Origin of the sequence: Aliihoeflea sp. 40Bstr573 (assembly GCF_024105655.1) — a bacterium.
In the GTDB taxonomy this organism is placed as follows: domain Bacteria; phylum Pseudomonadota; class Alphaproteobacteria; order Rhizobiales; family Rhizobiaceae; genus Aliihoeflea.
Window position 1 is genome coordinate 1 of the sequence record NZ_JAAAMH010000008.1, and the last position, 55,354, is coordinate 55,354.

The following is a 55,354-nucleotide window of genomic DNA, read 5'->3' on the forward strand; positions in this document are numbered from 1 at the left end:
CGATCAGGCTGTGCAAACCCCGACCAGCTTCGCCTGATCGGGCGCTAACCGGCGCGCCCTTCACCAGCTCTAAACCGGGGTCCCTTTTGCGCGAAAATACAGGGTCCCGATTCCGTGGTCATTGACACAAGGTCGCCGATCAGGCGCTGGCCGACTTTGACACGGGGCGCACCCGGCCTCTTTGAAGCATAGTATCTTGCCGCTTCGTCATCCTAGGGCGAAGCCGGAGCGAAGCGGAGGCGCAGACCCTAGGATCCATGCCTCGCCAGATCGACATGATGAGACCGTGGAAGAAGAGCGATAATTCTGCGTCCAATCGCAATTCACCACCACTGAGGCATGGATCCTCGGGTCAAGCCCGAGGATGACGAAGCGGCGAGCGCCCGCTCCTCTCGTCAGTCCCGCCTCACCACACAAGAAACTTATCCCCCTCCCTCAAACCCTCCCGCATAATTCCCCCGCTGTCCTCATGGGAACCGGATGCGCACCGGGTGTCTGGGAGGATGGCGGAGACGTCCCCCTGCCGCTTCGGACCCGGCAGGCACGTGACGGCGCCGAGGTGGATGGGGCCCGCTTCATGCGGGTGCGGGAAAAGCCGCGGGTGCTTCGTGCATCTCTGACCGTCCGAACAGGCGACAGACTCCGGACGGGCGGTCGAAAGATCGCACGCTACACACTTCAGATGAGCGATCCTTCGACCGCCCGTCTTCCCGCTCTTTGACAATGCCCGGATCGCTGCGCGGGGCCGCTTCCGCGCGCCCGCTCAGCTCGTCGTCGGCTTGTCGCGCTCGCAGCCGCCTGGCCCTTCCGAGGTCGGTTTCGTCTGGGCGGTGGCATCACTGGTCAAGCCGGTCAGCGCCGTCGCAGCAAGGACGGCGAAACCCGAAATGGCAAGGGCAAGAAGACGCATGCGCATGACGACCTCCATGTGAACGGCGCAAGCCTACGCCGCGCTTGCCCTTGCGGCAACTCCATGTGAAGCTTCGTCGCTCGGGAGGAAACCGCGACGGCCGCAGGCCGGCCGCCGCTTGCAGCAGATTGGCTCAACGGGAGGTCGGAAAATGGGCAAGCGCGCCGGAGAACGACGCACGGGACCGAAATGCATCGCCATTGTCGGTCCCTTCGCAAGCGGCAAGACCACGCTTCTGGAAGCGATCCTCGCCCGGACCGGCGCGATCCCCCGCCAGGGCGCCGCCGGCCAGACGGTCGGCGATTTCTCGCCCGAGGCCCGCGCCCACGCGATGAGCGTCGAGGCCACGGTCGCCACCACGCAGTTCATGGGCGAGAGCCTGACCTTCGTCGATTGCCCCGGCTCCGGCGAGTTCGCCTATGAGGCGGTGCCGGTGCTGAGCGCCTGCGACCTCGCCATCGTCGTCGCCGAGCCCGACGAGAAGAAGATTCCCGCCCTGCAGCTGATCTTGCGCCAGCTCGACGATCTCGGCGTGCCGCGCATGCTGTTCCTGAACAAGATCGACAAGGCGGCCGGCGGCGTGCGCGACACGCTGAAGCTGCTGCAGCCGGCCAGCCGCACGCCGCTTGTCCTGCGCCAGATTCCGTTGCGCGAGAACGGCATCGTCGTCGGCTCGATCGACCTGGCGCTCGAGCGCGCCTACATCTATCGCGAGCATGCGCCGAGCACCGTCACCCAGATCCCCGACGACCAGCGCGCCTCCGAACTCGAAGCCCGCTTCCAGATGCTCGAAACGCTGGCCGACCACGACGACGCGCTGATGGAGCACCTCCTCGAGGAGATCGAGCCCGCCCGCGACGCGGTCTTCGACGACCTGGCGGCAGACCTGCGCGACGGTTCCGTCACACCCGTCCTCATCGGCGCGGCCGAGCGCGGCAACGGCATTCTGCGGCTATTGAAGGCGCTGCGCCACGATGCGCCCGACGTCGCTTCGACGCGCGAGCGCCTTGGCATGGAGGCGAACGAAAAGCCCGTCCTGGCGGTGATGAAGACGCTGCACACGCCCCATGGCGGCAAGCTCTCCATCGCTCGGATCCTGTCCGGCAACGTCACCGATGGCACCGAATTGACCGCGTCGTCCGGCCAGTCGGGCAAGGTCTCCGGCCTCTACACCATGCTCGGCAAGGACCAGGCCAAGATCGGTTCGGCGCGCGAGGGCGAAACGGTCGCGCTCGGCAAGCTGGATGCGATCGCGACCGGCGACACGCTGTCGACGGGCAATGCCGTCGTCAGCCTCGACCTCGCCCCCGCTCCGCAGCCCGTCCAGGCGATCGCGCTGCGCTCGAAGGACCGCAAGGACGACGTCAAGCTCTCCGCCGGCCTGCAAAAGCTCGTCCAGGAAGACCCCTCGCTCACCATGGAGCAGAACCAGGAAAGCGGCGAGACGATCCTGTCCGGTCATGGCGAGATGCACCTGCGCGTCGCGCTGGAGCGGCTGGAAAACCGCTACCAGATCGCAATCGCGTCAAGCGAACCCGCGATCCCCTACCGCGAGACGATCCGCAAACCGGTAACCAAGCGCGGCCGCCACAAGAAGCAGTCCGGCGGCCACGGCCAGTTCGGCGACGTGGTGCTCGAAATCAAGCCGCTGCCGCGCGGTGCCGGTTTCGAGTTCACGGACACGATCACCGGCGGCGTGGTGCCGAAGCAGTACATCCCCTCCGTCGAGACAGGCACGCGCGACAGTTTGAAATCCGGCCCGCTCGGCTTTCCTGTGGTCGACATCGCGGTCAACCTCGCCGATGGCTCGTTCCACAACGTCGATTCTTCCGACATGGCGTTCCAGCAGGCCGCGCGCCTGGCCATGAAGGAAGCGCTGGCCGAAGCCTCGCCCGTGATGCTGGAGCCGATCTTCCGCGTCGAGATCGTCACGCCCTCCGACGCGACGGCGCGCATGACGGCCATCGTCTCGCAGCGGCGCGGCAAGATCCTCGGCTTCGACGCGCGCCCCGGCTGGGAGGGCTGGGATATGGTGGAAGCGCTGATGCCGCAGGGCGAAATGCGAAATCTCATCGTGGAGATGCGCTCGGCGACCACCGGCGTAGCCAGCTACACCGCCCGCTTCGACCACATGGCCGAGCTCACCGGACGGCAGGCGGACGAGCTCTCCCAGGGCAAGGCGGCATGAGGTGCCGGAACTGCGGGCAAAAAAAAGCCGGATCAAAAGATCCGGCTTGAAGTATGGAAGTGCCTTTTCAGGCGAAACCTCCAGAGGGGAACACTCGCGGGCACCAATGGGAGGAGGAACGTGCCCGGGAGATGATCGTGATATGTGCTTTGAATGCCCAAAGATCAAGCAGCGTGTTTTGCATTGCACCCATGCAGTTTTGCATGGACGCCGATTGATGATTTAAGCGACTGTTTTCGTTCATCGCTTCATCATCTGGCTCAATCGATAGGCAGTGCTTGTCCGGCCCATCGACCGTCCCCGCCTGCCAGGATGTCATCGCCGGCGGCCATTGAGCGCCGCTTCGACGCTGCGCACGAGGTCGCGAATCGCCGGCCCGACCTCCTCGTGCATGAAGCGTTCGGTGAACTGGTAGGGCGGCCCGCCGCAGTTGAAGGCGTAGACGCCGGAACCGTCCGCAGCGACGAGCGGAGCGGCCACTGCGTGGATGCCCGGCCGCCAGGCACCGGCCGAAATCGCATAGCCGCGCTGCATGCAGGCGTCGATTTCGGCCCGCATTTCCCGCTCGAGCGCCGGCCAGCTTTCGCCGTAGCGCGGCGCGAGCGCTGCGATCGCGCGTTCGCGCTCGTCGGGCGGCATCACCGAGAGCAGCGCCCGGCCCATCGCCGACTGCGCAAGCGGTATGCCCGAGCCGATGTCGAGCTGGAACGTGATCGCTGCCGAGCCGCGCGAGATGTCGACGTAGAGCGCGCGGTTGCGGTCCCGGATCCCCAGCGCTACCGGCGCGGCGAGCCGTTCGGCGAGTTCGTCCATGTGCGCGCGCGCGATCTGCCGGATCCCCAGATTGGCCAGCGCCGAATAGCCGAGCGTGATCGCGGACGGCGCAAGCTGGTACTTTCCCGTTCGCGGCATCTTTGTCAGATAGCCGAGCGCGCAAAGCGTATAGGTCAGCCGCGTCACGGTGGGCTTGGGCAGCCCGGTCCGCTCGGCAATTTCCTGATTGCCGAGAAAACCGTCTCGCGGGCGGAAGGCACGCAGCACTTCGAGCCCGCGTGCGAGCGCGGTTACGAACTTGCGGTCGCCGCCATCCTCGGCATGCACAGCCTCTACCGCTGAATGCACGCCGTTCCCGTCGGTTGTGGTTGACATGGCTCCTCCATTCCCCAAGGATACCGAATTATTGCGAAAGTCAATTTCGCAATGCGGAATTTGGAGGTTGCCGGGTACGATCCGGCGCGTGGAGGTGCCGGACACGATCCGGCTCAGTGATGGAGCTTCGGCTCCTATCAAAACGGAGGAAACACGAATGTCCTATTTCAGCCGTCTGGCGCTCGCGCCGGCCGTCGTGGTCGCGTTGTCGCTCACCGCCTTTACTGCCAGCGCGCAGGAAAGCGTCACCTGGCGTGTCCAGTCGCATTGGCCGCAATCCTCGAGCTCCTTTGCCGACAGCCTGGAGTATCTGCGCGATACGCTCGATGAGCGCACCGAAGGTCGGCTGAAGCTCGAGTTGCATGCCGCCGGCGGTCTTTTCGGGGCCGACGAGATCTTCAACGCGGTGCGCCGCGGCGTTATCCAGATGGGCACCATCTCGCCGGCCTATGCCATGGGAGAGATGGAGACGGCCGGCATCGCCTTCGGTCTGCCGGCCGCCTTCGAAAACGAGTGGGAAGCGCAGTACTTCTTCAAGACGCTCGGCTTCGAGGATATGGTGCGCGAGGACGCCGCCGAGCACGGCCTCTACTATTCCACGGACAAGATCTTCACCAACGAGATGGTGCTGACTGCAAAGCCTGAGACGGCGGACGATTTTCGGGCGCTGACGATCCGCTCGTCAGGCACGCTGCAGAACTACCTGACCGATGCCGGCGCGGCCGTTTCGTCGATCCCCGGATCCGAGCTCTATCAGGCATTGTCCTCGGGCGTGGTCGACGGCGCACACTGGGGCGCCGTTCAGGGCGCGTTGTCGATGAGCCTCTACGAAGTCGCCAGGTATCACGTACGCCCACCGCTTTCGATCGGCGGAATCGACGCGTTCATCATCAATCAGGAGGCGATCGACGCGCTACCCGAGGATGTCCAGCAAATCCTCTACAACACGCTCGAGGAACAGTTCTGGCGCCGCACGAACGAATATATCGTGGGCGAACAGCGCGCCCTTGCCCGTGCACAGGCCGAACACGACGTCGAAGTGATCGAACTGCCGCAGGATGTCCGCGATCAGATGCTGCAGGCAGCGCAGGCAAGCTGGCAGCGTGAACGCGAAAAGGGCGAGAAGGCGGCAGCCGCGATGGACCTGCTCGACGATTACCTCGCCGAACTCGGCCGCGCGCCCGCAAGCGCCGAAGAAGCCGAAGCCGCAGAGTAAAGACGTCTGCTGCGCCGGGCACGCGCCCGGCGCCCTTTCCCCTCAGAAATCCCGGATCATGCCATGAAGGTCCTTGGCGCGAGCGCAGGTGCGATCACCTGGCTGAACGAATGGGTCGGGCGCATCACCGCCCATCTCGTCCTGTTCATGTTCGTCTTCCTGTTCGTCGAAGTCCTGCTGCGCTACTTCTTCCGCGCGCCGAGCAACTGGACCGGCGAGTTGTCGCAGCTCATCTTCGGCGTCTACGCGCTGCTGGGCGGCGGCTATCTGCTGATCAACAATGGCCACGTGAATGTCGATCTGGTCTATGGCCGCTGGTCGCGCCGCACGCGCGCCATGGTCGACATCGCGACCTCCGTCCTCTTCTTCATGTTCGTGATCGTCCTGCTCTGGCAGGGCTGGTCGCTCGCAGCCGATTCCGTCGCACGCTGGGAAACGTCGCAGTCGGCCTGGAACCCGCCGGTCTGGCCGGTAAAGGTCATCATCCCGCTTTCCGCGGCGCATCTTCTGCTCCAGGGCCTGGTCAAGCTCGCCAACGACATCCTGATCGTCGCCGGTCGCGAGCCGATCGTCCCCGACGCAAAACCTCATGACGGCGCGGGAGACACGCTGTGAGCATCGAACTCCTGACCGTCCTCTTCTTTGGCTCGCTCATCGTCTTCCTGGTGCTCGGCCTGCCGCTCGCCTTCGTGCTGGGCGGCGTTTCGACCGCGTTCCTCTATTTCACCTGGGGGCCGGACGCCTTCTATATCGTCGCCTCACGCATGTGGACGACGATGAACAATTTCACGCTCATTGCCATCCCGCTCTTTATCCTGATGGCGATGCTGCTCGAACGCTCCGGCGTCGCGCAGAACCTCTACCGCATGATGCATCTGTGGTGGGGCGGCGTGCGCGGCGGCCTTGCCATCGGCACGGTCGGCATTTGCGGCCTCTTCGCCGCCATGTGCGGCATTTCCGGCGCGGCCGTCGTGTCGATGGGCACGATCGCGCTGCCCAACATGCTCAAGCGCGGCTACGACAAGGAACTGGCACTCGGCGCTATCAATGCCGGCGGTGGGTTCGGCATCCTCATTCCGCCCTCCATCCTGATGGTGCTTTATTCACTGATCACCGGCGTCTCGGTCGGCCAGCTCTTTGCTGCCGGCATCGTCCCCGGCGTCCTGTTGATGGTCCTGGTTTCGCTCTACATCGCGATCCGCTGCTTCATCCAGCCGCATATGGGCCCTGCCCTGCCGCCCGAGGAGCGCGGCGACTGGGGCGAAAAAATGCGTGCGCTCGGCTCCGTGCTGCTCCCGATCTTCATCGTCGTCATCGTGCTCGGCTCGATCTTCGGCGGACTGGCGACACCGACCGAGGCTGCCGCCATCGGCGTCTTCGGGGCCATCGTCGCCGCCCTCGTCAACCGTCAGTTTTCCTTCGCCATGCTGAGCGATGCCTGCATGCGCACCTTCCGCCTGACCGCTATGGTCATGTGGATCCTGTTCGCCGCGCATGCTTTCTCGACCGCCTACAATGCGATGGGCGCGCAAGCCTTCATTCTGGAGATGATGGAATACGTGCCCGGCGGCGCCTGGGGCGCACTCGCCGCGATTCTCGTCATCCTGTTCCTGCTCGGCATGGTGCTCGACCCCGTCGGCATCATGCTGATCACCCTGCCGGTCTTCCTGCCGATCATCCAGGCGCATGGCTTCGACCCAATCTGGTTCGGCATCGTCTTCATCATCATGATGGAGATCGGCTACATGACCCCGCCCTTCGGCTTCAACCTCTTCTACCTGAAGGGCGTCGCCCCGCCGGAAGTCACGATGGGCGACATCTACCGTTCCGTGATCCCCTACACGCTCGTCGAACTTGTCGGCCTCGCCATCATCATCGCCTTCCCGGCGCTGGTGCTCTGGTTGCCGGCGCTGGTCTATGCGCGATGAAAGACGGCGCCGGCCGAAAGGCCGGAGCTTCCGATAGGGAGGAATACTTCGGTCGGACTCAATACGCCCAGCTACGCGCCTTCGCGATCAGGAAGTCCCGGAAGACATGCAGCTTCACCTGGTTGCGCATGGCATCGGGGTAGCAGAAATAGGTGTCGAACGACGGCACCTCGGTTTCCGGCATGAGTTGGACGAGCGGCGAGCCCTGCTCGATCGTGTAGTCGGGCAGCATGCCGATGCCGGCGCCTTTTTCGATCGCCGCCTTGATCGACAGGATGTTGTTGATCTGCAAACTCGCGACCCGTTTCGAGCCTTCCGGCCGTCCTGCCGTCTCCAGCCAGTTCATGTCGGCCAGGTGCGAAGGGACCGGCTCGCCGAACGTGACGATGCGGTGCTTGTCGAGGTCGGCGATCGAGGTCGGCTTGCCGTGCTTGGCGATGTAGGACGGCGCGGCGAAGAGGTGGAAATGCACGGTGAACAGCCGGCGCTGGATCAGGTCCGGCTGTTGCGGCTGGCGAAGGCGGATCGCGCAGTCCGCCTGGCGCAGTGTCAGGTCGAGCTCCTCGTTGGCGAGCACGAGCTGGAGCTGGATGTCGGGATAAAGATCGAGAAATTCCTGCACGCGCTCGGTCAGCCAGCCCGAGCCGAGCCCGACCGTGGTCGTCACGCGCAGCGGTCCCGATGGCCGGTCGGTCGTCTCGGTGAGCTGCGCCTTCACCTGTTCGAGCTTCATCAGCACGTCGTGCGCCGTGCGGTAGAGCATCTCGCCCTGCTCGGTCAGCACCAGTCCGCGCGCATGGCGATGAAAGAGCGCGACGCCGACATCCTGTTCGAGCGCGCTGACCTGCCGCGAGATCGCCGACTGCGACAAGCGCAGCGTCTCGGCGGCATGGGTAAAGGACCCAGCCTCCGCCGCGGCGTGAAACACGCGCAATTTATCCCAGTCGAGCGCCATATTCCCCTCGTATGATTATGTGTTGCGGCGCGGCATTATTCGGCGGCTTCGCGGTGAACCTCCAGCTCGGCAATGTAGCGTTCCGCCTCCAGCGCCGCCATGCAGCCCATGCCGGCCGCCGTGACGGCCTGGCGATAGATGTCGTCCGTGACGTCTCCCGCCGCGAAGACGCCCGGAATGTTGGTCGCCGTGGAATCCGGCGCGGTCCACAGATAGCCGTTCGGCTTCTGCTTCACCTTGCCGGCGAAAAGCTCGACGGCGGGCGAATGGCCGATTGCGACGAAGATGCCGTCGATCGGCATCTCGCTGATCGCGCCGGTTTTCACGTGCCGCAGCTTGAGCCCGGTGACGGACGGCGGCAACGGCGCCTTCTTCTCGCCGGTGACCTCCTCGACCGCATGGTCCCAGATCACCTTGACGTTGTCCTTGGCCATCAGCCGGTCGCGCAGGATGCGCTCGGCGCGGAACTCGTCGCGCCGATGGATGACCGTGACCGATTTGGCCAGATGCGACAGGTAGAGCGCTTCCTCGACCGCCGTATTGCCGCCGCCGACCACCACCACGTCCTTGCCGCGATAGAAGAAACCGTCGCAGGTCGCGCAGGCCGAAACGCCGAAACCCATATAGGTCTGCTCTGAGGGAATCCCGAGCCACTTGGCCTGCGCGCCCGTCGCGATGATCAGCGCGTCCGCCGTCCATTCCTGGCCGGAGTCGGTGCGAAGGCGGAACGGACGCTGGTCGAGATCGACCGCGGTCACCAGGTCGCTGACGATCTCGGTGCCGACATGCTCGGCCTGCTTGAGCATCTGCTCCATCAGCCACGGCCCCTGGATAGGGTCGGCGAAGCCTGGATAGTTCTCGACATCCGTCGTGATCATCAACTGGCCGCCCTGCTGCATGCCGGCGATCAGCACCGGTTTCAGCATCGCCCGGGCGGCATAGATCGCAGCCGTGTATCCGGCCGGGCCGGAGCCGATGATGAGAACAGGTGCGTGTCGGCTGCCCATGGCAAGACCCCTCGAAATAACCGCGCATTGGCGCGCCATAAAATACCAAAGGTCGATCTAAGTATGACCATGGGTGCGGTGCAAGGCGGCAATGTCATTTCACACAGTTGCGTCGGCAAGGTGACACTTACCGCATGCCGGTTGTCCCCACCATTCCGGCATAGCGTCGCATGCGCCATTGCGAAAATTCGCTGTTTGGGTAATTTCCTTTCGTCTGTACGAAAGATTCGTGCGCAAGCGAAAGACGTATGATGAAAGCCGACCTCGACGCCATCGACTGGAAAATCCTGGCCGAGCTTCAGTCGGATGGGCGCATGACGAATGTCGAACTGTCGCGCCGCGTCGGCATTTCCGCGCCGCCCTGCCTGCGCCGCGTCAAGCGGTTGGAGGATGCCGGCGTCATCCGGGGCTACCGCGCGCTCTTGAACACGCAGGACCTCGGCCTTCACGTGGTCGCCTTTTGCCTCGTCGGTCTCAACCACCAGTCCGAGTCGGATTTGAAGGCCTTCGCCGAAAAGACGCGCGCCTGGCCGATCGTGCGCCGCGCCTGGATGGTGTCCGGCGAAAGCGACTTCATGCTCCATTGCGTGGCCAAGGACCTTGCCGCCTTCCAGACCTTCGTCATCGAGGAACTGACCTCCGCGCCCAATGTCGACACGGTCCGCACGGCGCTGACGATCCGCCAGATCAAGGACGAAGGCCTCGCGGCGATCGGCGAGTGATTCACTTGAAGGGGATGCGGCCCCACCGCGTCGCGCCGAACAGCGACCGCGCACGTCCCGCGATTGCGATTGCGCCCTTGATGACACCCGAGGCGACTTCCCGTCGGACCTTCGCCAGCACCCCCAGCTTGCGGCGCGTTGACAGCCGCTCCTCGTAGAGCTGGCTTCGATACGTCCGCGCCTCGCCGTCGAGAGGCCGCAATTTTCTGAGCTTCAGCCCCTGGATCGCCACCGCCGGCACGAGTTGATGCGCCCGCGCGCGGGCGAATGGCTCGCCTTCGGGGTCGAACAGGAAGTCGTCCACCTGCCGGTCGATCGTCGCGCTCAGTTCGACCAGCATGCGCGCCGTCGCGGCATCCAGCGCATAGGCCCCTGCGCCAAGATGCCTGCCGGTCAACAGATGCACGGCGCGCCCGTGGACCGTAGCGACCTGCGCCTTGCGGATGAATGTGGGCGCGAGATAGGTTTCCAGCTTGACGAGCCCGGCTTCCCTGGGAAACCAGTCTGCGTTGCGCAAGAACGGCGCGGCGCCCTCGCCGAGAAATATGTCGTCCTCGAGCACCAATCCATGGCTCTCTCCGCTCTCGACGAGCGCCTGCCAGCAGCGGCGGTGGCTCATGAAGCAGGCGATTTCGCCCCGGCTCAGATGACGTCCCTCCAGCGCGTCGACACCGGCAATGATGTCGCCCGCCTGCCCGTCCGTCGCGGCAACGCGCGTGAACGCCACGCCGATGCGGCCGAACTCGCGCTCCATATGCGCAAGGCGTTCGGGCGCGCGGTCGAGATTGATGACAAGAACGAGCATAGCGCACCGGAAGCGTTGCAATCGCCACTTCCTATGTGACCGGCGCACCGGATGACAAGTCTTGCGCGCCGCGCTAGACACCGCTGCAAACACAGCAGAGGCGATGTGAGCGAAACCGTCAGCGGATACCAGTTCAAGCCGGCCGACCTCGGCGTCGGCCGTCGCACGCCCGGCATCAGCATCTTCATGCGCGTTCGCAACGGCGCCGATTTTCTCGAAGCCGCGATCCGCAGCCATGCCGGCGCGGTCGACGAGATCGTCGCGGTTCACAACCAGTGCACCGACGGCTCGGACGAAATCCTTCACCGTCTCGCCGTCGAGCTCGGCCCGAAGCTGCGCGTGATCCACTATCGTGACCGCGTCTTCCCGCCCGGCAGCGAAGGCCATGCGCGCGAGGCAGCGGATTCGCCGGCAAGCTTCGTGAACATGTCGAATTTCGCACTCGCGCAGACCCGCCACACGGTCGCGATGAAGCTCGACGACGATCATGTCGCGATCGCCGACCGCTTCGCCAGCTTGGCCGCCCGCGTCAGGTCAAGCGCGTTCCGGCTGAAGGAAACACTCTGCTTCTCCGGCATCAACCTTGCGCGCGGGGCCGATGGCTCGGTCGGCGTGCCGGCCCACGAGCCACTGGTCGGCACCGGCGATCATTTCCTGTTCGAGGTGCGTCCCGACACCTCGTTCCGCCACGACCCGCGTTTCGAGCATTTCCACAACGCCGATCCCCGCGTGTTCGGCGACATCACCTACTGGCACCTGAAATACCTGAAGGCCGGGCTCGGCTTTGCCAATTACGAGTTGGACGAAACGCCCAATCCGCGCTTCGAGCGCAAGAAGAAGCGGCTGATGGAAAACCGCAGGCTCTTGACCGTCGAGGCGCTTGCCGCGCAACAGCCCGCCTGGGCGGGGCTTGCGCGTCATCTGCCGCTGCCCGAAAAGACCAGGCTCAAACTCGCGCGCGCCGCCTGCCTGCGAACCGATCCGCCGGCCCTCGACCTCGACCTCGCCGCACTGCGATCGGCCACTGGAGACAGAAATGACGACCACGATCCCCGATAATGTGACGATCGTTCTGACGAGCTGCGGCCGGTGGGATTTCCTGGTCGTCTCGCTCGACACGTTCCTCGCGCATCACAAGCCCGGCCGGTTCATCCTCGTCGAGGACTCCGCCGACCACGACTTCGCCGCCCGCATCCAGGAACGCTACCCGCAGATCGAAGTCGTGCTCAACGACCCGCGTCTTGGCCAGCACAAGGCGATCGACCGCGTCTACGCGATGATCGACACGCCCTACATCCTCCATCTGGAAGACGACTGGCATTTCCTTGGCGAAATGGACATCGCCGACGGCATCAAGGTGCTGGAAACGAACCGGGCCGGCATCACCGCCGTCTGCTTCGCCCGCTTCACCGGTCTGAAGAAGCGCCAGCGCATCTTCGGGCACAAGGTCGACCACGACGGCCGCCCCTACATGCACATGGGCCGCTCACACCGCGAATGGCACGGTTTTTCCTTCTATCCGAGCGTCCTGCGCAAGGATCTGTGGGTGGAGCACGGGCCGTATGCGAAGTTCCAGAACGAGCGTGCGATTTCGAAGCACATGAAGGCGGCCGGCAAGGAAATGGTTTACCAGCTCCCCGGCGTCGGCGTTCACGTCGGCTCCGGAAAAAGCGTCTACGACCCGGCGCGCGCCAATGAAAAGCGCCGCGTCACCGGCGCCTTCTGGTCCCGCCTCTTCGGCCGCAAACGGTATTTTTTCGACAAGGGATAAGGCAGGAGAAGGGTCGATTCTGTCGAAGAGGACCCCCACCCTGCATCCCTCCCCACAAGGGGGAGGGAGTCCGTGAGCGCTACGCCTCAACGGTCAATGCACCACCCCGTTTCAACGGCAAACTCAACGCTGACGCCTCCCTCCCCCTTGTGGGGAGGGATAAAGGGTGGGGGTCAATTCACAAAGAATCGACCAAAACCGCCCACCGCCATTTCAAAGCGCGGCACTCACGCCCAGCGCAACTGCACGATCTCGTAGCCCCTGGCGCCGCCGGGCGCGTTGACTTCGATCTCGTCGCCGACGCCCTTGCCGATCAGCGCACGGGCGATGGGCGAGGAGATCGAGATGCGGCCGGCCTTCACGTCGGCTTCCTGATCGCCGACGATCTGGTAGGTCTTTTCCTCTTCGGTGTCCTCGTCGACGAGGACCACGGTGGCGCCGAACTTGATCGTGTCGCCGGAAAGCTTCGACACGTCGATCACCTCGGCGCGTGCGACGAGGTCTTCGAGTTCGTTGATGCGACCCTCATTGAGGCTCTGCGCCTCTTTGGCCGAGTGGTACTCGGCGTTTTCCGAGAGGTCGCCATGGGCGCGTGCCTCGGAGATCGCTTCGATGATGCGCGGCCGCTCTTCCTGCTGGCGCCAGCGCAACTCTTCCTTCAGCGATTCGAAACCGGGGCCGGTCATCGGGACCTTGTTCATTTCTATCGACCTTTCGTCGTAATTCCTGTCGGTTGTCTTTTGTTCTTTCGACGGCGGGGATAACGCAAAAGGACGGCTCGGCAGCCTCGGCTAACGAACCGTCCAAATCCCTGATCCCGACAATATAGCAATCGATTGGCGATTTTCACGCAAATTCTGATGTCGGGCGCGTCAGATCACGATCGAAAGATCAGCGCCGCTCCCGCTGCAATGAGGATGAAGCCAGCGACATGGTTCAAGGTGATCGCCTCCTTCAGGTAGAACACCGAGAACAGGACGAAGACGCAAAGCGTGATCACCTCCTGCATCGTTTTCAGTTGCGCGGCCGAATAAGCTTCGTGACCGATGCGGTTGGCTGGTACGGCGAGCCAGTATTCGAAGAAGGCGATGAACCACGAGATCATCACCACTGCGTAAAGCGGCGCGGCCTTGAATTTCAGGTGCCCATACCAGGCGAAGGTCATGAAGACCTTCGAAGCGACAAGAAGGAGGATCGGCAGGACCTTGGCGGAAAGGAGGATCGACATGAATGAAAACCGGTTGCGGGAGCGCCTGCTTTCCGCCCGAACCGCAAATCTGTCAATCGGCGCCTTGTGGAACCGATCCGCGATGCTGCTATAGTGCGTTTCATGTCTGGGAGAGCGAACGTGCAGCAGCGCTTGCAGCCTGAATTCGAACTGACGATCGATCCCGAAACTGTACGCCAATTCGTCCTGAAGGCGCGCGCCATCTCGGCTGGCCTCAGCGACGACTACGATGCCGGCCACGAGCACGAGGTCGAACTCGACGACCAGTCGCGCGACCGCCACGCGCATGACGGACTGGCCGAAGAGGAGGAGGAAAACCTCACGGCTTCCGAATTGCGCGCCCTGATCGAGGATCTGAACGTCGATGAGATCGCGGACCTCCTGGCGATCATGTTCATTGGCCGTGGCGATTTTGACGCGCGCGAATGGGATCAGGCGGTCGCGGAAGCGCGCCCGCGCATCAACAAGCGCATTTCCACCTATCTTCTGGGCATGCCCATGCTGGGCGAATGGCTGGAGGAAGGGCTTGAGAAGATTGGCGCCTGAATACCGCGCGACACCAAAATTGAGCTTCGCCGTGGCATCGTCTGCGGCGCAGGCGCGTTCCCCTTCCGATGCGCCCTTTTCTGATCCCCGCTCTGTCGGCCCTGCTGCTCGTTTCCACCGCTGCATTTGCGCAGGAGGGCGGCCAAATGGAGTTGCCCGAGGCAGCCCCCATTCCGCAGGAGCTTCCGCAAACAGAACGCGAACCGGCCGCACCGCCGCCCCATGAGGGAGACGATACGGCGGAGGATGAACGCAACCGCGCGCCCGGTGACCTGCCGGCGGACGACGTCCAGCGACTGCCCGAGGAAGAGGCGGCACCCCTGCCCTCGCCACGCCCCGAGGCGCCAGGCGAACCTGAGCCCGGTCGAACGATCGCCGACGAGCCCCTTCCCGAAACTCCCCGCTCCCCGCTGCGATCGATCGCAATGCCGTCCGAGGAAATCGCCTGCCGCGCGCGCCTGCGCGAACTGGGCGTCGCCTTCGAGGAGCACCCGCCCCAATCCGAGCCCGAAGGCTGCGAGATGGAGTATCCGATCGCCGTTGCCTCGCTCGGCGGCGGGGTCGAACTCGAACCGGACGCGGTGATGAACTGCGCGATCGCCGAGGCCAATGCGCGCTTCGTGCGCGATCATGCGCAGGAGACGGCTACGCGGCATCTTTCCTCGCGCATCGCCACCGTCAACCAGGTCTCCGGCTATGTCTGCCGCCCCCGGAATGGAACGCGCAAGCTCTCCGAGCACGCCTTCGGCAATGCGCTCGACTGGGGGGCGGTCATTCTCGAGGATGAACGCCGTCTCGACGTGCGCGCCTATCGCCGCGGCTCTGCGGAGGCGACTTTCTTCGCAGGACTTCGCAAGGCTGCGTGCGGACCATTCACCACCGTGCTTGGCCCCGGCACCGACGCCGACCACGCCGACCACTTCCATTTCGATCTGGCGGAACGCTCCAACGGCTCGACTTACTGCCGTTAACCTTACGCGCAGACTTCATTTACCCTTTTTGCCTAACCTTCATTTTGACGGGACAGGAAGACGGGTTTCAGTATCATGCGTAAAGCGTTCGGCGCGTATTTGCCGGGCAAGGTCCGCGCCGTCGCGAGCGTTCTCGCGGTTGCGGCAGGCGCCATTGCCTTCACTTCCTGTTCTGTCATCGACGTCATGTCGCCCGAGCCGCGCGCCGATGTCGGCTACACCTCCTCGATCGCAGCCGTCACGCCGCGTGCGCCCGTCGCGCAGCAGACCGGCCTGCAGCGTCTCGTGCCGTCCAATCCGATGATGGTCGGCTATCCGCGCCTCAACCAACCTTCCGCGCCACAGGGCATGTCGATGCCCGCCGACGAGGCCCAGTGCCGCCAGCGCCTGCGCCGCATGGGCGTCACCTATCGCGATCTGGCCCCGATCAACGATGGCGGGTCGTGCCGCATCGATCATCCGATCCAGGTGTCGAGCCTTGCCGGCAACATAAGGATGCAGCCGGCCGCGACGCTCAACTGCCAGATGGCCCTCGCCTTCGCGACCTGGACCCGCGAGGAACTCGCCCCCTCCGCCCGCTGGAAATACCTCTCGGGCGTCAAGACGATCCATCAGGGGTCGAGCTATTCGTGCCGCCGCATCGCCGGGACGAACACCGCGTCCGAACATTCCAAGGGCAATGCGCTGGATGTCATGCGCATCGAGCTCAACAGCGGCCGCGACATCGACGTGCGCAAGCCCGGCTGGTTCGCCTTCCGCGAAAAGAGCCTCTTGAAAAACGTGCGCCGCGGCGGCTGCTCCTACTTCACCACGGTGCTCGGCCCTGGCTACAATGCCGCCCACGCCGACCATTTCCACTTCGACCTGAAGGGCCGGCGCAACGGCTACGTCGCCTGCAAGTGATTTTCCCGCTCGCCTGACGAGAGCGCCTTTGCTACGAAGTGGGGATCATGCTCACAATCGAAATCGCTGTCGTCGTCGTGCTCATCTGCGTGAACGGCGTCCTTGCCATGTCGGAACTCGCCGTGGTGTCGTCCCGCCCTGCCCGCCTCAAGGCGATGGCCGACGACCACGTCACCGGCGCTCGCAGCGCCATCGGCCTCGCTTCCGATCCCGGCCGCTTCCTCTCCACCGTGCAGATCGGCATCACGCTCGTCGGCGTCCTCTCGGGCGCCTTTTCCGGCGCGACGCTCGGCCAGCGCCTTTCCGTCTGGCTGCTCGAGGCCGGCATTCCCGCCTCGGTAGCCAACCCGCTCGGCGTCGGCATCGTCGTCGCGCTCATCACCTATGGCTCGCTCATCATCGGCGAGCTCGTGCCCAAGCAGATCGCGCTGAAGAACCCCGAGCGCGTGGCCGTCAAGGTCGCGCCGATGATGAAGCTCCTGTCGCGTATCGCGCTGCCGCTGGTCTGGCTCCTCGACATCTCCGGCAAGGCGGTGCTGAAACTGCTCGGGCAGGATTCCGAAGAGAGCCAGAAGGTCACTGACGAGGAGATCAACGCGCTGATGGCCGAAGCCGAAAGCTCCGGCGTCATCGAGACCGACGAGCGCCGCATGATCGCCGGCGTCATGCGTCTTGCCGACCGCTCGGTGCGCTCGATCATGACGCAGCGGCTCGACGTTGACTGGATCGAAATCAACTCCGCCCCCGACGTTGTACGCCGCAAGCTGATCAGTTCCCAGCATTCGCACCTGCCGGTCGCCGAGAACGGCATCGACGGCATGCTCGGCATCGTCCGTTCGCGCGACGTTCTTGCGCATCTCCTGTCCGGCGAGGAGATCGACCTGCGCGCCCTCATCAAAGAGGTGCCGATCGTCCACGACTATACCGACGCGCTGGACGTGCTCGCCACCTTGCGCAATGCGGACATCCCGATGGTGCTGGTCCACGACGAATATGGAAACTTCGAGGGTCTCGTCACGCCCACCGACATTCTCGAAGCGATCGCCGGCGTCTTCCGCTTCGATTCTCCCGATGAAGAGCCGATGTTGATCGCGCGCGATGATGGCTCGTGGCTCATCTCCGGCTGGATGCCGGCGGACGACATGGCCGAGGCGCTGGGACTGAAACTGCCCAACCGCCGCTCCTATGAGACGGTGGCGGGTTTCGTCCTGTCGCATCTCAACCACCTTCCCGAGACCGGCGAGAAGGTCGAAGCGCTCGGATGGCGCTTCGACGTGGTCGACATGGACGGGCGGCGCATCGACAAGATTCTGGCCACCCGGCTCGTGTCCAATGAGCCTTAAGCGGCTTTCGCTTCCTTCTCCTCCGCGTCCCGCGCGGTCTTCAGCGCATTCGCCCACCAGGAAAGCTGGTCGAGCATCGCCTTGGCGCCGTCATTGAGGAAGCCGAACTCGGCGAGGCTCTTGCCTTCGCGCGCCTCGACCATCACCGGCCACATGATGTGAACGGCGGTCTTGATCGGCGCAAGCTGCAGCTCGACGGCGATCAGGCGAAGCTGTTCGACCGCCCGCGCGCCACCTACGCCGCCATATCCGACGAACGCCGCCGGCTTGTTGACCCAACCGGCCGCGGCGTAGTCGAGCGCGTTCTTGAGAACGCCCGTCGGCGCGTGGTTGTATTCGGCGGCCGTGAAGATGAAACCGTCGAATTCGGCGACCTTGGCCTGCCACTTGCCCGCGACTTCGTTCTTCGACGGCGCCCAGGCCGGCGAGACTTCCTCGTCGAAGAGCGGCATCGGATAGTCGCGCAGATCGACGATCTCGAAGGAAAGGTCGCTGCGCCGGTCGCCCAGTTCCTTGATCCACGCGGCAGGCTTGTCGGCAAAACGGCCCGGCCGGGTCGATCCGATGACGATTGCAATCTTTGGCTTGGCCATGAGAAACTCCTGATGTCAGAAAATTGGTATCTTTTCGATACCGACACTACATAAGTGACCACCCTATCGCTTCACAAGGAGGCACTTCATTGACACTCAGTCACCTGCACGAGACCGACACCTGCCGCGCAGTCAGCGGCATCCTGTCGCGCGTCGGCGACAAGTGGACGGTGCTCGTGATCGAAACGCTGGGCGATGGCCCCCACCGCTTTTCCGAGTTACGCCGCATGCTGGGCTCGATTTCGCAAAAGATGCTGACGACGACGCTGCGCGGGCTGGAGCGAGACGGCTTCGTCACGCGTACCATCTACCCGACCATTCCCCCACGCGTGGACTACGAACTGACGCCGCTCGGCCGCGACCTGCTCGTGCCCGTTCGTGCACTGGCCGAATGGGCCCGCGACAACCGCCACAAGGTCGAGACGGCGCGCGCCGCGTTCGATCAGGCCAGTGCGGAAGCCGAAATCATTTCCGCAGCTTGAGGCCTTTGTCGGAATCAATCCGCGAACGGCTTTATTCGGCAGGGACGGCCTTCGGCTTGCCGTCCGTGTCCAGTGCGACCATGACGAAATCCGCATGCGTCACACGCTCCATCAGGTCCGAAAGATAGCGCTGGGCCCAGGCCTCTACCCGCAAGGTCATCGACGAGCGTCCGACCTTGGTGATGTCGATATAGATGCACAGCGTATCGCCCACCTTCATCGGCTTGGCGAAGGACATTTCCTTCACCGCCGCGGTGACGACGCGGCCCCTGGCGCGCTCGGCGGCGCGGATGCCGCAGGCCAGATCCATCTGCGCCATCACCCAGCCGCCGAAGATGTCGCCGGCGGCATTCGCATCGGCGGGCATGGCAAGCGTCCGCAGCGTGAGTTCGCCCACCGGATTGACGTCGCTGCGATTCATGACCTGTCCTTTGCGATGTGATGTCGTAATCACGTAACCCCCGGTCGGAAAATCCACAAGCCATGCCGGATGGCGTTGCGACCCGCTTGCGCTCTCCGGCTAACCTTGCGCCTCCACCCGGTGAGGCTTCGACATTTCTTCCTCCGCACAAATCTTCGACTTCGTCATCGTCGGCTCCGGATCGGCCGGCTCGGTCGTCGCCGAGCGACTGTCTGCCTCGGGCCGCCATTCGGTCCTCGTGCTTGAAGCCGGCGGCTCTGACCGGCGCTTCTTCGTCCAGATGCCGCTCGGCTACGGCAAGACCTTCTTCGATCCGCGCGTCAACTGGAACTACCGCGCCGAACCCGATCCGGGCCTTGGCGGCAATGCCGACCACTGGCCACGCGGCAAGATCCTGGGCGGTTCCAGTTCGATCAACGCAATGGTCTGGATCAGGGGCCACAAGTCGGATTTCGACGATTGGCGCGACGCGGGCAACGCCGGCTGGGGCTACGACGACGTGCTTCCGGTCTTCCGCCAGATCGAGGACAACGAAGCCGGCGCGGATTCATATCGTGGGACCGGCGGCCCGGTCCATGTCACCGACCTGACCCGCCACGTCCATCCGCTGACGAAGCGCTACATCGCCGCCGGCGTGGAACTTGGCCTTGCCCGGAACGCGGATTTCAACGGCGAGACCCAGGAGGGCATCGGCGTCTACCAGATCACCACACGCGATGGCCGTCGCATGTCCGCCGCCCGCGCTTTCCTGCGCCCCGCGATGAAGCGGCCCAACTTGCACGTGGAAATGAATGCGCTGGCAACGCGCATCCTCTTTGAAGGCAATCGCGCTGTCGGCATCGAGTATCTGAAAAATGGCCGCCGGATCGAGGTCCGCGCCGGTCGTGAGGTCATTGTCGCCGGCGGGTCGGTCAACTCGCCGCAATTGCTCCAGCTCTCCGGCATCGGTCCGTCCAATCACCTGCGCGCACTCGGCATCGACGTGCGGCACGACAATCCACATGTCGGCTGCAACCTGCAGGACCATCAGGGCATCAACTACACCTTCAAGGCGCGGGAAAGGACTCTCAACCAGTTGCTGCGTCCATGGTGGGGCAAGTTGCTCGCGGGCTCACGATATCTGCTCGCCCGCGACGGGCCGCTCTCAATGTCGATGAACCAGGGCGGCGGCTTCTTCCGCACGCGCCCGGACCTCGACCGCCCGAACATGCAGCTCTATTTCCAGGCCTTCTCGACCGTCCTGCCGCGCCCCGGCGAGCGGCCGATCCTGTCGCCCGACCCGTGGCCCGGCTTTTCCATCGGTCTTTCCAATTGCCGCCCGACCAGCCGCGGCGAGATCATGATCCGCTCCGCCGACCCGAGCGAGCATCCGAAGATTGTCGCGAATGCATTCTCCACCAACCACGACGTCGAGGAGATGCTGGCCGCCGTGAAGTTTCTGCGCCGCTTCACCGAAACCGACGCCTTGCGCAGCCTGATCGCGGAAGAAGTGCTCCCCGGCCCATCCGTCCGGGACGACGAGGCGCTCATCGACGATTTCCGTCGCCGCTCCGGCACGGTCTACCATCCCGTCTCCACCTGTCGCATGGGCCCCGACCCTTCCAACTCCGTCGTTACCCCGCGACTCAGGGTCCACGGCATCGAAGCCCTGCGCATCATCGACGCATCGGTCTTTCCGAGCGTCGTCGCCGGCAACACGAACGCGGCCGCGATCATGACAGGCTGGAAGGGTGCGCAGATGGTGCTGGAGGATATGGATTGATGTCAGGGACCCCACCACTCCGTCGCCAACTAAGTTGAAGGAGCAAGCATGAAAATCACCGACGTCAAGACATGGGTCGTTGGCAACCCGCCGCCGCAGGCCGGCGGGCGTTATTTCATCTTCGTGCGACTGACCACGGATGGCGGCGTCAAAGGCTACGGCGAAGCCTACAGCGCCACCTTCGGCCCTCACCTTACCGCGAAGATGATCGAGGATGTTGCCGAGCGCTATCTCGTCGGCACCGACCCGCACTACATCGAGAATTTTTTCCGCCGCGCCTATTCGTCGGGCTTCTCTCAGCGCCCCGACATCTCGATGATGGGCTGCGTCTCAGCGCTGGAGATGGCCTGCTGGGACATTGTCGGCAAGGAGGCGGACAAGCCGGTCTACAAGCTTCTTGGCGGCCAGGTTCACGAGCGCCTGCGCACCTACACCTATCTCTATCCGCAGACCGGCAGCGTCTATCCGAACGAAGCCGACAACGCCGATCGCAATGTCTATAACGACCCCGACCTCGCCGCCGAGTGCGCGCTTGCCTATGTCGATCAGGGCTTCAATGCCGTAAAGCTTGACCCCGCCGGCCCTTATACCGCCTTTGACGGCCACCAGCCGCGCCTTGTCGACATCGACCTGTCCGCGCGCATGGTCAAGGCGATCCGCGAGGCGGTTGGCACCCGTGCAGATATCCTGTTCGGCACGCACGGCCAGTTTACCGCGTCGGGTGCGCGGCGCATGGCCAGGGCGATCGAGCCCTACGACCCGCTCTGGTTCGAGGAGCCCGTCCCGCCCGACATGCCCGAGGTCATGGCCGAAGTCGCCCGCGCAACATCGATCCCCATCGCGACCGGCGAGCGCCTGACGACCAAATGGGAATTCGCGCGCATCATCGAGCAGCGCGCCGCCTCGATCCTCCAGCCTGATCTGGGCCGCTCCGGCGGCATCCTGGAGACAAAGAAGATCGCGGCGATGGCCGAGGCGTATCATATCCAGGTCGCTCCGCACTGTTATTGCGGTCCGATCGTCGGCGCCGCCAACATCCAGCTCGCGGCAACCCTGCCCAATTTCCTGATCCTGGAATCGATCAGGACCTGGGATGGATTTCATGGAGACCTTCTGACCAGAAAAATCGACTGGGAGGATGGCTGGGTCATTCCGTCAAAGGAACCAGGCCTCGGCGTGGAACTCAACGAGGCAGTTGCCGAAGCGCACCCATGGAATGGAGATGCCTTGCATCTGGCTATGGAGCCGCGACCACTCTTCCCATAAAGGCAACGATTTCAGCGCCTTGGACGAATTTTCGGACCCAGGGCGATGCGCCGTTCCACGACCGGATCGCCGTTACAGAAAAACGTGATTCGCTAAAATACGACCGCCGTGCAAATTTCCCTTGGGTCAAGGGGTGCCGCCTTTCGCTCGCGCAATCATTTCATTGCGGCGGGAAGAGTGATGGCCGGCGCCTCTTTTCTTTCGAATGCTCGCAGTACCATCAATCATGGCCAGCGTCAGATCTGGCCGAGCCTGGAATGCGTGGCTGCATTCCGGCGAGAATACGGGAGGCCACGATGGCTCTAACTGCTTTGCGGGCCCGCTCTGGGCACTTGGAAATACAGGACGACAACCGGTTGCGTGATGCGATCGATGCGGTATTCGAAGAACTGGGGCTATCTGAAAAAGAGCCCCTGCGCCGTGCGGCGGTCGAAGCCAAGATGCGCGACGCCTACCGGCGCGGACCCCGCCACAACCTCAACTTGGTCGATGCCGGCCTGAGAGCCTAGCAGCCCTGCAACTGGCCGGCATACTGGTTCGCCATCGAGGTCGCTCGCTGCGCCGCGCGCTGAACGCCGGAATTGCCGCGCCATGAGCCGCGGGCATAGCCCGCATGTCCCGAATAATAGGCGAGATAGAGATTGTAGGCGTCGGTCTTGGCGATGCCGTTCGTCCGGTTGCTGGTGTTATGATACCAACCGACGAAGTGAATGGCGTCGCCGAAATTGGTTCGCCGCGCCGCAAACCGTCCCGTTTCGCGCTGATACCGCTCCCATGTCCCGTCCAGCGCCTGCGAATAGCCATACGCCGTCGATTGCCGCTTCCACGGAATGACGCCGAAAAGCTTCGTGCGCGGTGGACGCGCGCGGGGCTCGAAGTTCGATTCCGTATAAATCGTCGCCATCAATATCGGGACGGGAACGCCGAACTCGCGCTCCACGCGCTGCGCGTCGCGCCGCCAGTTCTCGAAGAAGCCGCTTCGCTGCGCGAAGATCGAGCATGAATTGGTGGTGTTGCTGGGAGCCGAGGCGCAGGCCGACAGGCCCAGCGCCACGAGAACGGCGACAAACACGATACGCATCGCAAATCCTCTCGTCTTGAGAGAATTGCTAAAGAGTAAATCTTAACAGACGGTTTTGATTCAGCTTCTAGCCAATGCCCGGATACGTTTCGCCCTTCAAAAGACGCGCCAGATGCGCCGCATTCGACGCTGCCATGCCGAGCGTTTCCTTCACCGACTTCGGGATCTGGTCGAGGTCCTTGTAATCGACAGAGCCCATCGCCTCGCCGACCCAATAGCATCCCGCATTGGCCGGCACGGTAAAGCCGACATCGTTCAGCGCCTGGAAGCAGGCGGCATGGCAGTGATGCGCACCATCCTCGTTGCCCACGACGGCGACCAGCGCCACCTTGCCGGCGGCCGGCATCCGGCCCTTGTCGTCCGCCTCGCCCAAAAACGCATCCAGCCGCTCCAGCACCCGCTTGGCGACCGAGGACGGCTGGCCCATCCAGATCGGTGTGCCCAGGATGAAGATGTCGGCGGCAATGATCTGCTCGCGGATCGCCGGCCACCCGTCCCCCTCGCCCATGTCGCTTTCGACGCCCGGCTTGATGTCGTGGTCGAGCGCCCGGACGATCTCGCCGGTCACGTCATGGGGTTCGAACGCGTCGAGCAGGTCCGCAAGCATCTTGTCGGTGGAGGATGTTTCGGCGGCGCTTGAAGGTTTGAGCGAACAGTTCAGCGCGAAGGCGGTGAGTTTGGCGGCCATGGGGTTCCCTTTCGCGAAATCCTTGGTGGCCGAACGCAGCTCTTTGCCGGAAGTTTCCTAGTTGCGGCCGATCATGTCCATGCACCGTCGCATCGAAAAGTGCTGCACGTGGTGCGAGGTCCCGAGCAGGATGGTTAGCTGCTCATATCCCGCGCACCGCGCAGCCGTCTCCGCTGCCCGCGCGATGTCGATCGGGCGCATGACGGATGTGGTCAGCACGAGAGCGGCGAGCATGGAAAGCACGAGCGCGGAGGGTATCGAAGGGGATTTCATGAATCAGCAGTCCGTCGTCTGGCGGGCAATCTAGGACGGCAGAACGGTCTGCTCCATGGGTGGTTCGATCACATCTCTGTCTTGGGCACTCGTGGTTAACGGCGGAACCGGATGGTTTGTCATGCATTGCCGGGGGACACGAAGAGGGGTCCAGGAATGCATCAGGCAAAAGCATGGTTTCGGCCATTCGCACGCATCGGGTATGCGGCGCGGGGGCTGATCTACACGGTGATCGGCTTCTTCGCCGCGACCGCCGCGATCGGGTCTGGCGAGACGATGGGCTCGCGCGACGCGCTCGACAGGCTGCTGCAAAGCGGCTTCGGCATCGCCCTCGCCTACGTCCTCGTCGTCGGTCTTGCCTGCTACGCACTGTGGCGAACGATCCAGGCCGTGTTCGACACCGACAACCATGGAACGGACGCCAAGGGCATAGCGGTCAGGGGTGGACTGATGGCTTCCGCCATCGCCTATTCCACGCTCGCATTATACACGGCCTCGCGCATCCGGGGGACAAGTTCGCAGGGCGAATCCGGAGGCAGCATTGCCGACACGATCGCCGGTTTCGTTGGAACGGGCGTCGTCTCCACCGTCATCGCCGCATGCCTGGCGGGGGCCGCCATCGCCCATGTCGTCAAGGCGGTGCGGGAAAAATATGCCGATCACATCCAGGCGGATGCGGCGAAGATGAAGGTGATCCACCCGATCGCCAAGACGGGGCTGATCGCCCGCGGCACAGTGTTCGCGATCCTCGCCTTCCTCGTCGCGCTTCAGGCCTGGCGCGGCAACGGAACGGGCGAGGATGTGGGTTCGGAACAGGCGCTCGAATTCGTCCAGTCCCTGCCCGCCGGAAGCTGGCTGCTCGCGGCGATGGGCGTCGGCCTTCTCGCCTTCGCCGCCTATTCCTTCACGCAGGCGCTCTACCGCCGCATCAATGTGGAAGATGCCTGACCTGCATCATGCCTCCGACGGCCTCGGCTGCGCCAGGCTGCGCTCGCGAAACAGGATGTAGAGCCCGGCGGCCATGGTGATGGCGATGCCGATGGCGGCGAGGCCGTTGGGCAGGTCGACGAAGATCAGCCAGCCGATCAAGGTGGCGAAGGGGATTTCCAGATACTGCACCGGCGCGACGGTGGCCGACGGCGCAAAGCGCAGCGACCACGTCATCAAGAGGTGCCCGCAGGTGCCCAGAACGCCGATGCCGAGAAGCAGCCAGGTCTCGGTCGCGTTCGGCGTGACGATGCCGAAGAACGAATCCGTCCGCCCCCATGTCAGCGCGAGGATCAGCACCAGCACCGGCGTGCCGATGAAGCCGGAAACGGTCTGCAGCGCCAGCGGGTCGCATGCCTTGGCGATCTGCCGCGAGACCAGCATGTAGAAGGCGAAGGTGAAGGCGACGACGATCGGCAGGAAGGCCGGCCAGCCGACCTCGGCGAAGCTCGGCTGCACCACGAGCAGCGTGCCGATGAACCCGACCGCGCAGGCGGCGATGCGGCGCGGGCCCACCTCCTCGCCGAGGATCGTCGCCCCCAGCACCAGCATGATGAACGGCATGACGAAGGCGATGGCGACGGCGTCGGCCAGCGGCAGATAGCGCAGCGAGGTGAACATCGCGCCGATGCCGATGATGTGGAGCGCGGTGCGCAGGAAGGTCATGCGCAGCACATAGGGGCTCATCTTGAGCGAGATGCCGGTGGCGAAGATGATCGGCAGCAAGATGACGGCCTGAACGGCGAAGCGGACGGCCAGAAGCTGCACAAGCGGGATCGCGTCGCCGAGAATTTTCGCCGTCGCATCGCCGAGCGGCGCGATGGCGCAAAAGCCGATCATCAGGAGGATGCCGAGCATCGGCCGATCCTGGGTCATGAATTACCTTGGGTCATCCCTTCCGCTTAGCGGCACGCCTTCCCCGCGACAATGGCGCAGCAGCCGTTTCGGGACCGGACCACCGCGCGAGCGCCGCCGCATCGCGCCCGGCGCGGGCGCATTGCGCACGCCAGGCGATCAGGATGCCGAGGGCCATGGCCTGAAAGTCGCGCTCCGTCGCCGCGTCGAACTGCCCGCCGCAGGCAGCGCCCGCTTCGATGTCGCCCGCGCGGCAGGAACCTGCCCGCCGGCAAGTCGCGCGCGGGCAAAAATGCGGCAGGCCGGCCATGCCGGATTTGAGCCGGAACGCGGTGAGGATTTCGGCCTCGGGATAGGGCGGCGCGGCGACGAGCGCGCCGATCCCCTCGCGCAGCACGCCGACATGGCGGGCGATGCGGACCTCGCGCGGCTCCCAGCTTTTCGGATCGTAAGGCTCGTCCTGCATGGTCTGTCTCCTCGGCTGGATTTCGGGCGTGCGAAAGCGGCCGCGCCCGTTTGCCGGGAGCGGGATGGGTCGGGAAACGGGCGGCCGTCCGGTTCGCCAGTTTGTTTTTGGTATTGCGACCCGAACGGCCGTCCGTCGGTGGCTGTCACGCTCTCGGCCGGTCACAGACGATCCTTTTAGGGACGCCCGCGGCTTTTCCCGCATGGCTTGGGGTTGCGCTGACGCGCGCGCCTCACCACGCCGGCCTGTTCCGTGCCTTCACGAGCCTTCGGCGAACCACGCCTCCGGGGGAAGTCACCGCCGCCCTCCCAAAACCCGGTTCCGGCTCCGGTTCCCGCAAGGGCGATGGAGGGATGATAAGGGAGGTGGCGGGGGTGGGGATAAGTTTTTGTCGTGGAGGCTTATGGCGAACCAGACAATCGTTAAGCTGAATGCTGCATTGCTCAATCGTTACGCTCAAATCTCTACCGGACCGATGACGATATAGCCCACGCCAAGCGAATTCAGTTTCTTATGCGCCAATACTCGATGCCCTGCAAAGATACCGGTTCGACTGCGTGTCGATCTTCGGGCGCAGCGTTGGACTTAAGCAAACTGAAAATATCTCCCAACACCGATCGATTTGCCCCAATGTACCCGTGACCGAACTCACCCAATGACATATCGTTAACGAGGATCGTATCCATCCCACTAATTACGAAAGTTGGCGGCATCACTCCTACTCGGTGATATCCATGTAACCAACCGGATAGCGAAAGCGCCTTGTCTTGGTCCGATATGTATGACGTTGTTCGTCGCGAATACTTTAGGGCAGCAACGCTCAAATTCGGCATTATAGAAGAATCTACGTCTGCTGCCGCAAGTATGACTTGATCAACAGATTTCAGCACCTTTTTGTGGCCATTGGACAGCAATTCCAATGCACCAAGCGTTACACGGCAACCCATACTGTGCGATATAATATTGACACTTTTCTGCTCCGACCTCTCTACAAATTGCTGTATAAATCTTGCTAAATCATACTTACTTGCCTCGGCGGAAGCCTCATCAGCACTGTACGCTGGAATGCTACCTTTAGAAGGCCAACTGAACAGGCCAATTCCCTGGCCCAACCCAAGATCGTAGCCAATCTGGGCGGCACGCAAGACCGCGTCTTTGAAACTGGTGTTAAAGCCATGGACAAATATAGTTGGCTTTTCTCGAATTTTCATTCGCAGTGAGGTTTGCCTCATTAAATCCCAGAACAGATCGTTGTTCAACGAAATTAATCCAACGATCTTAATTCTATCATCTTGCTTATTGAAAAGCCTCCTCCACAACGGAGAACCCAGCGAACCGACCCTATGGCCTTCGGGAACGATTACTTCGCAAACACCATAATTTAAACTAGAATTCTTGCTTGAATCGAAGTCGACTAGCGAGCCTCTTTCAAAAACCGGGCATCTGTTAGTGCCGAAGAATACATCGTATCTGTTTTTGCGTTTCCGCCGATCTAATTCATCCCCTAGGCGGCCACTTCCCGCCTTCTCGCTTCGATCTGCCAAGAAATTGGTCCCACCGTCGCCAGCCTCTTGATACTGCTGATATGCAGACTGCGTTGGAAAAATGCGCTCGGGCTTGGCAGATGCTTCGCGGATTTGCGCCAACGACACGTTGCTCGCGATAATTATAGAGCGGCCAATGTCGGCATCCTTGAGAGAAACATCACTAAAGTCCGCATTAGTGAAAACTGATACTGCAAATGATGATCTAGATGCGTTTGCGCCTAGCAAATTCGCATTCAAAAATATTGCGCCGTCAAAATTCGATTTCGACATATTTGCGTTAAGCAAAATCGCACCCGAGAAATCAGCCTTGGAGAAATTTAGAGTCGATAGATCAGAACCCGTTAGATTCGCGTCAGATAGATTTATGCGCTCGAAGTATCGCGAAGTCTTTGGTGCATCCCGAAAGTCCGGCGGCAGGAAATCAAAAAATCGGATCCCAGATAAGTCGGGAGAAAATTCTACTTTTCTGCGCCGTTGATTCCACCTTTCGACACCCTCCTTTAGCCAGCTTACATGCCATTGATCTGCCATCGGGTCCCTGCAACCTTTCAGTCTGGTGTCGTTAGTGGAGGTTCATGATTTTTGACCCGCAAGTCAACTGGACCCCAATCTGAAGCACAGGGTGCCACGGCGAGGAGGGGCGACCATCGGCTTTTGACGAACGCAAGCAGAAACGGCGAGGCATGGATCCTCGGGTCAAGCCCGAGGATGACGAGGTGGAGGGCGCGCAGACTTTGCCGGTTAGCGGCGGCCCTCCTCCCCTTCGTCATCCTCGGGCGGAGCAGGCGCGGAGCGGCTGCGCAGACCCGGGGATCCATGCCTCTGCGTTTGTGATGGGCGGGCGGGTGACGAATGGGCCTGCGCCGGAGTGCCGGCGGTGATGGCGAGGCATGGATCCTCGGGCCAAGCCCGAGGATGACGATGTGGAGGGGGACGGGCCCGTAGGTCCGGCAGCGTACCCACCTTTACCTCGCCGCCCTTCCCTGCTATCCGCGCGCCTTTCGCAATTCCGGTCGCAGCCTACCCGGTCAAAACAAGGATGAAGCGCTTGGCGCATGACACGATCTATTCGAACCTGACGCAGCTCGGCGCGGACGCCGCCATACCAGTCCGGCCGGAGGATGCCGTATTGGAGCGCGTTGCGAACCCGCAGGCCGGCACGCGCTATACGGTGCGCTTTACCGCGCCCGAATTCACCTCGCTCTGCCCGATGACCGGCCAGCCGGATTTCGCGCATCTGGTGATCGACTACATTCCCGGCGACTGGCTGGTGGAGAGCAAGTCGCTGAAGCTGTTCCTGTTTTCCTTCCGCAACCATGGCGCCTTCCACGAGGACTGCACGGTGACGATCGGCAAGCGGCTGGTCGAGCTTCTGGAGCCTCAATGGCTGCGGATCGGCGGCTACTGGTATCCGCGCGGGGGCATTCCGATCGACGTCTTCTACCAGACGGGCGCGGCGCCGGCGGATGTGTGGGTGCCCGAACAGGGCGTGCCGACCTATCGCGGGCGCGGATAGGTTTCCGGGCGAAGCACCGAGCGGGACCGAAAACCGGTTTCCAACTTTCGCTTCGGTGCGCGAAACCTCTGGCGGCGCGCGGCGCGGCTTGGCATAAGGCGGCCATGACCGATATTTCCCGCATCCGCGCCGCAGCTTCGCGCCTGGAGGGCAAGGCCCGCCGGACGCCGCTTCTCAACTCGCAATTCCTCGACGAGATCGCCGGACGGCGCGTCTTCGTGAAGCCGGAATGCCTGCAGCATACGGGCTCGTTCAAGTTTCGCGGCGGCTGGTCGGCGGTTTCAGTGATCGAGCCGGCGGTGCGCGCGCGCGGCGTGATCGCGTTTTCTTCCGGCAACCACGCACAGGGCGTGGCGCTGGCGGCGAAGATGCACGGCGTGCCGGCCGTGATCATCATGCCGTCCGACGCGCCGAAGATGAAGATCGACAACACCCGCGCCTATGGCGCCGAAGTGGTGCTCTACGACCGCGCCAGGGAGGATCGCGACGCGATCGGCGAGCGGCTGGCCGGCGAGCGGGGGCTGACGCTGATCCGCCCCTTCGACGAGCCGGAGGTGATCGCCGGACAGGGCACGGTGGGGCTGGAGATCGCCGCGCAGGCGGCTGAACTGGGCGTTGCGCCCGGCGAGGTTCTGGTGCCGTGCGGCGGCGGCGGGCTGACCTCGGGCATCGCGCTGGCGCTCGCCGCCGAGGCGCCGGGGTTCACCGTGCGCACCTGCGAGCCCGAAGGCTTCGACGACGCGGCGCGCTCGCTGGAAGCGGGCGAGATCCGCTCGAACGCGGCGGACGGCACGTCGATCTGCGACGCCATCGTGACGCCGCAGCCGGGCCGGCTGACCTTTCCGGTGATGAAGGAACTGTGCGGCGCGGGCATCGCGGTGTCCGAAAGCGACGTGCGCCGCGCCATGGCGCTGGCCTTCACGCGGCTGAAGATCGTGGTGGAGCCCGGCGGCGCGGTGGCGCTGGCGGCCGCGCTTTTCCACGGGCAGGCAATTTCGGGCGGCGACCTGGTGGTGGTCGCCTCGGGCGGAAACGTCGATCCGGAGCTGTTCGCCTCGGTCCTCGCCTGATCAGGCGGCGCGGCTGTCGCGCTGGGGCGCGGCTTCGCCCTTGAAGATGCGGAACGTGCCCCGCCCGGCGGACTTGGCCGCATAAAGCGCGGTGTCGGCGTTGACGAAGAGGTCGGACGGCGGGACGCCCGCGCCGAGCGCGATGCCGACCGACGCGCCGAGCGCGTGGCTGCGCCCGTCGAGCACGAACGGCTCGGCCATCGCGGCGGTGATCGCGCGGGCGAGCTCGGCGATCGTCTCCAGATTGGCGCCGGCACCGACAAGCACCGCGAATTCGTCGCCGCCGACGCGCGCGACCAGATCGGCGGACGCGCACGCTCCCGACAGCCGCGCGGCGGTCTCGCGCAGGCACGCGTCGCCCGCCAGGTGGCCGTGATCGTCATTGACCTGCTTGAAGCCGTCGAGATCGACCAGCAGGAGCGCGCTGAGCGCGCCCGCCTCCGCCATTTCGGAAAGCTTCTCCTGGAACTGCGCGCGGTTCGGCAGGCCGGTCATCTCGTCGAAGGCAGCGAGATAGCGCAGCCGGTCGATGGCGCGCTTTTCGGCCGTGATGTCCTGCTTCATGCCGAAGATGCGCACGGGAACGCCCGCCTCGCACTCGACCTGCGCGGTGATGCGCATGAACTTTTGCACGCCCTTCGCGGTGACGATCTCGGCGTCGAAGGTGAAGGAGGAACGCTCCGCGATGGCGCGGCTGCGCCGGCGCTCCATCTCGGCGCGGGATTCGGGCGTATAGAGCGCGAGCGACGCCTCGCGCGTCGGCATCGAGCCGCGCGGCAGGTCGAAGATGTCGTAGACGACATCGGTCCAGCGCAGCGAATTGTCGGCCAGCTCGCATTCCCACACGCCGATCTGCGCCGCCTCGGACGCGCGGGCGAAGATCTTGCGGAAATGGGCGAGTTCGCGGGCCTGTTCGGCGATCAGCGCCTCCTGCGCGGCCAGGCGCCGGCGCAGGACGTCCGCTTCGTCGATTTCGCCCGACAGGTATTCGTGCACTGCTCGTCGCCCCCGATATCGCGGGAGAGCCTAACGGCGGAGGATTAAGGATTCCTGATATTACCGTCCCGGACGGCCCGTCTTGCCCGGCCGCCGCTTCTGCTTGCGCTGGTCGGCCGGGTCCTCGTAGGAGCCGATGCCGGCGCGCTCGCGCTTGACCGGTTTCGCGTCGTCGACGGGCTTTGCCGGAATGCGGCCCTCGACCGGCTTTTCGGTGCGCCGCACGGTCATCTCGTCGAGCGAGTTCTTGCGAAACAGCGACGCGCCGGCCGGCTGGGCATGATCGCCCGAGGTGCCCATTTCGTCGAGGTCGGGCTTGCGGAAGAGGCTCTGCCCGTCCTCGCCGACCGTGCGGTGGCGCGCCTTGCCCTTGTTGTGCTTGCCCTTCTCGCGGCCCGAGACCGGGCTTTCCATCTCGACGTCGCGCGCGAGCGGATCGTCGGAGATGGCGAGTTCCATCTCGCGCAGGCGCTTGATCTCGTCGCGAAGGCGCGCGGCGCGCTCGAAGTCGAGGTCGGCCGCGGCGTCGCGCATCTCCTTTTGCAGATGTTCCAGATGCGCCTTCATGTTGGCGCCGACCATCTGGCCGTCCTTCGTGACGGACGAGATGTCGGGGCGGACATGGTCGCGCTCGTAGACCGAGGACAGGATGTCGCCGATGTTCTTCTTGATGCTTTCCGGCGTGATGCCGTGCTCTTCATTGTAGGCGAGCTGCTTCTCCCGGCGGCGGCTGGTCTCCGCCATCGCGCGTTCCATCGAGCCGGTGATGTGGTCGGCGTAGAGAACCACCTTGCCGTCGACGTTACGCGCCGCGCGGCCGATCGTCTGGATCAGCGAGGTTTCCGAGCGCAGGAAGCCCTCCTTGTCGGCATCGAGAATGGCGACGAAGCCGCATTCGGGAATGTCGAGACCCTCGCGCAGGAGGTTGATGCCGACCAGCACGTCGAACGCGCCGAGGCGCAAATCGCGCAGAATTTCAATACGTTCGAGGGTATCGATGTCGGAGTGCATGTAGCGCACGCGGATGCCCTGCTCGTGCAGATATTCGGTCAGGTCCTCGGCCATGCGCTTGGTCAGGACCGTGCAGAGCGTGCGGTAGCCCTTCGCGGTCGTGTCGCGGATTTCGCCCAGAACGTCGTCGACCTGGCTCTTGGCCGGGCGCACCTCGACGGGTGGATCGATCAGCCCCGTCGGGCGGATGACCTGCTCGGCGAAGACGCCGCCGGACTGTTCCATCTCCCAGCCGCCGGGCGTGGCCGATACCGCAACGGTGAGCGGGCGCATCGCGTCCCACTCCTCGAAGCGCAGCGGACGGTTGTCCATGCAGGACGGCAGGCGGAAGCCGTATTCGGCCAGTGTCGCCTTGCGGCGAAAGTCGCCCCGGTACATGGCGCCGATCTGCGGCACGGTGACGTGGCTTTCGTCAATGAAGACGAGTGCATTGTCGGGAATGTACTCGAACAGGGTCGGTGGCGGCTCGCCGGGCGCGCGGCCGGTGAGATAGCGCGAATAGTTCTCGATGCCCGCGCAGGAGCCGGTGGCTTCCAGCATTTCGAGATCGAAGCGGGTGCGCTGCTCCAGGCGCTGGGCTTCCAGAAGGCGCCCGGCCCTTTCAAGTTCGGCAAGGCGCAACTGAAGCTCGGCCTTGATCGACTTGGTGGCCTGGTTGAGCGTCGGGCGCGGGGTAACGTAGTGCGAATTGGCGTAGATCTTGACCGACTTGAGGTCCCCGGTCTTCTGGCCGGTGAGCGGGTCGAACTCGACGATGGTCTCGATCTCGTCGCCGAACATCGATATGCGCCAGGCCCGATCCTCAAGGTGCGCGGGGAAGATTTCGATCGTATCGCCGCGCACGCGGAACGACCCGCGCACGAAGTTGATGTCCTGCCGCTTGTATTGCTGCGCGACGAGATCGGCGAGAAGCTGGCGCTGGTCGAGCCGGTCGCCGACGCTCATCTGGAACGTCATCGCCGTATAGGTCTCGACCGAGCCGATACCGTAGATACAGGACACGGAGGCGACGATGATGACGTCGTCGCGCTCCAGCAGCGAGCGCGTTGCCGAGTGGCGCATCCGGTCGATCTGCTCGTTGATCGAGGATTCCTTCTCGATGAAGGTGTCGGTGCGCGGAACGTAGGCCTCTGGCTGGTAGTAATCGTAGTAGGAAACGAAATACTCGACGGCATTGTTCGGGAAGAACGACTTGAACTCGCCGTAGAGCTGCGCGGCGAGCGTCTTGTTCGGCGCGAGGATCAGCGCCGGGCGCTGCGTTTCCTCGATCACCTTGGCCATGGTGAACGTCTTGCCCGAACCGGTGACGCCGAGCAGCACCTGCGTCCGGTCCTCCTCGGCGACACCGGAAACGAGATCGCGGATGGCCGTCGGCTGGTCGCCCGACGGCTTGAACTCGGTTTCCATCTTGATGGAAATGCCGCCTTCGGACTTTTCCGGGCGCGCGGGACGGTGCGGAGTCCAGATCTGCCCGTTCTTGTGCAGCGGATTGCCACTCTCGATCAGCGCCGACAGCGCCGCGACCGTCGCGGTGACGCCCGACGACGACAGCGAGGACGCGTCTTCCAGGCTGATGTCGAGCCCGGCGACGGGATTGAGGCCGGCGGCTGCGCGCTCCTTTGGCGAAGCCGCGCCGCCCATCGACGTGCCGCGGCCAGACCGCGTCGGCTCGGACGAGCGCTCTGGAATCTTCCTGGGTGACTTCGCCGGTCTTGCCGCGTCGGACGGCTTGCGCGGCGGCGCAACCTTCTGCGCCTCTTCCGAAATCTGTCGCGCCCAGTCGGCGACGCCGCCGGTCAGCGGCGCGCCTTCGAACTCAGCCTGCGGCGCTTCGCCGAACCCGTCCAGCGGTTCGGACGCGTCCATGAAGTCGGTCAGCGGGCTACGCCGCGCGGTCTTAGGGGATTTGGCCATGGCCGGAATATGGAGATAGTCCGGGCCGAAGAAAAGGGTGGCGCCGGCTTCGGCGCATCGTCCTGACAGGAGGCTGTCAGGATGATGCGATCTGCCGCGCTTGCGTCAGCCCATCCCGACGACGCTGCGATAGAGATGCCAGGTCGCGTGGCCAAGGATTGGCAGGATGACGATCAGCCCGACGAGGAACGTCGCCATGCCGAGCGCAAGGCCGGCCGCGACGATCATGCCCCAGACGAGGATCGGCACCGGGTTCTTGACGAAGGCGCGCACCGAGGTCTCCATCGCCGAATAGGCGCCGACATCGCGGTCCAGCATCATCGGGAAGGCGATGAAACTGGTTGCCAGCACGACGAGCGCAAAGGCGAAACCGATGAGATTGCCGGCGACGATCAGCGTCCAGCCTGCCTCGGTGCCGACGATCTGTTGCCAGAAGGCGGCGAGCGAGGCCGGCGTCTCGGGGCCGATCAGCGTGACATAGAGTTCGCGCGCCACCAGCAGCCAGGCGAGAAACATCGCGAACAGGAAGAAACCGACCGCGGCAATGGATGGCAGGGTCGGCGAATGGCGCAGATCGAGGACATCGCGCCAGTGCGTGTCGAGCCCCTGCTCCTTGCGCCGGCTGATTTCGTAGATACCAAGTGCGGCGAAGGGACCGATGAGTGCGAAGCCGGAGATGATCGGGAAGACCAGCGGCAGCGCGTTCGCACCGGCCGCCCAGGTCAGGATAAGGAAGCCGATGATCGGGTAGATCATCAGCAGGAAGAAATAGTGCGACGGGCGGTCGCGGAAATCCGCGATCCCGGCGCCGAGACAGCTGAATACCTGCCCGACATCGATGCGCCTGATGCGCGGCCGCACGATGCCGCCCTGCGCGCCTGCAACGACATGAAAGTTTGCCATGCTTCGTTCCTCCGCACTTGAGTGGAGAGAGGACGACGGCGGCCGGCCCAAGGGTCATTTCGCTCAAGCTGGACCGGCCGAACCGATGCCAGCTCTCGAATGGCACATCATACACGATCGGCGCCGCCTGCGCATTGGGAACCCCAGCGCCCGGATCGTCATTTCCCGCCGAGCGAAGGAGCGGCGAGATGACGAAATATCGCAAGGGCGCGAAGGTCGAATGGAAGTGGGGCAGCGGAACGGCGATCGGCATCGTGGCCGAAAGCTTCACCGAAGATGTCGAACGCACGATCAAAGGCGAAAAGATCAAGCGCAAGGCGACGAAGGAGAAGCCGGCCTATCTGGTGGAGCAGCAAGATGGCGGCCGTGCGCTGAAGAGCCATTCGGAACTGAAGAAGGCGTCGTAGGCAGGCTTGGCCTCATCTGCCGAAAACCGCATCGAGCACGTCCAGCACGTCGCGTTCGGCTGCGGCCATCGCCTGGGGGTTCATCTGAACGGCCGGACCCATCTCCACGCAGCCGTCGGCCCAGGAGAACGGCGCGCCAGTCGCCGCATTGACGAGCACGCCCCCCTCCTCGCGCCGGAAGCACGCACGCGAGGTTTGCGCCTCGCCGACCACGTTGTAGGACGGACTGCCGGGATGGTCGAAGGAATGGTGCGCGCCCGGATAGACGGTGATCGACGCGTCCGCACCGGCTGACTTCAGACGCTCGACATAATCCGCGCAGACTGGCAGCGGGTTCCAGACATCCGCGTCGCCATGAAAGGCGCGGATCGGCTGGGGGCCGACTTCCAGTTCGCGTTCTAGCTCGAAATTGCACGGCGGATAGAACGGCAGGTGCGCGGCGAATTGCAGGCCCTCTGGAGCGTAGAGCGCCTCGAACCGCGTCATCGCCGAATAGAGCGCCGGGATGCCGCCGCGCGAAAAGCCCATGACCGCTATGCGGTTGCGATCAATGCGGGGATCGGCGGCAAGCAGGCGCAACGCCTCGAACGCATCGACGACATTGTTGAATTCGCCGACGCCGCCCTGATTCGTGTAGATCTCGTCGAAGCCGCGGGCCGTGTAGCTGTCGATGCGAAACGACGCGTAGCCCGCCCGTGCGAAGACCCCCGCCCAATTCCAGGCGGCGGCGCTGCGGGCGCCGTCCGAGCCGTGCAGAAGCACGATCGCCGGGACTGGACCGCCCGTCGAACCCGGCAGTCGCAGCCGCCCGGTGAGCGTGACCGGCTCAGCTTCCTCCACACGGCCGGAGAGAAACAGGGCGTCATCCATCGTCAACGAGGGAAAGGATAGCGCTTCCTCGCCGGTGACCTGCGCGGATGCCGGGGCCGCAGGACAGGCGGCCGCGAGCAGGATCGACATCAGCTTCACGTTGCCCTCCACTTCGATTGAAGCGGCACAACTTACGGCAGAAGCGGATTTTGACGAATAGATCGAACGGTCAGGTCAGGCCGCGGCCATGCGCACGTCGCGGAACGATACCAGCCGCCGCTGCTGCTCGTCCCACAGGACGAGCTTTACGCAGCGCAGGCTTTCCAAAAACGTGATGCGACCCATGTCGCGCAGCTCGGGATGGTGCTCGAGGACTTCGGGCAGCCGGTAGAACGGCACCTTCGACGACAGATGGTGGACGTGGTGGATGCCGATGTTTCCGGTAAACCAGCGCAGTACCGCCGGCAGGTCGTAATGAGACGAGCCGTGCAGCGCGGCCTGCTGGAAGTTCCAGTCCTGCTGCTCGCTCCAGTGCGTCTCCTCGAACTGGTGCTGGACGTAGAACAACCAGACGCCCGCCGTCGCCGCCATCAGCGTGATCGGAAGCTGCACCAGAAGAAACGGGCCAATCCCCATCAGCCAGATCAGGAGGCCGGCGGGAATGGCGATGCCCAGATTGGTCGCCAGCGTTGAGGTCCAGGGCGTCATGCCCGCGCGCATCAGCCCGATCGGCAGGCGGTACTGGCAGATGAACAGCCAGGCCGGGCCGATGCCGAACATGACGAGCGGGTGGCGGTAGAGCCAGTATTTGGTCCGGCCCCAGCGTGACAGCGCGCGATACTCGGCAACCGTCAGCGTGTCGATATCGCCGATGCCCCGCTGGTCGAGATTGCCGGTCGTGGCGTGGTGGACGGCGTGCGTGCGCCGCCAGTAGTCATAGGGCGTGAAGGTGAGGACGCCGATCACCCGGCCGGTCCAGTCGTTGAGGCTGCGGCGCGCGAAAAGCGACCCGTGGCCGCAATCATGCTGCAGCATGAACAGGCGAACAAGGAAGCCGGCGGCGGGGATCGTCAGCACCAGGGCCCAGTAGTGGCCCGCGACCACGGCAAACGCTGTCACGGTCCACAGCCCGATGAAGGGGACGATGGTCACGGCGAGCTCGAACACGCTGCGCGCGGTGCTCGGCTCGCGGTACCGGGCCAGAACCTTGGTCCAGGCGCGTGCCGCCTGCACGGCGTCATGGGTCACGGCATCAGGGGTCGTGGAGTGGGACGTCATCAGATTCCAGGCTGCAAGAGGAAACGCCAACTGCCGGACATGTGACGCGCGAAAGATTCGATAGCGGGATGCACCCCGATCACGGCCGAAGAACGGCGGGCCGCGATCTCGACTTCCCCCGCCAGCCTGCCTAGTCGCTCGCGACAATGCGCGCAAGCGCGCCCTTCGTCGCGTCCCCGCAATTCGTTCGAGACATCAGCTCTCGGCCTGGCGTGCAACTTCGATGAACTGGCCCAGCAGCGCGTGCAGATCGTTGCGATGGCCGCTGCGCGCCGAAGGGCTCGTCGCGTCCGAGGTCATGACGACGGTCAGGTCCAGTTCGGGCACGATGTAGAGCATCTGGCCGCCATAGCCCCAACCATAGACGACATCCGCGCCGGCGATCTCGCGCAGGAACCAGCCATAGCCATAGCCGTCGCCGCTAAAGCGCGAATTGGTGCGCGCCTGCCAGGAGGTCTCGATCCAATCCGCCGAAACGAGGCGCTCACCATCGGGCGTTTCGCCGCCATTGCGGTAGAGCTCGCCGAAGGCGGCGAGCGAGCGCGGCGTCATCGCCATCTGGTTGCCGCCAAGATAGATACCTTGCGGATCGCGCTCCCATGAGCCGATGCGAAAACCCTCAAGCGCACCGAGCCAGTCGCGCGCAAGTTCCAGCGTCGAGCGGCCGGTCTCCCTGGTCAGGATGGCGGAGAGAAGATGCGTCGACCCGGTCGAATAGAGCATCCGCCCACCCGGCTCGTCGTCGAACGGCATGGAAAGCGCGGCGCGCACCCAGTTGCGGCTCGACACCCAGCGCCCGTAATTGCCGCCCGAGGTGCGGCCGAGGCCGGTCTGCATCGAGAGAAGATGGCCGATCGTGATGTCCTGAACGCGCGGGTCGGCGTCGTCGGGCAGATCGTCGGCCAGAAGCGGCGCGATCTTCTGGTCCGGGCCTTCCAGCACGCCCTTGTCGATGGCGATGCCGACAAGCGCCGAGACGATGGATTTCGACGCCGACTTGATGTTGGTGGACTGGGTGACGGAATTGCCGCGATAGCCCCGCTCCGCGACGAGCTCGCCGTCCCGGGCGACAATCACGGTTTCGAGCGGCGCGAGGCTTTCGGCTTCGTCGAGGAGGGTTTCGAAGGTCCTGGGGTCGTCCTGCGCGATGGCAGGCATTGCAAGAGTGGAGACGAGGGCGAAGGCGAGAAGGGTGCGTCTGTTCATGGCACCGGGTTAGGGAGCGCGCGCGGCGAAATCATGGGCGTCACGGCAATGTGAAAAGGCTGCGCTCGGCGCCCGAGCGCCATGCTCGAGGGCCGTGTCTTTCGAGAAAGTGACCGCTCCCATGTGGGGATGGGTCGATTGTTCAAAAAACGCCTGGTCCGCAGGACCCGCCCGCTCGCCCTAGGACCTGAGCCCCGTCTCGCGCAAGATGCCCTTGCGCTTGGCATCGTAGTAGTAGCCGCGGGCGTAGAAGCGGACCGCGCGGTCATGGTTGCCATCGGCGGTCAAGTATGCGCCGCGCAGGTATTTCACGGCGTATTTGAGATTGGTCTCGGCATCGAGCAGGCCCTCGGCCGCGCCGCGATAGCCCATGGTGCGGGCGGTGTCGTGCCGGATCTGCATGAGACCCCAGTAGATGCGATTGCGCGCGCCGGGGTTGAAATTGCTCTCGCGCTTGACGACGCGGCGAACGAGTTCGACCGGGATTTCGTAGTGAGCGGCATATTTGGCGATCAACTGGTCGAGCTCGGGGCTCTGCGGCGCGACCGACTTGATACCGGACGGCACGATCGCGGCCTGCAGCGCGGAAGATGGCGTCGCACCGGCGAATGCGGAGGCGACGACGGGCGGCTCGCCCGATTGAGAATCGAGGGCGACGTCCGCGTCGGTGAATTTCGCGGAGGGCCGAACCGCGACCGTCTCGGGAAGCGCAAGCTCCTCCTCGGCCGCGGCCTGAAGGTCTGTGGCCAGGTCCCCGGTCGAGGTGCAGCCGGCCAAAAGGCCGAGGAAGATCAGGGAGGCGGCCGTCCAACGGGCCGGAACTGTCTGCGCAGCCAAATTCGTCTCTCGCAAATCGTTTCGAATGTCGTCCCGCCCACGCAATCCTTACGCGAGCGCGCCGCCTTCGGCAATCACGAAACGGGACGGAGCGACGCAAGGGCGCGAAGGGCTGCGCCGGATCGCGCCAGGGTTGCAAGTCAATATGACAGCCTGTGCACAAGTTTCGAACTTATCCACGGCTTTGTTGCACGAGCGACGTGGCGCGCCATACTCGAGCCCTACGATTCGCGTCATGACGAACGCGCGTCAGCATGACCGACGCAGGATGGTCCACCGAAGATCGGGCAAAACCGGGAGCCCGCAACAGCTTCCGGCCGATGTTCACGAAATGCGGGGTAAGGCGGATGGGCAGGAATGTCGACGATTGCGCAAAGCGTCGTCTCGTCGAGCATGACGAGATCGAATTCGCCATCCGCTTCATGATGAAGCGAGGCGTGCGCCCCGACGACGTACCCATCCAGCTCGCGCGTTATTACTATGTCGATATCGACGAAGTGAACGCGATCCTGACCGATATCGAGGCCAGGTCCGCGCCGGCCGAGAAGCAGAAACAGACCATGGCCGCCCCTGCCACGAAACTGCGCAACGTCGCCTGAGCGACCGTCCGGCGGCGCGGCCATCGACCGCGCCTTTCCAACGATCAGATGCGCTTGCCGGTTGCGGCGTCGAACAGATGCGCCATTCCGGGATTGATCGCGAGCGGCAACACGTCGCCGACCTCGACCTTCGTGCCGCCGGGCAGGCGCGCGATGATCTCGCCGCCATTTTGCGTGGCGTCGGCCGGCTGGCCGTGCGCCAGCGTGTCGGCGCCCAGGATCTCGACGGCAGTCACCTTCAGCGTCAGGTCGGCCGTGCTGCGGTTCGACGTGACGACCATGTGTTCCGGCCTGACGCCGAGCAGCACTTCGCGCCCCGCCTCGGGCAGCACCGTGTCGCGCGGCTTGACCGAACCGCCGCCGGCAAGCGCCAGCCCCTGCCCGCCATCCGCGACCTTGGCTGTCAGGAGATTCATCGCCGGCGAACCGATGAAGCCTGCGACGAAGGTGGAGGCGGGCTTTTCGTAGATCGCCATCGGCGTGTCGATCTGCTCGGCAAGGCCGGCATTCATGACGACGAGCGTGTCGGCGAGCGTCATCGCCTCGACCTGATCGTGCGTGACGTAGACCGAGGTGACGCCGAGACGGCGCTGCAGGCTCTTGATCTCGACGCGCATCTGGCCGCGCAGCTTGGCGTCCAGGTTCGACAGCGGTTCATCGAACAGGAAGGCCTTGGGGCTGCGCACGATGGCGCGGCCCATGGCGACGCGCTGGCGCTGGCCGCCGGAAAGCTCGCGCGGCCGGCGCTGCAGGAACTCGGCAAGGCCGAGCGTGGCCGCCGCATCGCGCACGCGCCTGTCGATCTCGTCCTTGGCCATGCCGCGGTTGCGCAGCCCATAGGCCATGTTGTCGTAGACCGACATGTGCGGATAGAGCGCGTAGTTCTGGAACACCATCGCGATGTCGCGCTCGACCGGGCCGAGATCGTTGACGACGGTCTCGCCGATCGAGACGGTGCCATCGGTGATCGTTTCCAGCCCCGCGATCATGCGCAGGAGCGTGGACTTGCCGCAGCCCGACGGCCCGACGAGAACGCACATGTCGCCGTCGGGGATCGAGATCGACACGCCCTTCACCGCCTCGACGCTGCCGCCATAGACCTTGCGGACGTTCTTCAGTTCGACATTTGCCATTTCGGGCTACTCACTTCTCGGTTTCTACCAGGCCCTTGACGAACCAGCGCTGCATGAAGAGCACGACGAGTATCGGGGGCAGCATGGCGAGGACGGCGGTGACCATGACGAGATGCCACTGCGTGTCGGCATCGGCGAAGGAGATCATCTTGCGAAGCGCGATGACGATCGTGTTCATGGAATTGGAGTTTGTGACCAGAAGCGGCCACAGATACTGCGTCCAGCCATAGATGAACATGATGACGAAGAGCGCGGCGATGTTGGTCTTCGACAGGGGCATCAGGATGTCCTTGAAGAAGCGCCAGGGCCCTGCCCCATCGACGCGAGCGGCTTCGATCAGCTCGCCCGGAATGGTCAGGAAGAACTGACGGAAGAGCAGCGTCGCCGTCGCCGACGCGATCAGCGGCAGGATGAGGCCCGCATAGGTGTCGATCAGGCCCAGATCCACCATCACCTTGTAGGTCGGCAGGATGCGCACCTCGACCGGCAGCATCAGCGTGATGAAGATGACCCAGAAGAACACCATGCGGCCGGGAAAGCGGAAGAAGACGATGGCGAACGCCGAAAGCAGCGAGATCGCGATCTTTCCGATCGAGATTCCGAGCGCCATGATGGTCGAGTTGAGGAGCAGCGTCCACGCATCGACGCCGCCGATGCGCCCCACGCCGCCGAACAGGGCCTGATAGTAGTTCTCGAAGAACTGGTCGCCCGGCAGGAGCGGCAGCGGCGGGCGCAGGATCGTCTGCAGCGAATGGGTCGACGCGATGAAGGTGTAGTAGATCGGGAAGGCGACGATGAGGACGCCGATGATCAGGATCGCGTGGGCGATATAGCGAGACGTCCTGGAGACGCCGAGCATGTTTCGTTCTTCCCTGCGGCCGAGCTTGGCCGCAGTGGACGTTCCGGTGGCGGCGGCAGCGTTCTCAGCCATAGTGCACCTTCTTTTCCACGTAGCGGAACTGGATGGCGGTGAGCGCGATGACGATGACCATGAGGATCACCGACTGCGCGGCGCTGTCGCCCAGGATCAGGTTCACGAAACCGTCGTGATAGACCTTGTAGACGAGCGTCTCGGTCGCCTTGCCGGGACCGCCGCCGGTGACGGCATGGATGATGCCGAACGTGTCGAAGAAGGCGTAGGTCGTGTTGATGACGAGCAGGAAGAAGGTCGTCGGCGCGAGCAGCGGGAAGACGATCGTCCAGAAGCGCTTGGTCTCGCCGGCACCGTCGATGGCTGCGGCTTCGATCAGCGTCTTCGGGATCGCCTGAAGGCCTGCGACGAAAAACAGGAAATTGTAGGAAATCTGCTTCCACGCCGCCGCGGCCACGACCAGAACCATCGCCTGGTCACCCTGGAGAAGGGGGTCCCACGGATAGCCCGACGAGCGCATCATGAAGGCGAAGGTACCCATGGCAGGGTTGAACATGAACAGCCACACCATGCCCGCGATCGCCGGCGCGATGGCGTAGGGCCAGATCAGCATGGTGCGGTAAAAGCCCTTCCCCTTGATGATCTTGTCGGCCATCACCGCAAGCAGAAGCGCAATCGCCATGGCGAAGAAGGCGACGGCAACGGAGAAGATCGCCGTGTTCTCGACCGCATTCAGGTAGTTGGGATCGGAGAGGACGTTCCGGAAATTTCGCAGGCCCACGAACTGCGTCGACAGGCCGAACGGGTCTTCGCGCAGGAACGACTGGTATAGCGCCTGGCTGGCGGGCCAATAGAAGAAGATGCCGACGATGACGAGCTGCGGCAGAAGCAGCGCGTAAGGCAGGACCTTGTTGGGAAAGACGACGCGCGGAGACAAGGGCGTTCCTCTCGATGCCGGGCTCGAAGAGCGTTGACGGAGCGTCTGGCGCTTCCGTCTTAAAGAACCGCCCGCGTGTTGACCACGCGGGCGGCATCGATCGTCGAAGGTGCCGGCCTAGTTGCCGATCGCTTCCTGGATCGCGGCGTTGGCGCGCTCGACGGCGTTGTCGAGAGCGGTCTGCGCATCCTGCTCGCCGGCGAGCATCTTCTCGAACTCTTCGTTCTGGATGTCACGGACCTGCGGCAGGTTCACGAGGCGCACGCCGCGCGAATTCTCGGTCGGCTCCTTGCCCATCATCTGGGTGATCGGGATTTCGCGGCCCGGATTCTCCTCGTAGAAGCCCGATTCCTTGGTCGCCTCATAGGCGGCCATGGTCACCGGCAGGTAGCCGGACACCTGGTGCAGGCGTGACTGAATTTCGGTCTGCGAGAGGAACTCGAAGAACGCCGCGACACCGGCATATTCCTCGTCCGACTTGCCCTCGAACACCCAAAGGCTCGCGCCGCCGGGGATCGTATTCTGCGGAGCGCCTTCGGCTTCCGGGTAGTAGGGAAGCTGGCCGAGACCGTAGTTGATGCCGGAGTTGAGAACGTCGCCGAGGCCGCCGGAGGATTCCGTCAGGATCGCGCACTCGCCCGACAGGAAGAGCTGCTTGGCTTCCGAAGTGCGGCCGCCATAACGGAACGTGTCGTCCTTGGCGAGGTCGGCGATGTTCTGGAAGTGCGTGACGAACTGGCCTTCGTTGATCTTCAGCTCGACATCGGTGCCGGCAAGACCGTTCTCGTTGGTGCCATACTGGAGGTTGTTCCAGGCAGCGAAGTTCTCGAGGCCGATCCAGGTCAGCCAGGTCGAGGTCAGGCCGCAGGGCGCAGCGCCCGATTCCTTGATCTTGCGGGCCGCGTCGAACACTTCCGGCCAGGTCGCCGGCGGATTCTCGGGATCGAGCCCGGCTTCCTCGAAGATGTCCTTGTTGTAGTAGAGGATCGGCGAGGAAGAATTGTAGGGGAAGGACAGCATCGTGCCGTCCGGACGCGAGTAGTAGGCGGCGATGCCGGCCAGGTACTGCGACTTGTCGAACTCGGTACCGCCCATCGACAGGATTTCCGCGACCGGCTTCACGGCGCCCTCGGCGGCCATCATGACGCCCGTGCCGACGTCGAAGACCTGGATGATGTGCGGGGCCTGGCTGGCGCGGAAGGCGGCGATGCCGGCGTTCAGCGTCTCGGGATAGGTGCCCTTGAAGACCGGGACGACCTTGTAGTCGCTCTGGCTCTCGTTGAATTCCTTGGCAAGCGTGTCGACGACCTCGTTGTTGGCGCCGGTCATCGCGTGCCACCAGTCGATCTGCGTCTGCGCGAGCGCGGAAGAGGCGGACAGAAGGGTGAAGGTGGCGGCAAGACCCGCCGCGTAGGCTTTCATGGACATGTTTCGCTCCCGTTTGTTGGCGAAAGGTTACTTCCGCGAACCGCACTATCGGCGGTTTGTGACAACCGGACAACAGTTTTGCTGTTATCCGCTGAAACTGGAAACGAAATTTCTCGAAATCGGCTAAGAGTCAACAGGCGTGCCCTAAAAAATCCGCACTGTGCATAGGGTTCAGGCAGGTTTCCAACCGATTTCGACATGGCCTGCATCGGCGGCAACGCGCGAAAGCCACGCCAAAACGAAAGGAAAGCGCGCCAATTCGAAACCAGCCGTGCCCGCGTCGTGCGTGTAGGCGTAGAGTGCGATGTCGGCCACCGACACCGTTTCGCCGGCGAAGAAGGGGGCCTGGCCAAGCCGCTGTTCCATCACGCCAAGCGCCTTGTTCCCGCCGTCCATGAGCGCGGCCATGCGCTTCTCGGTCGCGAAGGCGGCAAGGTGCGGATACTTGACCAGCGAGCGGCGCACGGCGATCTGCGGCTCGTGGCTGTACTGCTCGAAGAACAGCCACTGATAGGCGAGCGCCCGCTCATAGGCGTCCGCCGGCAGGAAGCGTGTGCCCTCGGCAAGATGCAGCAGGATGGCGTTGCTCTCGGCAAGGAGCCGCCCGTCCTCGAGTTCGAGCAGCGGCACCTTGCCGTTGGGGTTCTTCGCCAGGTAATCGGCCGTCTTCGTGCCGCCATCGACGGTCGAAACCTCGACATGGCGGAAGGGCACGCCCAGCTTGGCGAGCAGCAGGCGCGGCTTGTAGCAGTTGCCGCTGTCCGTCATTCCGTAAAGGGTCAGCATGTCTATCTCCGCTGGTTCGGCGCGAAATTGCCAAGCCTTGCGGCTGCAAGCGAGCCCGTGCCGGTGATGGATCGATGATTTCGCCTGATGGAGCGCTCAGGCCGGACGTCGCAGCGGAATGATCTTGGCGTGCGGGCGCAACAGTTCGGGCAGGCGCAGCGGGCGCTGCGTGAAGGCGGAACCGGCAAGGAAGGGCGGGGCGAACAAAAAGCCCTGGAACAGGTCGGCGCCGATTTCGAGCGCGGCCTCGAATTGCGGCGTCGTCTCGACGCCATCGACCATCACCTCGATGCCCTCGGCGTGGAGAAGGACGGTGAGCCGGCTCAAGAGCCCGACCGCGTCGGGCGCGCGCGCCACGGTCCGGAACCAGTTTCCGTCGAAGCGCACATAGTCGGGCGAAGCGGCTATCGCGGCGGCGACGCCGGCCGGGTTCGGCCCGAAATCGCACAGGCCGACGCGAAAGCCTTGCGCGCGCACCGCCCGCGCCTGTTCCGCGGCCGTCGCGACGGCCGGGAACTCGCACCAGATGCGCGGCGGATCGTAGCCTTCTTCCTCGAGCTCGTCGGTTGCCTCGCGCAGCAGCGCCAGCGCCGCATCGAGCATCGGCTGCGGCATCGCGTCGAGCCGCAGCGCGAGCGTCGCGGTATCAAGGTCGAGATAGGGCAGGTTTCCGATATGCAGCGCATGGCAAAGGCATTCGAAGACCAGCCGCTCCCGGTCCGCGAGCCGCTCGAAGAACCGGGCGGGCAGCGCAGGACGCCCGTCGCGGCTCGGCCGCACCAGCGCCCGCGCGCCGACGACCACGAGCCCGCCCTTCTGCAGCCGGTAGACGGGCTGGTAGGCCGAGCGAAGGACGTGACCGTCGAAATGGCCGAAGGCGAGGCCGATCTCGTCATGGCGGATGAGAGCGCCCACTTCGGTGCGCAGTGCCTCGAACGCGCTCATGTGAGCCGCCGCCTGCCGAAGACCGGCGCGCGCGGGCGGCGAGGCGCAACCGGCAGCGCATCGTGATGGGCGGCGCGCGCATCGGCAGCACCGCCGCCCTCCGGCGGAACCATCGGGGCGAGCGCGGGCGGGTCGGGGCGAAAGCGCGTCGGGGCGAGTTCGGGACGCGCGAGCACGAACCCCTGGACCATCGACGCGCCGACCTCGGCGGCAACGTCGAGTTGCCAATTTTCTTCGATGCCCTCGAAGACGGTCACGATGCCCTTCTGCCGAAACTCCCCGACCATGACCTTAAGCAGCGTCACGCCCGGCTGGGAATCCATCAGTCGAGCTACCCATTTGGCGTCGAACTTGACGATGTCGGGCCGCAACTGCTTGACCCGCTCCATGTCGGAGCTGTCGGCACCGTAATCGTCCACGGCGACCCGGTAGCCTTCCTGGCGCAGCGCGGCGACGAAATCCTGGAGGGCGGCGGCAGAGTCGGATGGCTGCTCGGTCACCTCGCAGACGACGTTGGAAAACGGGATGCCTGCCTCTCCAAGTACGATGCGCATTTCGCGCAGCGCCGTATCGACCACCGGCTTCTCGCAGAACAGCGACGGATCGAAATTGATGAAAAGCGTGATCTGCGGCCCGAACGCGGCTCCGGCGTTGAGGATGTGGAGGTCTCGCGCCAGCGCCTCGACGCGCAGCCGGTCGATGGCCGGGATTGCGGCGAAGAACTGGCCGGGCGAGGTCGCCTCGCCATCACGGAACGGCCGGATCAGGCCCTCGTAAGCGCGCTGCTTCAGCCCGTCCGGCTCGAAGGCGAAGATCGGCTGGAACGCGGTCTTGAGGACGTAAGGTCCCCATTGGCCGACGGCGGTGCCGTCGGCTTCGCGCATGATGTGCGGCAGGCCGAGACTGCGGGCCAAGACGAAGGCGCTCCCTGGGGCGATAAAATGAGGGCCCAGCATAGGTCCGCAAGGCTAAGCAGGCGTTAATTCTATACCCCTGGTCTAAGCGTCGAGCCTTGCGGTTTGACGCCGGATCATTCATTAAGCCCGCGGCCGCAAGAGGCGGCTGGAAACAGAGCCGGAGACGAATGACCATGGCCTTTCTTGCCGATGCCCTTTCTCGCGTTAAGCCGTCCGCGACCATCGCCGTGACGCAGAAGGCGCGCGAACTGAAAGCGGCCGGTCGCGACGTCATCGGCCTGGGCGCCGGCGAGCCTGATTTCGACACGCCCGACAACATCAAGGACGCCGCCGTCGATGCCATCCGCCGCGGCGAGACCAAGTATCCGCCGGTCTCCGGCATTCCCGAACTGCGCAAGGCGATCGCGGCCAAGTTCAAGCGCGAGAACAACCTCGACTACACGCCCGAGCAGACCATCGTCGGCACCGGCGGCAAGCAGATCCTGTTCAACGCCTTCATGGCCACGCTGAATGCCGGCGACGAGGTCATCATCCCCCGCCCCTACTGGGTCTCCTACCCGGAGATGGTGGCGATCTGCGGCGGCACGTCGGTCTTCGCCGAAACCTCGATCGACAACGGCTTCAAGCTGACCGCCGAGGCACTGGAAAAGGTCATCACGCCGAAGACCAAGTGGCTGTTGATGAACTCGCCGTCCAACCCGTCCGGCGCGGCCTATACCGAGGCCGAGTTGCGCGCCATTGCCGACGTTCTCCTCAAGCACCCGCATGTGTGGACGCTGACGGACGACATGTACGAGCACCTGACCTATGGCGATTTCGTCTTCAAGACGATCGCCGAGGTCGAGCCGAAGCTCTACGAGCGCACGCTGACGATGAACGGCGTGTCCAAGGCCTATGCCATGACCGGCTGGCGCATCGGCTATGCGGCCGGGCCGATCCAGCTCATCAAGGCGATGGACATGATCCAGGGCCAGCAGACGTCCGGCGCCTGCACCATCGCGCAGTGGGCGGCCGTCGAGGCGCTGAACGGACCGCAGGATTTCGTGGCGAGGAACAAGGACATCTTCCAGGGCCGCCGTGATCTCGTCGTCTCGATGCTGAACCAGGCCAAGGGCATTTCCTGCCCGGTGCCCGAAGGCGCCTTCTACGTCTATCCGTCCTGCGAAGGCACGATCGGCAAGAAGACCCGCGACGGCAAGCTGATCGAAACGGATGAGGATTTTGTCTCGGCGCTCCTGGAGCAGGAAGGCGTCGCCGTCGTGCACGGCTCGGCATTCGGTCTCGGCCCGAATTTCCGCATCTCCTACGCGACGTCGGAAGAACTCCTAGAAGAGGCTTGCAGCCGCATCCAGCGCTTCACCGCATCGCTGGTCTGACACGAACTTCCGCCACGGCGGATAATTGTGATTGAAACATGGCGGGATCGCGTTAGCTTTGGGCTACGCGATCCCGCATTTCTTTCGACGCACCCGATGCGTCCGGCGGGCGACAGCCCCTTGTCCGATCGATCGAACGGCAACGGGCAAAAAATCCGAGGGACGACGATGAACGAAGATTCCAAGAGCACCGTCACTGTCGACGACATCGACTACGAGGTCGGCCAGGACAACATCCAGGTCATGGGTCTCGACATCCACAATCCGGTCTTCGTGGTGTCCGGCGGCATCATCGTCGCCTTCGTCATCCTGTCATTGAGCTTTCCGGCCACCACGGAAGAGTTCTTCTCCTGGCTGCGGCCCTGGCTGACGGACAATTTCGACTGGCTCCTGATGATTGCCGGCAACCTCTTCGTGCTCTTCAGCCTCGCGCTCATCGTCACCCCGCTCGGCTCCATCCGGCTCGGCGGCGCGGATGCGCGGCCCGACTACGGCTATCTCGGCTGGTTCGCGATGCTGTTTGCCGCCGGCATGGGCATCGGCCTGATGTATTTCGGCGTCTCCGAACCGCTGACCCACTATGAATCCGCGCTCGGCGGCGTGACGAGCGAAGGCGGCGTGCGCACCGACTGGGCGCCGCTCGGCGGAACTGAGGGCGACCCGGGCGCCGCGCAGGCGCTGGCCATGGCCGCCACCATCTACCACTGGGGCCTGCATCCCTGGGCGATCTATGCCGTGGTCGGCCTGTCGCTCGCCTTCTTCGCCTACAATCGCGGCCTTCCGCTGACGCTGCGCTCCGTCTTCTATCCGCTGCTCGGAGAACGCGTCTGGGGCTGGCCGGGCCATGTCATCGACACGCTGGCCGTCTTCGCCACGCTGTTCGGTCTTGCCACCTCGCTCGGCCTCGGCGCCGAGCAGGCCATGGCCGGGATCGAGTTCCTCTTCGGCATCGAGGCATCCGACGCCAACAAGGTCATCCTGATCGCGTTCATCACGGCGATCGCGCTCGGCTCTGTTGTTGCCGGACTTGAAGCGGGCGTGAAGCGGCTTTCGGAAATCAACATGGTGCTGGCGCTCATCCTGCTGCTCTTCATCCTGCTGGCAGGCCCGACCCTGCTGATCGTGACCGGGTTCTTCCAGAACGCAGCCGCCTACGCGACCTACTTCCTGCCGCTGGCCAATCCGTTCGGCCGCGAAGACGTCAACTTCCTGCATGGCTGGACGACCTTCTACTGGGCGTGGTGGATCTCCTGGTCGCCCTTCGTGGGCATGTTCATCGCCCGCGTCTCGCGCGGCCGCACGGTGCGCGAATTCGTGACCTGCGTGCTGATCGTGCCGACCCTCCTGTCCATCGTCTGGATGTCGACCTTCGGCGGCGCCGCCATCGACCAGGTCGCCAATGCAGCCAACGCCGCGCTGTCGGAGGCTTCCAACGACCTGAAGCTGTTCATCATGGCGAATGCCTTCCCGCTGACGCAGATCATCTCCTTCCTCGGCATCGTGCTCGTTGTCGTCTTCTTCGTCACGTCGTCCGATTCCGGCTCGCTGGTGATCGACACGATCACCGCCGGCGGCAAGGTCGACGCGCCGGTTGCGCAGCGCGTGTTCTGGGCGAGTTTCGAGGGCCTGGTGGCGATCGCGCTGCTGCTCGGCGGCGGTCTCGTCTCGCTTCAGGCCGCGGCGGTGGCGACCGGCCTACCCTTCGCGCTGCTGCTCGTCGTGATGATGGTTTCGACATGGCTCGGCCTTCGCGGTGAGCGCTATGTCACCACACCCGCCACCACCTCCGCCGGTTGAACCGGCGGAGGTGCCGCCTTGCCAGAAGCCGATTTCCATGCCATGCAATAGGCGTTCGGGTATTTGACGGCCCGGAGACTGGAACGTTTTGGACGACCTTTCCCCGATTTCGTGAACTCTCGACGACCGCGACCGCAACCGAACAGCGGCGCACTTCATAATCAGGGCATAGGAGTCCCACATGAGCAGCCAGAGCGGCACCGTTAAGTTCTTCAACACCAGCAAGGGCTTCGGCTTCATCACCCCGGACGACGGCCAGAAGGACGTGTTCGTCCACATTTCGGCGGTTGAAAAGTCCGGCTTGCGCACCCTCGTCGACGGCCAGAAGGTCACGTTCGACGTCGAGCCGGACCGCATGGGCAAGGGCCCGAAGGCCGTCAACCTTCAGGAAGCCTGATCGCCTCGCAGCAACGCTGCAGGTGAATGTCGAAGCGCCGCCACAAGCGGCGCTTTTTCTTTGTGCGCCGTCAATGCTTCACGCGTGCAGGAAACTTTTTCTTGCCGAGTGTTTCAAAATGCGGGACAGTCTTGACGTTCGGGCAAATGCCGGCCCGGAGACTGGAATAGAATGACCGGACCGACAGACCAGACGACCATGATCGCTTGCACAGTCCATCCGGCTCGACCGCGACACAAGAGAGCTTCCGACAGGCTCCACCACGCGCTGACCTGTTTCTTCTCCCCCACAAGAGCACAGCCCAAGCATGCACCCGCCATTGGTGCACCCTTAGGTCATGGGGCCGAACACCCCTGACGCAATCCCGGGAGATGAGGAACCTTTCCCATGCCGCAGAGTGGAACAGTCAAATTCTTCAATCACGCCAAGGGCTTCGGCTTCATCACGCCGGATGACGGGCAAAAGGACGTGTTCGTCCACATCTCGGCCGTGCAGGCATCGGGCCTGCCGGGCCTGGAGGACGGACAGAAGGTGAGCTTCGAGACCGAGCCGGACAAGCGCGGCAAGGGTCCCAAGGCCGTCAACCTCACCGTCGGCTGACGCTGACACTGATACGCATTGCTGAGCCCCGCGAAGTCCGCTTCGCGGGGCTTTTCCATGCGTCTTCATCCGTGATTTGCCGTTCAGCGTCCGTTCATCGAAAGAGACTTAAATCTTCAAGCAACGCCGGCGATGGATGTGTTTGGGCCGGTCAGGAGTAGAACGATGAACCGCATTGTGAAGACCGCAGCCGTCTCCGCACTCGTTGCAGTCACGGCGCTCACCGCCGCCCTCCCCGCCAATGCCGGCGAGCGCTGGCGCCATCGCGACCGTGGGAATGGCGGCGACGTCGTCGCAGCCGGCGTGCTCGGCCTTGCCGCCGGCGCGCTGATCGCCGGCTCGGCCAACAACCGCCCCGTCTACGGCGAGCGCTATTACGATGGCGGCTACGCGCCGCGCCCGGTCTACCAGCGTCCGGTGCGCGTCTACGAAGAGCGGCGCCCGGTCTATGTCGAGCGCTACGCAACGTTCGAGCCGTGGACCCGCGACTGGTACCGCTATTGCTCGGACCGCTACCGCTCGTTCGACCCGGACACGGGCACCTTCGTCGGCTATGACGGCGTTCGCCGCTTCTGCGAAGCGAACTGAAGTTTCACGAATGAGCGAAAAGCCCGCCGGTTGGCGGGCTTTTTTGTTGGGGGGTGGTGAGGTTTGAGGGCGCTATTTTCTCTGGATTGACCCCCACCCTGTATCCCTCCCCACAAGGGGGAGGGAGTCCGTCGGCATCGCGCACGCCCGTCAATGCACCACCAAGTTTGAGCGATAGGGCGCAACGTCGATGCCCTCCCTCCCCCTCGTGGGGAGGGATAAAGGGTGGGGTCTCCTTCACGAAAACCCACCCGCCTCACACCAGAAACGGATTGTTACGTCGTTCCTCGCCGAACCGTCCGCCCGGCCCGTGGCCGCAGATGAAGCCGATATCGTCTCCGAGCGGCAGGAGCTTTTCCTTGATCGAGCGGATCAGCTTGTCGTGGTCGCCGCCCGGCAGATCGGTGCGGCCGATGGAGCCGGAAAACAGAACGTCGCCGACATGGGCGAACTTGGCGGCACGGTTGTAGAAGACGACATGCCCGGGCGCATGGCCGGGACAATGCAGAACCTCGAAGACGTGGTCGCCGAAGGACACCTTCTCGCCTTCAGTCAGATACCGGTCGGGCGTGCAGTTGGCCAGGCCATCAATGCCATAGGTGCGCGCCTGATCGGCAATCCGCGAAAGAAGCGGCGCGTCGGCCTCGTGCGGGCCGATGATGTCGACGCCGAGCGCTTCCTTCAGTTCCATCGCGCCGCCGGCATGGTCGAGATGGCCGTGGGTCAGCCAGATGGCCTCGATCGTCAGCCCGTTTTCGGCGATGACCTTCGTCAGCGTCTCGACGTCGCCGCCCGGATCGACGACGACACCGCGCTTGGTCTCCTCGTCGAAAAGGATCGTGCAGTTCTGCTGGAACGGCGTGACGGGGACGATCCCCGCTCTCATCTCACCCATGTCATTCTCCTCTTGGTCGGGTCCTAACTGAGGAGAATGCGGGCGGATTGCAAGGTCTCTACTCCGCCGCGATGGCGTGCTTGGGCTGCACCTCGGCCGAATAGTCGTTCATCAGCGTGCGCGAGATCTCGCCGGGCGTGAAGCGGTAGGGGCCGACTTCGGAGACCGGGGTGACTTCGGCGGCGGTGCCGGTGAGGAAGCACTCCGTAAAGCCTTCCATTTCCTCGGGCTGGATCGCGCGCTGGACGACCTCGATGCCCCGGCGCTTGGCAAGGTCGATGACCGTGCGGCGGGTAATGCCGTCGAGGAAGCAGTCCGCCTCGGGCGTGTGCAGCTTGCCGTCCTGGACGAAGAACACGTTGGCGCCGGTCGCCTCGGCGACGCGCCCGCGCCAGTCCAGCATCAGCGCGTCGGCATAGCCCTTGGCCTCGGCCGCATGCTTGGACAGCGTGCAGATCATGTAGAGGCCGGCGGCCTTCGACTTCGAGGGCGCGGTGCGCGGGTCGGGCCGGCGGTATTCGGCCAGGTCCAGGCGGATGCCCTTGAGCTTCTGCTCGGGATCGAAATAGCTCGGCCACTGCCAGATCGCGATGGCGCAGTTGATCCGGTTGTTCTGTGCCGAAACGCCCATCATCTCCGAACCGCGCCAGGCGATCGGCCGGACATAGGCGTCCTGAAAGCCCTGCTTCTTCAAGAGTTCGCGGCAGGCATCGTCGATCTCGGCGACCGAATAGGGGATCTTGAAGCCGAGCAGGCGCGCGGATTCGTGCAGGCGCTCGGTGTGCTCGGTCAGCTTGAAGATCTCGCCGCCATAGGCCCGCTCGCCCTCGAACACGGCGCTGGCATAGTGGAGACCGTGGGTCAGCACGTGAATCTTGGCGTCCGCCCATTTGACGAATTCGCCGTTCATCCAGATATGGCCGTCCAGTTGGTCGAAGGGAACGGATGCCATGGTAACCTCCCGCGGGTCTTTGCCCTTGATCGTTGAGAGCTGCGTTTGTGTCTTGTCGCGTTCCGCCGCATTGGCGCGACGGCGTGGCAAATTGAAGGAAATTCCAGAAAAATCCGCTTCCGCTTGCCTTTTCGTTCGTCAATTGGCGAAAAGATTGGCAAAAATTACAAGCCCGTGCAATTTATGTCAACAAGGCTGACATAAATTTCGAATCTGCTAGGCTGACGACACGATGATGGCGAAGAAACCGGCCGAACTGGCCAAAGCGATCCGCACCCCGCTGACGGTCGATGACGGCATCGATTTTGCGATGATCGAGCTGTTCTTCTTCGCCTATCGCGATTTCACGTCCGATCCCGATCAGTTGCTGGCGACCTACGGGTTCGGCCGCGCGCACCACCGCGTGGTCCACTTCGTCAACCGCATTCCAGGCCTCACGGTCGCCGAGCTTCTGGACGTGCTCAAGATCACCAAGCAAAGCCTTGCACGCGTCCTCAAGCAGTTGATCGATACCGGCTACATCATCCAGATTCAGGGCCTTCGCGACCGGCGCCAGCGCGAGCTCTACCCGACGGCCAAGGGCCGCGACCTTGCCCTGGCGCTGGCCGCGCCACAGTCCCGCCGCATCGCCAATGCACTGACACGCCTTGACGCGCAGGATCGCGGCACCATCGAGGCCTTCCTGAAGTCGATGGTCGATCCTGACCTGCGCACCCAGATCGAACAGCTTCCCGGCGGCGCTGGAAACGTGCAGGATAAGGCGATCGCCGAACCGGAAGCAACGCGATAGGAAACGACTTTCGGGCGGGGGATCGAAGGGAGCATTCATGACCGAGACCACTTCCATCCTGGATGACGATGCCCCGCATCTGCTCATCGTCGACGACGACACGCGCATCCGCAGCCTGCTGCAGCAATATCTGGGCGAAAATGGCTTTCGCGTCACCGCCGCGGGCGACGCGGCCGAGGCGCGGCGCAAGCTGGCCGGGCTCGATTTCGACCTCATCGTGCTCGACGTCATGATGCCCGGCGAGACGGGCGTCGAACTGACAAAGGCGCTGCGCGAGGAAAAGGACGTCCCGATCCTGATGCTGACCGCGCTGTCGGAAACCAACAAGCGCG

Annotated in this window: 58 protein-coding genes (1 of these 58 cut by a window edge); 27 read left to right on the plus strand and 31 right to left on the minus strand. The window is 63.9% G+C overall.

Annotation, left to right across the window (positions count from 1 at the left end):
- Positions 1-763: 763 nt before the first annotated feature.
- Positions 764-916 carry a hypothetical protein gene (locus tag GTK01_RS11420; RefSeq protein ID WP_252926017.1) on the minus strand — a complete coding sequence of 51 codons (153 nt, stop codon included), beginning with the start codon at positions 914-916 and terminating at the stop codon, positions 764-766.
- A gap of 145 nt (positions 917-1,061) precedes the next feature.
- Between GTK01_RS11420 and GTK01_RS11425 the strand changes: the two genes are divergently transcribed.
- Positions 1,062-3,098, plus strand: a complete 2,037-nt coding sequence (locus GTK01_RS11425) for an elongation factor G (protein ID WP_252926018.1) — start codon at positions 1,062-1,064, stop codon at positions 3,096-3,098.
- A 315-nt stretch (positions 3,099-3,413) separates the two neighbouring features.
- Here GTK01_RS11425 and GTK01_RS11430 read toward each other — a convergent pair whose 3' ends face one another.
- Positions 3,414-4,247, minus strand: coding sequence for an IclR family transcriptional regulator (locus GTK01_RS11430; RefSeq protein WP_252926019.1), 834 nt, complete (start codon positions 4,245-4,247; stop codon positions 3,414-3,416).
- 157 nt (positions 4,248-4,404) lie between these two features.
- On the opposite strand from GTK01_RS11430, the gene dctP reads away from it, so the two are divergent.
- The 3 genes from dctP to GTK01_RS11445 all read left to right on the plus strand — a co-directional run bounded on the left by dctP (position 4,405) and on the right by GTK01_RS11445 (position 7,391).
- Positions 4,405-5,463, plus strand: a complete 1,059-nt coding sequence (gene dctP, locus GTK01_RS11435) for a TRAP transporter substrate-binding protein DctP (protein WP_252926020.1) — start codon at positions 4,405-4,407, stop codon at positions 5,461-5,463.
- Positions 5,464-5,526: 63 nt separating this feature from the next.
- Positions 5,527-6,078 carry a TRAP transporter small permease subunit gene (locus tag GTK01_RS11440; protein WP_252926021.1) on the plus strand — a complete coding sequence of 184 codons (552 nt, stop codon included), beginning with the start codon at positions 5,527-5,529 and terminating at the stop codon, positions 6,076-6,078.
- Positions 6,075-7,391 carry a TRAP transporter large permease subunit gene (locus GTK01_RS11445; protein ID WP_252926022.1) on the plus strand — a complete coding sequence of 439 codons (1,317 nt, stop codon included), beginning with the start codon at positions 6,075-6,077 and terminating at the stop codon, positions 7,389-7,391. Before GTK01_RS11440 ends, GTK01_RS11445 begins: the two co-directional genes overlap by 4 nt.
- A 58-nt stretch (positions 7,392-7,449) precedes the next feature.
- On the opposite strand, the gene GTK01_RS11450 is transcribed toward GTK01_RS11445, so the two are convergent.
- Together GTK01_RS11450 and trxB are read right to left on the minus strand one after the other, a co-directional pair.
- A complete protein-coding gene (locus GTK01_RS11450; protein WP_252926023.1) occupies positions 7,450-8,346 on the minus strand; it encodes a LysR family transcriptional regulator in 897 nt (298 codons plus the stop codon).
- A 35-nt stretch (positions 8,347-8,381) separates the two neighbouring features.
- Positions 8,382-9,353, minus strand: a complete 972-nt coding sequence (trxB, locus tag GTK01_RS11455; protein ID WP_252926024.1) for a thioredoxin-disulfide reductase — start codon at positions 9,351-9,353, stop codon at positions 8,382-8,384.
- A gap of 248 nt (positions 9,354-9,601) precedes the next feature.
- On the opposite strand from trxB, the gene GTK01_RS11460 reads away from it, so the two are divergent.
- On the plus strand, positions 9,602-10,075 hold the full coding sequence (locus GTK01_RS11460) for an Lrp/AsnC family transcriptional regulator (protein WP_252926025.1): 474 nt from the start codon (positions 9,602-9,604) through the stop codon (positions 10,073-10,075).
- A 1-nt stretch (position 10,076) separates the two neighbouring features.
- Here the strand turns inward: GTK01_RS11460 and GTK01_RS11465 are convergent, their stop codons facing one another.
- The gene (locus tag GTK01_RS11465; RefSeq protein WP_252926026.1) at positions 10,077-10,880 is read right to left on the minus strand and encodes a glycosyltransferase family 25 protein; all 804 of its coding nucleotides are present in this window, start codon (positions 10,878-10,880) and stop codon (positions 10,077-10,079) included.
- A 105-nt stretch (positions 10,881-10,985) separates the two neighbouring features.
- Between GTK01_RS11465 and GTK01_RS11470 the strand changes: the two genes are divergently transcribed.
- Complete coding sequence (locus GTK01_RS11470) at positions 10,986-11,939, plus strand: hypothetical protein (RefSeq protein ID WP_252926027.1); 954 nt, start codon at positions 10,986-10,988, stop codon at positions 11,937-11,939.
- Positions 11,917-12,651, plus strand: coding sequence for a glycosyltransferase family 2 protein (locus GTK01_RS11475; protein WP_252926028.1), 735 nt, complete (start codon positions 11,917-11,919; stop codon positions 12,649-12,651). The genes GTK01_RS11470 and GTK01_RS11475 overlap by 23 nt, the downstream gene beginning before the upstream one ends.
- A gap of 227 nt (positions 12,652-12,878) precedes the next feature.
- On the opposite strand, the gene greA is transcribed toward GTK01_RS11475, so the two are convergent.
- Complete coding sequence (gene greA / locus GTK01_RS11480; RefSeq protein WP_252926029.1) at positions 12,879-13,352, minus strand: transcription elongation factor GreA; 474 nt, start codon at positions 13,350-13,352, stop codon at positions 12,879-12,881.
- A gap of 176 nt (positions 13,353-13,528) precedes the next feature.
- Entirely contained in the window at positions 13,529-13,879 is a 351-nt protein-coding gene (locus tag GTK01_RS11485; RefSeq protein WP_252926030.1) for a DMT family protein, read from the minus strand.
- A 120-nt stretch (positions 13,880-13,999) separates the two neighbouring features.
- Between GTK01_RS11485 and GTK01_RS11490 the strand changes: the two genes are divergently transcribed.
- The 4 genes from GTK01_RS11490 (at position 14,000) to GTK01_RS11505 (ending at position 17,642) form a co-directional block, all read left to right on the plus strand.
- Positions 14,000-14,425 carry a DUF3775 domain-containing protein gene (locus GTK01_RS11490; RefSeq protein WP_252926031.1) on the plus strand — a complete coding sequence of 142 codons (426 nt, stop codon included), beginning with the start codon at positions 14,000-14,002 and terminating at the stop codon, positions 14,423-14,425.
- A gap of 146 nt (positions 14,426-14,571) precedes the next feature.
- Positions 14,572-15,396, plus strand: a complete 825-nt coding sequence (locus GTK01_RS11495; protein ID WP_252926032.1) for an extensin family protein — start codon at positions 14,572-14,574, stop codon at positions 15,394-15,396.
- Positions 15,397-15,471: 75 nt separating this feature from the next.
- A complete protein-coding gene (locus GTK01_RS11500; protein ID WP_371924329.1) occupies positions 15,472-16,299 on the plus strand; it encodes an extensin family protein in 828 nt (275 codons plus the stop codon).
- A 47-nt stretch (positions 16,300-16,346) separates the two neighbouring features.
- Positions 16,347-17,642: a hemolysin family protein gene (locus GTK01_RS11505; protein WP_252926033.1), complete on the plus strand. Its 1,296-nt coding sequence runs from the start codon at positions 16,347-16,349 to the stop codon at positions 17,640-17,642.
- Here GTK01_RS11505 and GTK01_RS11510 read toward each other — a convergent pair.
- Positions 17,639-18,235, minus strand: coding sequence for an NADPH-dependent FMN reductase (locus tag GTK01_RS11510; RefSeq protein WP_252926034.1), 597 nt, complete (start codon positions 18,233-18,235; stop codon positions 17,639-17,641). The genes GTK01_RS11505 and GTK01_RS11510 overlap by 4 nt on opposite strands.
- 89 nt (positions 18,236-18,324) lie before the next feature.
- Between GTK01_RS11510 and GTK01_RS11515 the strand changes: the two genes are divergently transcribed.
- The gene (locus tag GTK01_RS11515) at positions 18,325-18,717 is read left to right on the plus strand and encodes a helix-turn-helix domain-containing protein (protein WP_252926035.1); all 393 of its coding nucleotides are present in this window, start codon (positions 18,325-18,327) and stop codon (positions 18,715-18,717) included.
- A 31-nt stretch (positions 18,718-18,748) separates the two neighbouring features.
- On the opposite strand, the gene GTK01_RS11520 is transcribed toward GTK01_RS11515, so the two are convergent.
- Positions 18,749-19,138, minus strand: coding sequence for an acyl-CoA thioesterase (locus GTK01_RS11520; protein ID WP_252926036.1), 390 nt, complete (start codon positions 19,136-19,138; stop codon positions 18,749-18,751).
- A 133-nt stretch (positions 19,139-19,271) separates the two neighbouring features.
- Here GTK01_RS11520 and GTK01_RS11525 point away from each other — a divergent pair, with 133 nt between their 5' ends.
- The 3 genes from GTK01_RS11525 (at position 19,272) to GTK01_RS11535 (ending at position 22,675) form a co-directional block, all read left to right on the plus strand.
- The gene (locus tag GTK01_RS11525; protein ID WP_371924340.1) at positions 19,272-20,900 is read left to right on the plus strand and encodes a GMC family oxidoreductase; all 1,629 of its coding nucleotides are present in this window, start codon (positions 19,272-19,274) and stop codon (positions 20,898-20,900) included.
- 48 nt (positions 20,901-20,948) lie between these two features.
- Positions 20,949-22,166: a mandelate racemase/muconate lactonizing enzyme family protein gene (locus GTK01_RS11530; protein ID WP_252926037.1), complete on the plus strand. Its 1,218-nt coding sequence runs from the start codon at positions 20,949-20,951 to the stop codon at positions 22,164-22,166.
- 296 nt (positions 22,167-22,462) lie between these two features.
- Positions 22,463-22,675 (plus strand): hypothetical protein, encoded by a 213-nt coding sequence (locus GTK01_RS11535; protein ID WP_252926038.1) that lies wholly within the window; start codon positions 22,463-22,465, stop codon positions 22,673-22,675.
- On the opposite strand, the gene GTK01_RS11540 is transcribed toward GTK01_RS11535, so the two are convergent.
- The 3 genes from GTK01_RS11540 to GTK01_RS11550 all read right to left on the minus strand — a co-directional run bounded on the left by GTK01_RS11540 (position 22,672) and on the right by GTK01_RS11550 (position 24,208).
- Positions 22,672-23,247: a hypothetical protein gene (locus GTK01_RS11540; protein ID WP_252926039.1), complete on the minus strand. Its 576-nt coding sequence runs from the start codon at positions 23,245-23,247 to the stop codon at positions 22,672-22,674. The two genes, GTK01_RS11535 and GTK01_RS11540, sit on opposite strands and share 4 nt — an antisense overlap.
- Positions 23,248-23,314: 67 nt before the next feature.
- Positions 23,315-23,935: a flavodoxin family protein gene (locus tag GTK01_RS11545; protein WP_252926040.1), complete on the minus strand. Its 621-nt coding sequence runs from the start codon at positions 23,933-23,935 to the stop codon at positions 23,315-23,317.
- A 57-nt stretch (positions 23,936-23,992) separates the two neighbouring features.
- Positions 23,993-24,208, minus strand: a complete 216-nt coding sequence (locus tag GTK01_RS11550; RefSeq protein WP_252926041.1) for a hypothetical protein — start codon at positions 24,206-24,208, stop codon at positions 23,993-23,995.
- Between the two features lie 156 nt (positions 24,209-24,364).
- On the opposite strand from GTK01_RS11550, the gene GTK01_RS11555 reads away from it, so the two are divergent.
- Positions 24,365-25,156 (plus strand): DUF1206 domain-containing protein, encoded by a 792-nt coding sequence (locus tag GTK01_RS11555; RefSeq protein WP_252926042.1) that lies wholly within the window; start codon positions 24,365-24,367, stop codon positions 25,154-25,156.
- A gap of 6 nt (positions 25,157-25,162) precedes the next feature.
- On the opposite strand, the gene GTK01_RS11560 is transcribed toward GTK01_RS11555, so the two are convergent.
- From GTK01_RS11560 to GTK01_RS11570, 3 genes are all read right to left on the minus strand, one after another.
- Entirely contained in the window at positions 25,163-26,071 is a 909-nt protein-coding gene (locus tag GTK01_RS11560; protein ID WP_252926043.1) for a DMT family transporter, read from the minus strand.
- Between the two features lie 13 nt (positions 26,072-26,084).
- A complete protein-coding gene (locus GTK01_RS11565) occupies positions 26,085-26,516 on the minus strand; it encodes a hypothetical protein (protein ID WP_252926044.1) in 432 nt (143 codons plus the stop codon).
- 503 nt (positions 26,517-27,019) lie between these two features.
- Positions 27,020-28,594: an alpha/beta hydrolase gene (locus GTK01_RS11570; protein ID WP_252926045.1), complete on the minus strand. Its 1,575-nt coding sequence runs from the start codon at positions 28,592-28,594 to the stop codon at positions 27,020-27,022.
- Between the two features lie 517 nt (positions 28,595-29,111).
- Between GTK01_RS11570 and queF the strand changes: the two genes are divergently transcribed.
- Together queF and GTK01_RS11580 are read left to right on the plus strand one after the other, a co-directional pair.
- A complete protein-coding gene (gene queF, locus GTK01_RS11575) occupies positions 29,112-29,579 on the plus strand; it encodes a preQ(1) synthase (RefSeq protein ID WP_252926046.1) in 468 nt (155 codons plus the stop codon).
- Positions 29,580-29,683: 104 nt separating this feature from the next.
- A complete protein-coding gene (locus tag GTK01_RS11580) occupies positions 29,684-30,649 on the plus strand; it encodes a threonine/serine dehydratase (protein WP_252926047.1) in 966 nt (321 codons plus the stop codon).
- On the opposite strand, the gene GTK01_RS11585 is transcribed toward GTK01_RS11580, so the two are convergent.
- The 3 genes from GTK01_RS11585 to GTK01_RS11595 all read right to left on the minus strand — a co-directional run bounded on the left by GTK01_RS11585 (position 30,650) and on the right by GTK01_RS11595 (position 35,473).
- The gene (locus tag GTK01_RS11585; protein ID WP_252926048.1) at positions 30,650-31,645 is read right to left on the minus strand and encodes a diguanylate cyclase domain-containing protein; all 996 of its coding nucleotides are present in this window, start codon (positions 31,643-31,645) and stop codon (positions 30,650-30,652) included.
- A gap of 60 nt (positions 31,646-31,705) precedes the next feature.
- On the minus strand, positions 31,706-34,570 hold the full coding sequence (uvrB, locus tag GTK01_RS11590; RefSeq protein WP_252926049.1) for an excinuclease ABC subunit UvrB: 2,865 nt from the start codon (positions 34,568-34,570) through the stop codon (positions 31,706-31,708).
- 105 nt (positions 34,571-34,675) lie between these two features.
- Complete coding sequence (locus tag GTK01_RS11595; protein ID WP_252926050.1) at positions 34,676-35,473, minus strand: DUF2189 domain-containing protein; 798 nt, start codon at positions 35,471-35,473, stop codon at positions 34,676-34,678.
- 188 nt (positions 35,474-35,661) lie between these two features.
- Between GTK01_RS11595 and GTK01_RS11600 the strand changes: the two genes are divergently transcribed.
- Complete coding sequence (locus GTK01_RS11600) at positions 35,662-35,880, plus strand: DUF2945 domain-containing protein (protein ID WP_252926051.1); 219 nt, start codon at positions 35,662-35,664, stop codon at positions 35,878-35,880.
- 12 nt (positions 35,881-35,892) lie between these two features.
- On the opposite strand, the gene GTK01_RS11605 is transcribed toward GTK01_RS11600, so the two are convergent.
- The 4 genes from GTK01_RS11605 to GTK01_RS11620 form a co-directional block, all read right to left on the minus strand.
- The gene (locus GTK01_RS11605; RefSeq protein ID WP_252926201.1) at positions 35,893-36,840 is read right to left on the minus strand and encodes a dienelactone hydrolase family protein; all 948 of its coding nucleotides are present in this window, start codon (positions 36,838-36,840) and stop codon (positions 35,893-35,895) included.
- Between the two features lie 84 nt (positions 36,841-36,924).
- On the minus strand, positions 36,925-37,968 hold the full coding sequence (locus tag GTK01_RS11610) for a fatty acid desaturase (protein ID WP_252926052.1): 1,044 nt from the start codon (positions 37,966-37,968) through the stop codon (positions 36,925-36,927).
- 195 nt (positions 37,969-38,163) lie between these two features.
- Positions 38,164-39,174, minus strand: coding sequence for a serine hydrolase (locus GTK01_RS11615; RefSeq protein WP_252926053.1), 1,011 nt, complete (start codon positions 39,172-39,174; stop codon positions 38,164-38,166).
- A 180-nt stretch (positions 39,175-39,354) separates the two neighbouring features.
- The gene (locus GTK01_RS11620) at positions 39,355-40,011 is read right to left on the minus strand and encodes a lytic transglycosylase domain-containing protein (RefSeq protein ID WP_252926054.1); all 657 of its coding nucleotides are present in this window, start codon (positions 40,009-40,011) and stop codon (positions 39,355-39,357) included.
- 347 nt (positions 40,012-40,358) lie between these two features.
- On the opposite strand from GTK01_RS11620, the gene GTK01_RS11625 reads away from it, so the two are divergent.
- Entirely contained in the window at positions 40,359-40,610 is a 252-nt protein-coding gene (locus GTK01_RS11625) for a hypothetical protein (RefSeq protein WP_252926055.1), read from the plus strand.
- Positions 40,611-40,654: 44 nt separating this feature from the next.
- On the opposite strand, the gene GTK01_RS11630 is transcribed toward GTK01_RS11625, so the two are convergent.
- The 7 genes from GTK01_RS11630 to GTK01_RS11660 all read right to left on the minus strand — a co-directional run bounded on the left by GTK01_RS11630 (position 40,655) and on the right by GTK01_RS11660 (position 47,624).
- Entirely contained in the window at positions 40,655-41,743 is a 1,089-nt protein-coding gene (locus tag GTK01_RS11630) for a sn-glycerol-3-phosphate import ATP-binding protein UgpC (protein ID WP_252926056.1), read from the minus strand.
- Positions 41,744-41,753: 10 nt separating this feature from the next.
- Complete coding sequence (gene ugpE / locus GTK01_RS11635; RefSeq protein ID WP_252926202.1) at positions 41,754-42,602, minus strand: sn-glycerol-3-phosphate ABC transporter permease UgpE; 849 nt, start codon at positions 42,600-42,602, stop codon at positions 41,754-41,756.
- Positions 42,603-42,666: 64 nt separating this feature from the next.
- Positions 42,667-43,551: a sn-glycerol-3-phosphate ABC transporter permease UgpA gene (gene ugpA / locus GTK01_RS11640; protein WP_252926057.1), complete on the minus strand. Its 885-nt coding sequence runs from the start codon at positions 43,549-43,551 to the stop codon at positions 42,667-42,669.
- 117 nt (positions 43,552-43,668) lie between these two features.
- The gene (gene ugpB, locus GTK01_RS11645) at positions 43,669-44,979 is read right to left on the minus strand and encodes a sn-glycerol-3-phosphate ABC transporter substrate-binding protein UgpB (protein WP_252926058.1); all 1,311 of its coding nucleotides are present in this window, start codon (positions 44,977-44,979) and stop codon (positions 43,669-43,671) included.
- 171 nt (positions 44,980-45,150) lie between these two features.
- Positions 45,151-45,765 carry a glutathione S-transferase family protein gene (locus GTK01_RS11650; protein WP_252926059.1) on the minus strand — a complete coding sequence of 205 codons (615 nt, stop codon included), beginning with the start codon at positions 45,763-45,765 and terminating at the stop codon, positions 45,151-45,153.
- A 96-nt stretch (positions 45,766-45,861) separates the two neighbouring features.
- Entirely contained in the window at positions 45,862-46,710 is an 849-nt protein-coding gene (locus tag GTK01_RS11655) for an EAL domain-containing protein (protein WP_252926060.1), read from the minus strand.
- Positions 46,707-47,624, minus strand: a complete 918-nt coding sequence (locus tag GTK01_RS11660; RefSeq protein WP_252926061.1) for an EAL domain-containing protein — start codon at positions 47,622-47,624, stop codon at positions 46,707-46,709. The genes GTK01_RS11655 and GTK01_RS11660 overlap by 4 nt, the downstream gene beginning before the upstream one ends.
- 176 nt (positions 47,625-47,800) lie before the next feature.
- On the opposite strand from GTK01_RS11660, the gene GTK01_RS11665 reads away from it, so the two are divergent.
- The 5 genes from GTK01_RS11665 to GTK01_RS11685 all read left to right on the plus strand — a co-directional run bounded on the left by GTK01_RS11665 (position 47,801) and on the right by GTK01_RS11685 (position 52,385).
- Positions 47,801-49,003, plus strand: a complete 1,203-nt coding sequence (locus GTK01_RS11665; RefSeq protein ID WP_252926203.1) for a pyridoxal phosphate-dependent aminotransferase — start codon at positions 47,801-47,803, stop codon at positions 49,001-49,003.
- Between the two features lie 168 nt (positions 49,004-49,171).
- Positions 49,172-50,800, plus strand: a complete 1,629-nt coding sequence (locus GTK01_RS11670) for a BCCT family transporter (RefSeq protein ID WP_252926062.1) — start codon at positions 49,172-49,174, stop codon at positions 50,798-50,800.
- A 181-nt stretch (positions 50,801-50,981) separates the two neighbouring features.
- Positions 50,982-51,197: a cold-shock protein gene (locus GTK01_RS11675; RefSeq protein ID WP_252926063.1), complete on the plus strand. Its 216-nt coding sequence runs from the start codon at positions 50,982-50,984 to the stop codon at positions 51,195-51,197.
- 387 nt (positions 51,198-51,584) lie between these two features.
- On the plus strand, positions 51,585-51,797 hold the full coding sequence (locus GTK01_RS11680; RefSeq protein WP_252926064.1) for a cold-shock protein: 213 nt from the start codon (positions 51,585-51,587) through the stop codon (positions 51,795-51,797).
- A gap of 165 nt (positions 51,798-51,962) precedes the next feature.
- A complete protein-coding gene (locus GTK01_RS11685; protein WP_252926065.1) occupies positions 51,963-52,385 on the plus strand; it encodes a BA14K family protein in 423 nt (140 codons plus the stop codon).
- A gap of 256 nt (positions 52,386-52,641) precedes the next feature.
- On the opposite strand, the gene GTK01_RS11690 is transcribed toward GTK01_RS11685, so the two are convergent.
- Positions 52,642-53,280 carry an MBL fold metallo-hydrolase gene (locus tag GTK01_RS11690; protein WP_305883889.1) on the minus strand — a complete coding sequence of 213 codons (639 nt, stop codon included), beginning with the start codon at positions 53,278-53,280 and terminating at the stop codon, positions 52,642-52,644.
- 58 nt (positions 53,281-53,338) lie between these two features.
- Positions 53,339-54,232: a branched-chain amino acid aminotransferase gene (locus GTK01_RS11695; RefSeq protein WP_252926066.1), complete on the minus strand. Its 894-nt coding sequence runs from the start codon at positions 54,230-54,232 to the stop codon at positions 53,339-53,341.
- Between the two features lie 232 nt (positions 54,233-54,464).
- Here GTK01_RS11695 and GTK01_RS11700 point away from each other — a divergent pair, with 232 nt between their 5' ends.
- Positions 54,465-55,022 carry a MarR family winged helix-turn-helix transcriptional regulator gene (locus tag GTK01_RS11700; RefSeq protein ID WP_371924331.1) on the plus strand — a complete coding sequence of 186 codons (558 nt, stop codon included), beginning with the start codon at positions 54,465-54,467 and terminating at the stop codon, positions 55,020-55,022.
- A gap of 37 nt (positions 55,023-55,059) precedes the next feature.
- A protein-coding gene (locus GTK01_RS11705) for a response regulator (RefSeq protein WP_252926068.1) crosses the window boundary here: on the plus strand, positions 55,060-55,354 show its 5' end (the start). The gene runs 410 nt beyond the window's last position; the window shows 295 of its 705 coding nt (coding positions 1-295); its start codon is at positions 55,060-55,062; its stop codon lies beyond the right edge, outside the window.

Bases quoted from the DNA above. Each gene is read 5' to 3' on its own strand.
- ugpE (WP_252926202.1), bottom strand. From the start codon at position 42,602: ATGCTCGGCGTCTCCAGGACGTCTCGCTATATCGCCCACGCGATCCTG.
- GTK01_RS11700 (WP_371924331.1), top strand. From the start codon at position 54,465: ATGATGGCGAAGAAACCGGCCGAACTGGCCAAAGCGATCCGCACCCCG.
- GTK01_RS11420 (WP_252926017.1), bottom strand. From the start codon at position 916: ATGCGCATGCGTCTTCTTGCCCTTGCCATTTCGGGTTTCGCCGTCCTT.
- GTK01_RS11520 (WP_252926036.1), bottom strand. From the start codon at position 19,138: ATGAATCGCAGCGACGTCAATCCGGTGGGCGAACTCACGCTGCGGACG.
- GTK01_RS11600 (WP_252926051.1), top strand. From the start codon at position 35,662: ATGACGAAATATCGCAAGGGCGCGAAGGTCGAATGGAAGTGGGGCAGC.
- GTK01_RS11430 (WP_252926019.1), bottom strand. From the start codon at position 4,247: ATGTCAACCACAACCGACGGGAACGGCGTGCATTCAGCGGTAGAGGCT.
- dctP (WP_252926020.1), top strand. From the start codon at position 4,405: ATGTCCTATTTCAGCCGTCTGGCGCTCGCGCCGGCCGTCGTGGTCGCG.
- GTK01_RS11610 (WP_252926052.1), bottom strand. From the start codon at position 37,968: ATGACGTCCCACTCCACGACCCCTGATGCCGTGACCCATGACGCCGTG.
- GTK01_RS11655 (WP_252926060.1), bottom strand. From the start codon at position 46,710: ATGAGCGCGTTCGAGGCACTGCGCACCGAAGTGGGCGCTCTCATCCGC.
- GTK01_RS11440 (WP_252926021.1), top strand. From the start codon at position 5,527: ATGAAGGTCCTTGGCGCGAGCGCAGGTGCGATCACCTGGCTGAACGAA.
- GTK01_RS11460 (WP_252926025.1), top strand. From the start codon at position 9,602: ATGATGAAAGCCGACCTCGACGCCATCGACTGGAAAATCCTGGCCGAG.
- GTK01_RS11560 (WP_252926043.1), bottom strand. From the start codon at position 26,071: ATGACCCAGGATCGGCCGATGCTCGGCATCCTCCTGATGATCGGCTTT.
- GTK01_RS11685 (WP_252926065.1), top strand. From the start codon at position 51,963: ATGAACCGCATTGTGAAGACCGCAGCCGTCTCCGCACTCGTTGCAGTC.
- GTK01_RS11450 (WP_252926023.1), bottom strand. From the start codon at position 8,346: ATGGCGCTCGACTGGGATAAATTGCGCGTGTTTCACGCCGCGGCGGAG.
- GTK01_RS11540 (WP_252926039.1), bottom strand. From the start codon at position 23,247: ATGCGTATCGTGTTTGTCGCCGTTCTCGTGGCGCTGGGCCTGTCGGCC.
- ugpB (WP_252926058.1), bottom strand. From the start codon at position 44,979: ATGTCCATGAAAGCCTACGCGGCGGGTCTTGCCGCCACCTTCACCCTT.
- GTK01_RS11510 (WP_252926034.1), bottom strand. From the start codon at position 18,235: ATGGCCAAGCCAAAGATTGCAATCGTCATCGGATCGACCCGGCCGGGC.
- GTK01_RS11570 (WP_252926045.1), bottom strand. From the start codon at position 28,594: ATGGCAGATCAATGGCATGTAAGCTGGCTAAAGGAGGGTGTCGAAAGG.
- GTK01_RS11595 (WP_252926050.1), bottom strand. From the start codon at position 35,473: ATGGCAAACTTTCATGTCGTTGCAGGCGCGCAGGGCGGCATCGTGCGG.
- GTK01_RS11475 (WP_252926028.1), top strand. From the start codon at position 11,917: ATGACGACCACGATCCCCGATAATGTGACGATCGTTCTGACGAGCTGC.
- GTK01_RS11695 (WP_252926066.1), bottom strand. From the start codon at position 54,232: ATGGCATCCGTTCCCTTCGACCAACTGGACGGCCATATCTGGATGAAC.
- GTK01_RS11505 (WP_252926033.1), top strand. From the start codon at position 16,347: ATGCTCACAATCGAAATCGCTGTCGTCGTCGTGCTCATCTGCGTGAAC.
- greA (WP_252926029.1), bottom strand. From the start codon at position 13,352: ATGAACAAGGTCCCGATGACCGGCCCCGGTTTCGAATCGCTGAAGGAA.
- GTK01_RS11665 (WP_252926203.1), top strand. From the start codon at position 47,801: ATGGCCTTTCTTGCCGATGCCCTTTCTCGCGTTAAGCCGTCCGCGACC.
- GTK01_RS11650 (WP_252926059.1), bottom strand. From the start codon at position 45,765: ATGCTGACCCTTTACGGAATGACGGACAGCGGCAACTGCTACAAGCCG.
- GTK01_RS11425 (WP_252926018.1), top strand. From the start codon at position 1,062: ATGGGCAAGCGCGCCGGAGAACGACGCACGGGACCGAAATGCATCGCC.
- GTK01_RS11615 (WP_252926053.1), bottom strand. From the start codon at position 39,174: ATGAACAGACGCACCCTTCTCGCCTTCGCCCTCGTCTCCACTCTTGCA.
- trxB (WP_252926024.1), bottom strand. From the start codon at position 9,353: ATGGGCAGCCGACACGCACCTGTTCTCATCATCGGCTCCGGCCCGGCC.
- GTK01_RS11605 (WP_252926201.1), bottom strand. From the start codon at position 36,840: ATGTCGATCCTGCTCGCGGCCGCCTGTCCTGCGGCCCCGGCATCCGCG.
- GTK01_RS11580 (WP_252926047.1), top strand. From the start codon at position 29,684: ATGACCGATATTTCCCGCATCCGCGCCGCAGCTTCGCGCCTGGAGGGC.
- GTK01_RS11680 (WP_252926064.1), top strand. From the start codon at position 51,585: ATGCCGCAGAGTGGAACAGTCAAATTCTTCAATCACGCCAAGGGCTTC.
- GTK01_RS11630 (WP_252926056.1), bottom strand. From the start codon at position 41,743: ATGGCAAATGTCGAACTGAAGAACGTCCGCAAGGTCTATGGCGGCAGC.
- GTK01_RS11670 (WP_252926062.1), top strand. From the start codon at position 49,172: ATGAACGAAGATTCCAAGAGCACCGTCACTGTCGACGACATCGACTAC.
- GTK01_RS11690 (WP_305883889.1), bottom strand. From the start codon at position 53,280: ATGGGTGAGATGAGAGCGGGGATCGTCCCCGTCACGCCGTTCCAGCAG.
- GTK01_RS11535 (WP_252926038.1), top strand. From the start codon at position 22,463: ATGGCTCTAACTGCTTTGCGGGCCCGCTCTGGGCACTTGGAAATACAG.
- GTK01_RS11550 (WP_252926041.1), bottom strand. From the start codon at position 24,208: ATGAAATCCCCTTCGATACCCTCCGCGCTCGTGCTTTCCATGCTCGCC.
- GTK01_RS11625 (WP_252926055.1), top strand. From the start codon at position 40,359: ATGGGCAGGAATGTCGACGATTGCGCAAAGCGTCGTCTCGTCGAGCAT.
- GTK01_RS11545 (WP_252926040.1), bottom strand. From the start codon at position 23,935: ATGGCCGCCAAACTCACCGCCTTCGCGCTGAACTGTTCGCTCAAACCT.
- GTK01_RS11485 (WP_252926030.1), bottom strand. From the start codon at position 13,879: ATGTCGATCCTCCTTTCCGCCAAGGTCCTGCCGATCCTCCTTCTTGTC.
- GTK01_RS11495 (WP_252926032.1), top strand. From the start codon at position 14,572: ATGGAGTTGCCCGAGGCAGCCCCCATTCCGCAGGAGCTTCCGCAAACA.
- GTK01_RS11530 (WP_252926037.1), top strand. From the start codon at position 20,949: ATGAAAATCACCGACGTCAAGACATGGGTCGTTGGCAACCCGCCGCCG.
- uvrB (WP_252926049.1), bottom strand. From the start codon at position 34,570: ATGGCCAAATCCCCTAAGACCGCGCGGCGTAGCCCGCTGACCGACTTC.
- GTK01_RS11565 (WP_252926044.1), bottom strand. From the start codon at position 26,516: ATGCAGGACGAGCCTTACGATCCGAAAAGCTGGGAGCCGCGCGAGGTC.
- GTK01_RS11675 (WP_252926063.1), top strand. From the start codon at position 50,982: ATGAGCAGCCAGAGCGGCACCGTTAAGTTCTTCAACACCAGCAAGGGC.
- GTK01_RS11555 (WP_252926042.1), top strand. From the start codon at position 24,365: ATGCATCAGGCAAAAGCATGGTTTCGGCCATTCGCACGCATCGGGTAT.
- GTK01_RS11500 (WP_371924329.1), top strand. From the start codon at position 15,472: ATGCGTAAAGCGTTCGGCGCGTATTTGCCGGGCAAGGTCCGCGCCGTC.
- GTK01_RS11465 (WP_252926026.1), bottom strand. From the start codon at position 10,880: ATGCTCGTTCTTGTCATCAATCTCGACCGCGCGCCCGAACGCCTTGCG.